This window comes from Caldisericum insulae (assembly GCF_047785965.1).
Classification (GTDB): domain Bacteria; phylum Caldisericota; class Caldisericia; order Caldisericales; family Caldisericaceae; genus Caldisericum; species Caldisericum exile_A.
This window is the reverse complement of record NZ_JBLOBF010000007.1, coordinates 1-57671: the sequence shown is the minus strand read 5'-3', so window position 1 is coordinate 57671 and position 57671 is coordinate 1. Positions and strand designations below refer to the sequence as shown.

Sequence of the window (57671 nt, the reverse complement as noted above, 5' to 3'; positions counted from 1 at the left end):
CAAGTGAGTTCACAACATTGCCAACGCCTCCTGCAGCAGAAACGCCACCGATATATGCGCCAGCAATAGCATAAAGTTCAAACAATGTTCCTGCAGTTGTAGTCGCAGACTGCAATCGGGAGGCAAATAGAATGCCAGAAAGACCTGAAAGGAAACCCATTGATGCAAATACAATTAATTTAATCTTCTTAACCTCTATACCACTTAGTTCTGCTGCCTCTGGATTTCCACCAACGGCATAGATATGTCTTCCCAAAGAAGTTTTGCTTGTAACAAAACTATAAATAACCGTAACAATAAGCACAATAACAAGAGTCCACGAAATGCCTCTAAAAGCTGCAAGCTTGAATGTAAAATACAAAAGTAGCCCTGAAATAAATATGAGTTGCAGAATAAATATATCAAAAGGCATTACATCAAAACCTCTTTGTATATTTCGCCTTCTTCCTGCGATGGACGATAAAACTATAAAGACAACACCAGAAATACCAAGAATCAGAGTTAATTTATGATACTGAGGTAAGAAATTAGAAAGCCCAGGAATATCAGGAATAAAACTATTTCCTATAGCATTGAATGTATTGTTATTTATTATTATAGTGCCTGTGCCACTTGTAACCATCAAAAGTGCGCCACGATACGCAAGCCATCCTGCAAGAGTTGCAACAAAAGACGGTACACCTAAAAATGCCACCAATGACCCATTCAAAAGCCCAGCTAATGTACCAAGAGAAAGGGCAATCAAAATCGCAGCCAAAGCCGAAAAGCCGTGAAATTTCATTAGTACTGCAGCAATTGCTCCAAGAAAGCCCGATAGAAATCCAATAGAAAGGTCTATTTCTCTTATAACAATAACAAGCGTTACACCTATTGAAAGCACACCTAAATAGCCTGTTTGGTTAACCAGATTGGAAATATTTACAGGGGCAAGGAAATTCCCTTGGGATATTAATGAGAAAACCGCCATTATGGCAAGAAGAGCAATAAACATTGCATAATCTCTTACATTTTCTTTCAAAAAGGTCTTTAAGTGTTCTAAGAAAATTCTCACATCCCACCTCTTTATCAGTCAATTGCGTATTTCATTATTTCTTCCTGAGTCAAATTTTCTACCGATGTAAATTCCTTTGTAATTCGCCCTTTACCCATAACATAAATTCTGTCGCTTAAACCAAGTATCTCTGGCAATTCAGAAGATATTAACATAATGGCTTTACCCTCTCTTGAAAGTTCCCTTATAAGATTATAGATATCAAATTTTGCTCCGACATCTATACCTCTTGTTGGCTCATCCATTATAAAAATATCAGGCTCAGAGAAAAGAGATTTAGAAACAAGTACTTTTTGTTGCGTTCCTCCACTCAGAGTTGAAACTCTAACATTCACATGCCTTGCTTTAATTCGTAGTTTATTTAAAAACTCACTTGCAACAACTATTTCCTTTTGTTCATCAACTATTCCATTAGCTGAAATTTTATCAAGTCTTGGTAGAGTGATGTTCTTTCTTATGCTTTCAATAAGTATGAGGCCTTTTTCTTTTCTATCTTCTGTTAGGTAAAATATGCCATTCCTTATTGCTTCTTCGGTTGATGATATTTTAACTTTTTTACCCTTCAAATAAATCTCTCCATTTACAATAAATCCATAAGGATTGCCAAAGATACTAAGTGCTAATTCTGTCCTTCCTGCGCCAATAAGTCCAAAAATTCCAACTACCTCGCCCTTCTTCACAAAAAGATTAATATTACTCAAAATCTTCTTACCTGTATCGGGACGTATAACATTAAGATTTTTAACTTCAAGATACACATCATTATATTCTTCTCTAATCCTTGGAGGATATATTTCTTTTATTTCCCTTCCAACCATATATTTTATAATAGAATTCTCGTTGAATTCTTTGCTTTCTCTTTCAATGTATTTCACAGTATGGCCATCTCTTAAAACTGTAATAGAATCAGCAACTTTAAGCACCTCTTTTAACCTGTGGCTTATTAGAATTATTGTCATTCCTTTTCTTTTCAATTCTAAAAGGAGATTTAAAAGATTTTCACTTTCGGTCTCGCTTAGAGAGGATGTCGGTTCATCCAATATAAGAACTTTTGGATTTTTGCTTAATGCCTTTGCAATCTCTACAATCTGTTGAAGACTTATGCTCAGCTCTTTAACCTTTGCCATAGGGGAGATGCTTTCCCCTTTAACCATTTCAAGCAACTTCTTAGATTCAATTATTTCTCTTGAAACATCTATAGAAATACCATTTGTAATTTCGTGCCCCAAAAAAATATTTTCATAAACCGTAAGCTCAGGAACCAAAGATAGCTCTTGATATATTATTGCAATCCCTTCTTTTTCGCTATCGTAAATGTTGTGAAATTTTACAGGTTTTCCTTCTATCTTTATTTCACCTGTATATTCGTGATATGGGTATACCCCGCTCAGAATTTTCATCAAAGTGCTTTTCCCGGCACCGTTCTCTCCTACAAGGCAATGAATTTCATTTCTTCTAACCTTGAAATTAACATTAAAGAGAACCTGAACTCCAGAAAAAGACTTGTTTAAGTTTACTACTTCAATGAGCGGGGTATCCATTTTTAACCTACATTAATGCCAAGTAAAATCACTTTCTTTATAGTAGCCAGAGTCAATAAGAACTTGCTTAACATTATTCTTATCAACTACTTGAACTGGAGTAGGCTTTGAAGGAACATCCTTTGCACCATTGTTGTAAGTCTTTGTTGATTCAGGAGTTCCACCTTGTAAATAAGTTATGGCAACATTGATTGCGTCTTTAACTAATACTCTTACATCTTTAAATACAGTCATTGACTGCTTACCATCAATAATGTATTGAATTGATGGTTTTTCTGCATCTTGACCTGTAATCACATAGCTCTTAATTGCAGGATCCGCTGCAAATGTATCTGCAATTGCCCTTGCTGTTCCATCGTTTGGTGCTAATATGAACACATTACCCTTTAGATTGGCCGGTGCAACTGCCAAATTTGCTTCGGCAAGGTTCTTTGCGGTGTTAAAATCCCAGTTTGTGGTAATTTGACCAATTATACTTGCCTCTTCGTCCCTTGTAAGGTCTTTCTTATTCTGAAGTGCCTTAGCCTTGTCTGAATTTGCAATCACAAAGGTACCATCTGCAATCTTCGGTTGCAATACTTGCCAAGCACCAAGGAAGAACAAGAAAGAGTTATTATCTGATAAAGCACCTGCATATAAGTAGAGTGGGTTATTTTTACCGGTTGCATGATCAACAAGATATTGACCTTGCTTTTGACCAACTTCGATACTGTCGAATGTAACATAATAATCAACATTTGGTGTTCCTAAAATCAATCTATCGTAAGAAATTACTTTCACGCCGGCTTTCGCTGCTTCATCTGCTGCTGCGGCCGCTGCGGTAGCATCCTGTGGGCAAAGAATAAGAACTTTAATACCTTTGCTTATTAGAGTTTCAACGTTTGTCTTCTCCTTTGCAGGATCTCCTTGGCTAAAGAGAATTTCAACCTTGTAATTGGTGTTCTTTAAGGCATCTTGGAATCTTGTTTCATCTTGAATCCACCTTGGTTCATCCTTTGTCGGCAAAACAATGCCGATGTCAACTTTGCTTGTCTTCTTTGCACAGCCAGTCGAAAGAATCATTGGCGACAAGAGAGCTACTAACGCCACCAACACTAACACTTTGCGCATTACTTTCATAGTGCGCCTCCTTTCATAAGTATTTTAATATAAAAAAAGAAAACTTGTCAATACTAATTAATTTTAATTTACAATTAAAATTTTTCAACTCCTTTTTTATACAAAAAACGCTATCAAAAGGCATATCTTTAATTTCCTTAATTTTTTAATTTCTGTTAATAAATAATCTAAAAATATTTTATCAAAAAATTGCCTTTTGTCAATAGAACAAACACCTTTAATAAAATTTTTTTTTGAGAAGTTCGGTAGAAGTAAACAATCTTATCAAAAAGTGCTTTTAAAGTATCTTCTAAAAACTTCCATGTGATTGATTCATGCTAAACCTAATTATATTACCCTTGGTCCTTTTAAACCAAGGGTAATATCTTATTAGCATACTCCTCATTACCTCTGCAATGTTAAACGTAAAGGCACTAAGATTTGTGAAAAGCAAACTTAACTATCCTTGAGGTTCTGAAGGAGCACCAATCTCTATTTCATCTGGAAGCGAAAAGAAACCTATAATTTCAAAAATTTCACCAACAAACATTAAAATAGCACCTAATCCAAAGACAATCAAAAGTATAGAACCATAGTAAAGAAGCATACCTGCAGTTTTAAAATGTTGATTAGAGAGGCTATCAGAAATTGCATCAAAACTCTTCTTTATATAGTAATACGATACTACAAATAATACATAAATTACAAGCAAAACTAAAATCATTCCAAAACCAAAACCTCGCATTCCACCCATAAAACCATTAGCAAAACTAAAAATAAGCGCAAATCCGCCAACAACAGCAAAAATCAGCATAACAAAGTAATTTATGAGTTGCAATATAAAACCAGTTAGGTAATTTGAGAAAATATCTGGCTTTTGAACCTTTTTAGAAATCTCATTTAGCGCCATTAAAATAAGAATAATTGATGCAACACCAAAAATAAATGAAAGGCCAAAACCTCTTCGAATGAAAACTGAAGCAACAAGAGGTAAAATTGCACCAATCCCACCCATAAGTTTCGCATTCTTTAACTCAATTTTCTCCATTTTTTCCTCCTTTATAAGGTTATTAAATTATAAACTATTTAAAAAATTTTCAAGATACTCTTTGTATCTTCCTGAACTTACATTGTTTTCTTTTATAAATAAAGCTTTTTTAACAAGATTTCCAGGAATTTTATTCAATTTTATAACAAAAGACTTGTTTCTTTCACCAAATCCAGACGAGGAAACAAACACAACCTCTTTATTAATAAGTGCATCTTTGTTCTTAAAAAGAAAACTTCTCATCGGAAACGGAATATTTCCTGCCCAGATTTGCGCCAGAATAAAAACTCTTTCAAATTTCTCTAAATCTAAATGTAAAGGCTCAATGGGAACGATTTTCCCAATAATTAAATAGAAAGAATCCCTAAAGAAATTTCTTTTCAAATTGTCTTTAATCTCTACAATCTCACAACCTCTCATTTTTTGGTTGCCTCCCAATATTTTATTTTTTCCTGGCTAAGAAAAATAAATCACGACCTCATCCATCTAACCATCCTTTTTGTGCGTCTCTTCCACTCGCACGACTTGTATTGGATAAACAATTGAAACCCCCTCTTTTTTCAGAATTTCAACTATTGCAATATTAACTTTTTCCTGAAGCTCCATAAACTTATTGTAATCCTTTTCGTTTATGTAATAGGCGAGTGTAAAATTCAAACTATACTGTCCTATTCCTGAGAACCTTGCAAAGGCAAAAACAGTTTCATCAACACTTTCAACCGCACTCTTCAAGATATCACTCATTTTTTCAAGTTTCTCTTTTTCTGTCTCAAAAGCAACTCCAATATTAATTTGAACTCTTCGTGTGACCAATCTTGACCAATTTCTCACAATTTGTGAAGTTATTATAGAATTAGGTATATTTATCTCCTCGCCCGAAAGACTTATAAGTCGTGTACTTCTTAGCCCAATCTTTGAAACTGTTCCCTGTACATCACCTGTGACAATGTATTCACCTTCGACAAAAGGTTTATCAAATATAATCGCAAAATAGTTTAAAACATCCTGAAGAATTCTCTGTAGGCCAAGGCCAATAATAACTCCACCAACACCAAATGTAGTAAGGATTGATGTGATATCAAATGCTGGTATAAAGTTTTTGACTATAAACACTATACCAAGCAAAACTACTACAATTTTTATTGAAATCATTAATGCTCTGAGCGCTTTTTTCTGTGTTTCTTCAAGAATGGATGTTGTTAAAATCTCAGAATAAACAAAGTCTATAATAGCAACAAGTACATATATTATGGCAACCGCAATAAGTCCTCTCTCAAGTGAATGTAAAATTGTTCTAAAATCTTGAAGGTTTAACTGCTCAAGACTTACAAGAAAAGCAAATACATATAGAACTGGCCCCAACCTTCTGAATAGAAATTGGGTTAGTCTTATGCCAAAATTATCTCTTTTATCCTTTATCTTATCAATTATGCTTTTAAGAATTTTTTCTGTAAGAAATATAAGAAGAATTAGGGAAATGAAAATCAAAAAACTTATTAAGTAACGCAGTATTGTATTTCCCCAAATTTGTGTTTCAAGTAGTTTGTTAATGAGTCCCATTATATATCCTCATTTTTAAAACCTTTTCATTATATCCTACAATTTTAAAAATAAAAAGCCCGTAGCAAAGCGCTACGGGTAGAAAGCTTATAGCAAAAACTAATCCAAAATTTCGTGATAACTTACAAGATCTTTTTTGGAACTCATCTTTTCAACAGCTTCAAGTAATAGCAAACCTTGTTCGTTTATGCTTGTCTCGCCAATATACCCTGCGGCTCTTGCAAGTTCAAGGGCATCTTGGAAGGCATCCTTCGAAAGACCTGAAATTTTTAGTGCCTCTTTTATGTTCTTCGGAAGAATTCTAACTTTACGTTCTTTAACATAGAGTGTACCAACCTCTCTTAAAGCTCTTAAGACTCTTACCAATAATGGGTTTACAGGAAAACCAAGTCCTGTTGGAACACCTGAAAGAGCCTTATCCGTTAATTTACCTGCTTCTGTTTCAATAATGTTTCCATCTGGAAGAATCTCAATTAAATGTCGAGCTTCAAGCTTTTCTAAGGCAAACCTTATTCGGTCTTCTTCAAATTGATCTTTCAGCTTATCGATAACTTCATTAATATTAGCGCCCTTTTCTGGGATAAGAGAGAAAACTGTTCTTTCGAATTTTGTGATTAAAGGAAGCCTCTCAATATGTTCTGCCAGGTTTGCAAAGAAATAACCATTTTTTGTTGGCTCTTTTGAACCTACAAGACCCTCCTCTTCTGCTTTCTTTACCCACTCTAAATTAGGAGAGCTAAATGTTTTTCTTGTAATAGTAATTGCCTTAACTGAGTCAGAGCTTACACTTTGAACATTACGATCAAGTACTTTTTCTCCCCATTCGGTTATCTCAAAAACTTCCTTGCCTTCGTCATCGATAGTACTTCTAATAAGCTCAAAACCTTCCATTGAGTGCAAATCTGCTCTTAAATCAAAATAACCCTCATACCACGCAGTAAGGTCTTTTGCGTCTTCAAAAGCCTTGGCAATTTGCTGATACTTCTCAGGCATTTCATTTAATTTTCTTCCATAACGATCTATAAGTTCCTTATACTGTTTAATACGCCTATCTATCATCTCTTTCTTTAAATTTTCAAGTGTAGGACGCTCATTTTTATTTGTCTTTGCCTTTTCCCAGAGCGCCTTAATTGCACGAAGTGCCATCATTTCGCCTTCTTCAATATCAAAAGACCAAATTTCTTTTCTTGGCCCATCTTTAAGCAATCTGTAAACTTCCAAGGCCCATTCACCTGCAAGAAGAAGATTTCCATCACCATCAACATAACCAAGTGATTGGAGTGTAACGAGGGCGACGTCAGTTATTTTTCTCTCATCATACCAATCAGCAATTGCCTTAAGTATGTCTTCAGATAGAACTGTACCTTCGCCAAAACCACCAAGCATAAGAGTTTTTTTGACCGCCTGACCTAAAGCAGTAAATGAAAATATCTCCCCATTTGGAACTGAATATGCGATGAGTCTCATTGATTCAAGAAGATGTGAATTTTTAACTGATAATTTTATTTCTGATGAGCGGGCTGGTCCAACTGGTAAACCTCTTATTACGTCGGCAAGCTCTGAGTCTATGATTAGCTTTGGTGAAACAGAATATATATCAAGAATGGCCTTGCCTTGTTCACTCAAGGTGTAGTATTCCTTTTTTGTTTCCTGATTTCTAACCTTCAATGCAAGCCCTCTTTCCATAAGAGGTTCTATTCCAAGCGGACCAACACGTTCTGCCCTGTTTGCGGCATCAAGAAAAGCGATAATTTCACTTCCTATGAATCTAAAATCTGGATCCCATTCCTCAGGTTTTGCAAGACCTCTTTTCTCAACAACAACAACATTTTGAGATTCGTATGATTCCTCCTCAAGATTCGGTTTTGGTCCAAGGGAATAGAGTTCTCTTAAGACGTTTGCTAGTGCTCGGCCTGTATATGTTAAAATTAATTTTGCAGGCGTTTCAAAACGCACTAAACCCATAAGATCGAGTTCTCTTACAGTGTCATTATCAAGTTGAGATAAATCGGTTGCAAGGAGCCCTGCATCCACATCTGACATCATTTTTTCAAGAACTAATGCATGTTCTTTTTTAATTACCATAATCTCACCTCCTATTATTATAAAATTTTATACATTTCAACAAATTATAACACAAACTTCAATATTAGTCAATATGTTTTCCGTTAAATTTTTTAAATCCACTTTTTAATGTTAAAACACTTGACAAAAATCTTGAAGGTCATAGAATTTTTTTGTAAAAGTAATTAAATTTATTAGAAAGGAGGAAAGGGATCAAATAATTCTCAGAGTAATTTGACAAAAATAATTGCTTCTGATATAATAAATTGTGCAGAATATAACAAAAAAGGCTGGGTTAATAATTTTGCTTACTTTTTTGTTGTTTTTATTTCTATTTTTATTATTTATTACTGAGATTTAGATTTATATTAAACAAAGAAGATATTATAGTAGCAATAATCCTATCTATATCAATACTTGTATCAGAAAAATTTCATGTTATTATACCCATTGGCTCAGAAGTTTCCGAGTTATCAGTATCTACTGCACTTACTTTCACTATAGCATATCTTTTTAATCCTTTGCTTGCTATATCTTTAATTACAATAAGCGAGGCATTATCAGATATTGTTTCAAAAAAACAGTGGTATAAAATTGTTTTCAATACCGCAAATATTGGTTTTGCAACAGGAATAACAAGCTTGTATTTCTGGAAGTTTTACAATAATTTCTTACCTTTTACCTCGGCTTATAATATTGGGGTAATCATTAATGGGGCATTGATACACTTCTTTTTAGAATCTTTTGCTCTATATTTGTTATTATCTTTCATTGTTAACCGTCCACTTTTATCTTTCTACATCGAAAATATAAAATTCATTTCAGTTGAAATTTTTACTCTTTACCCGCTGGGAATAGTGCTTATGTATTTCTTCAAATATAATCCTTTAATGAACGCATTCCTTCTTCCTTCACTTATTGCAGTTTACTATGCACTACAAAGAAGATATGTAGTAATTCAGGAGACCAAAAACGCACTCTTTGCAATCGCTGAGGTTGTAGATAAAAAAATTCCCTATACAATTGACCATTCAAAACGTGTTGCGATAATAACAGAAGCAATTTGTAATGAGCTTAAGCTTCCATTATCACAAATAAATGAAATAGTTCTTGCGGCAATGCTTCACGACATAGGAAAAATTGCTGTGCCAGATTTTATTTTGAAAAAACAAAACCCAAGCGAAGAAGAAATGGAGGTAATACGACTTCACTCTATTGAAGGAGAAAAAATAGTAGGAAGACTGTCTCTATTTAGGAAGGGGGCTTTACTTATTAGACATCACCATGAAAGATGGGACGGAACTGGTTATCCTGACCACCTAAAAGGAGAGGAAATTCCTCTTGGTTCAAGAATTATAGCAATTGCGGACTCATTTGATGCAATGACTACTCAAAGGTTTTATAGAGACAAAGTTAGGAGTTTTAAAGAAGGACTAAAAGAACTGAAGGAATGTGCAGGCATCCAATTTGATACAAATCTCGTGGATGTAGCTATAAAGGTAATTTCTGAAAAGAAGGAAGAACTTATAAAATTGATGTATCCACTCTTAAACGCCCAATGACAATATTTGTGCTTTTGGCAGCAGTTCTTGGGATAATAGTAAATAGAGGTTTCGAAGGAGTTGTTGAAAATCCAATAAAAGGATTTTATTTTGCAGTAGTTGGGTTTCTAATTCAACTTGGCATTTTTAGTTATGATTTTGCATTTTCAAAGTATGAATACCTTTCGCCCTATTTTTATATAATATCGCTCATTTTATTATTTATATTTGTCCTCTTAAACTTAAACTACCACGGAATGAAAATAATACTCATTGGTTTTTTACTTAATTTCTCTGCGATTATTGCAAACGGCGGATATATGCCTCAATACATAGACAAATTAACAATTGCAGGAGAATTTGAAAAAATTGAACTTTTAAAACAATATGGCCACTTCTACAATGGCATTCTTGGAAGCAATCAAACTAAACTAAAACCTCTTACAGATATTATTGCAATTGGTAAGCCTACCTTCCTCTCTGGTGTTTATAGTGTTGGTGATCTTATTATTATAGCAGGACTAATTGTGTTTATTTTTGAATTTACAAAGAAGAGAAAAAGAGGTGGTACAACTCATATATAGGATACCACCTCTCTAATTTCAAAATGCCTTTAAAAGTTTTAGAATCCTATATGCAATAAGAAATCCTTCTTCACGAGTCATTAGATCCTTTGGACGAAAAGAATTTCCATCGCCCAAAACAATCCCTAATTCATTTAACTTTTGAATCACGTTTTTATAAGGATAATCAATCTCGTTTCCCTTTATTTCAGAAAAGACACTGCTAAGCATCTCTTCATATGGAAAAAATCTTCCAGGACAAAGGGTCGAATTACGCCTTCCCGTTTCATCAGAAATGACATCCTTATGCCGCAAGACATTTTCATTTTTTATGTCATATCGCTTAACAATATCCTTTAGGAGTTTTACGCCTGCATCAAACTGTAAAATCTGCATTCTCTCTTTTTCAAAATTACCAAGAAAACAGATTCCAATGCTTTCAAGGTTAACTACATAATTTGTTGCATGCCATCCAGGAACTTCTTCTGGCTGACCTTTAAAGACTTTTCCCGTGGGTCCAACCATATAGTGGTAGTCGCAAACATAGTTCGGAAAATCCTTTATCCACTTTCTTCGTTGGTTTAGCATTATTGCATCAGCAAGAGCACTTCCATCACCGTAAACATCAGTTCCAGAGTGATGCAAAATAATATACTTTATATTTCTCATAAACTACACCTTACTTTCCATAAGGTTTGCAAGTTTCTCAACTGCATCAGAAAGTCTGTCAATTTTTGCTCCAAAAACTACAAGAAGATAAACAGTGATTGCAATTGGAAACCCAACATTTTGTATCAATGTTATAATTTCATCCATATTTCCTCCTTTGAATTATTTTTACGGGGGCTTTAAAAAGCCCCCTTTCAGACTAAACTTACGGCACTAAATCAACAAATGTTCTCTCAACAATTCCGCCATCAACAAACTGCACTAAATCGCCATTCTTCGTTGTTATAATATTCTTTGTAAGAATCAAATTGCCTAATGTTTGCAATTCCTCAGAAGTAATAGTGTCCTTTGGATTTGCAAATTCCATTGCGTATGTCTTTCCATTTTCGGTTTTAAAAACAAGTCTTAAAACCTTTGCAGTTGTATTAGCCATGCTTTACCTCCTTATGCAGCATAAGTCTTAACAATTCTCCTCCTAACATCACTTACAGTACCCGATAGGAGATTTATAATACCCTGTGCAACTTCAAATAAATCAGTATCAGTTGCAGTAGGTTTAATACCTGTAATACTTTCACGTCTTGTTTTACCATTTACATCAAACACAATTTCTAAAACTCCATTCTTCTCTACAACAGTCATATTTACCTCCCATAAAAATTTTGAAGGGATTTTTCCCTTCACACATTAATATGCAAAGAGTGTCGAAAATATTTAAAAAGTCCATTATTCACTGACCTATTGCAAATCATTTTAAAATTTGTTAAAATGCTTTTATGAAAATGGCAAGTATTTTTGTACTCGGAAGTATTAACGTTGATCTTGTTGTCTATGCAGAGCGTTTCCCTGATGCAGGTGAAACAATCGTTGGAAAAGAATTTTTAATAAATCAAGGTGGAAAAGGAGCCAATCAAGCAGTTGCTGCAAAAAAGGCAGGCGGTGATGTTACCTTCATAGGACGCGTTGGAAATGATATATTTTCAACAATAGCAATTGATTCTCTTAGAAAATTCGATGTAAAGAGTCATATCGTGATTGATGCGCATACAGAAACAGGTATAGCAGTAATTAATGTGGATGATAAAGGAGAAAATAGAATCACAATTATAGAAGGTGCAAACGGAAAAGTTAATAAAGAAGAATTGGAGTATCTCAAAAATAACATCAAAGATGGTGACTTCTTACTTCTTCAGGGAGAAATTCATGTCGATGTGCTTGTTGAGGCTTCAAGAATTGCAAAAGCATCAAATGCAATTGTAATTTTTGATCCAGCACCTGTAAAAAGCGAACTAACAAAGGTAATACCTTTCACGGACTTTATCACTCCAAACGAAACAGAATTAAGAAAGCTCACAAATTCAAATGATACTTACGAACTTTTAAAACTTGGAGCAAAGAATATTGTTTTCAAGATGGGAGAAAAAGGTGTTAGATTTATAAATCAAAATGAAGACTTTGTTGTTGAAGCTTTTAAGGTAGAGGCGATCGATACAACCGGTGCAGGAGACACATTCAATGGAAGCTTTGCTTCCGCTCTCTCAAAAGGAATGCCATTAAAAGACGCCTTGAGGTTTGCAAATGCGGCAGCTGCAATATCTGTTACAAGAAAGGGAGCTGCTGTATCATCACCTACGTATGAAGAAATTATTAGATTCTTGGAGGTGCATTAATGACTTATAAGATGATTATTGATACTGATTGTGGCATTGACGATGCAATAACGATTATCAGTGCTATAAAATATGGAATAGATATTGTTGGAATTACGACTGTTTCAGGAAATGTGTATGTGGATCAAGTAACGGATAATGTTTTACGAATCCTTAATTTTATGGGAAGAAACGATATTAAGGTTTTCAAAGGCGCACATAAACCTCTGATTTCTGAAAAAACAACACCTGCAAAGATTCACGGAGAAAATGGAATTGGAGATGTAAAACTTGAGAAATCACCTAAAAGTGAAGAAGAACTACCCGCACCCTATGCAATTTATAAACTTGCAAGAGAAAACCCTGGAATTGTGCTTTTGACACTCGGACCTCTTACAAACATTGCTATGGCTTTTAATCTTTACCCAGACCTCAAAAATTATGTTTCAAAAATTGTTTCAATGGGTGGTGCAGTAAATTTTGGAAATGTTACACGGTTTGCCGAGTTTAATTTCTTTTATGACCCAGAGGCAGCAGAGTTTGTTTTAAGGCTTGGAATACCAATACTCTTAGTTCCATGGGATCCAGTTGTAGCAACTCCAATATTTGAAGAGGAGCTGAAAGAAACTTTCAAAGGCAGTGTTGGTAAATTGATACTTCAAATGGAAAAAACTGTAATGGACTTTGTGGAAAAGGTACGTGGTGTAAGAGGTGTATTTCTTCCTGATCCTATGGCACTTGCAACTTTCCTTGATCCAACTATTATAAAATCCAAAATCAACACATCAATGCATATGGAATTAAATCACGGATCTCTTATGAGAGGCGCATCTATTATTGGTGAAGGACACGGAACTGAGATTGTAATGGAAGTGGATAAAGGCAAGTTCTTAAATTTTTTCAAAAATATATTCTAAGGAGCTTTCTTCGATTCTGCAAACAGAGGTCTTGAAATGGCAATTAAAGACCTTGGAGTGGATGGAAAGGTTATTGAAGGCGGTTATGATCCAGCAAAGTGGCAACCAGATCTTGAACAACTTGCACAAGGAGATTCAGATATTATCATCATTGGTACCTGGCAAATGGTCGATGCAGTTACAGCAGTTGCACCAAAACATCCTGAGAAGAAGTTCATAATCTTCGATACATCAGTTGATTATACAAAAGGAAATCTTGGAAATGTTTATTCAATCCTTTACAAACAGAATGAAGCATCTTTCCTTGTAGGAGCACTTGCTGCAATGATCACTACATCTAATATGCCACTTGCAAACAAGGATAAAGTTATTGGATTCCTTGGCGGAATGGATATTCCTGTTATTAATGATTTTAAAGTTGGATATATTCAAGGTGCGCACTATATAGATCCAGAAGTAAAAGTGCTTGTTTCATATGCTGGTTTATTTAACGATCCTGCAAAGGGGAAAGAATTAGTCCTTGCTCAATACGATCAAGGTGCAGATATTTCTTTTAACGTTGCAGGAGAAACGGGCTTAGGTCTTATAGATGCAGCAAAAGAGAAGAATAAATATGCTATTGGTGTTGACTCTGATCAGTATATCATGCTTAAGGACAAAGATCCAGAAGCAGCATCACACATTGTGACATCAATGATGAAAAATGTTGATAAATCAATCTACAGAGCACTGAAGCTTTACCTTGAGGGTAAACTTGAATTTGGAAAGGCAGAAGCATTAGGACTTGCAGAAGATGGCGTTGGCATAGCAGATAACGAAAACTACCAAAAATTAGTACCACAAGAGTTTAGAGATAAGGTTAATGAACTTGCACAAAAAATTATCAAAGGAGAAATCAAAGTAGATACTGCATTCGGAAGTTAAAAATAAAAGTAGTTTTCGGGAAGGCATGACCGCCTTCCCTTTTTTCGTTTGGAGGTTTATATGGCAATTGCTATTTCATTAAGAGATATAGTAAAGGTTTATCCCAATGGAGTTGTTGCAAATAAAAAGGTCAATCTTGATATTGAAGAAAAAACAATCCATGCAATCGTTGGTGAAAATGGAGCAGGCAAATCAACTCTTATGAAAATCATCTTTGGTGTCGAAATGCCACAAGAGGGTGAAATATACGTTAAAGGAAAAAAAGTAACATTTAAAACACCGATGGAAGCAATTAAAAGTGGCATAGGAATGGTACATCAACACCTTATGCTTGCAGAGGATCTAACAGTTGTAGAAAACCTTACATTAGGAATTGAACCAAGAAAATTCAAGATATTCCTTGATAAGAAAGAGATGAATAACCTTGCAAAAAAATACATAGAAAAATATAAAATCGAAGTACCATTAGAAAAGAAGATAAAAGAATTACCAATAGGATTAAAACAGAGAGTAGAAATTCTTAAAGCACTTCTAAGGAATGCAGATATTCTCATTTTAGATGAGCCTACAGCGGTCCTTACACCACAAGAAACAGAAGTGTTATTCAAGTCATTAAAAGAACTCAAAGAGCAAGGCAAAACGATTATATTTATCTCGCATAAACTCAAAGAAGTAAAAGAAATTGCAGATAAAGTAACCATAATGCGTGATGGTAAAGTAATTGCAACTGATGATGCATCAAATCTATCCGAACACGATATTGCAAGACTAATGGTAGGAAGAGAAGTTTCATTTGAGAGAATAGAAGAAAGTAGGCATATTGGTAATGTCGCTTTGAAAGTTGAAAATCTAAGTTACTTTAACAGAGAGAAAATTCAAGTTTTAAAGAATATCAATTTTGAAGTAAGAGAAGGTGAAATTGTTGGAATTGCAGGTGTTGAAGGCAATGGTCAAACTGAACTTGTTGAAATTCTAACAGGCTTAAGAGAAGCATCAAGCGGTGCAGTTTATGTACTCGGTCAAAATATTGTAAATAAGTCTGTAAGAGAAATCCGTGAAATGGGCGTTTCGCATATTCCAGAGGACAGAATGAAAAATGGAGTTGCAGATAAGGCAAAAGTAAAGGAAAATCTAATCTCAGATAGATACTACAAAAACAATTTTTCTAAAATGGGAATCCTGAATTATGAATATATTGATGGTGCATCAAATGAGCTTGTAAAAAGATTCAATATTCTTGCTCCATCAATTGAAGCTCCAGTAAACGCACTTTCGGGTGGTAACATACAAAAGGTGGTTGTTGCACGAGAGCTCTCAAGTAATCCAAAAGTAATAATAGCATCGCAACCAGTTAGAGGAATTGATGTTGGAAGTGAAGAGTTGGTTCATAATTTTATAAAAGACGCAAGGGATTCAGGTTGCGCTGTTTTGCTTGTATCTGCTGATCTCGATGAAATATTAAAACTTTCAACGAGGATACTTGTTATTTACAATGGAGAAATTGTGAAGTCCTTTGACAAGGTAGAAGGACTTACTGGAGTTGATTTAGGTCCATACATGCTTGGCTTAAAAAGAGGTGAATGATGGAAAAGTTTATTCTAAAATATTTTAACTTGATTAGAACTATTATTGCAATCCTCATTGGCTTTATAATAAGCGTTTCCTTAATTTTTCTTGTTTCAAAAGACTCAATTGCTGCCTTAGGATACCTTTTCCTTGGACCATTTGGATCTATAAGTAGAATTGGTAATATCGTTGAACTTGCAACACCAATTATTTTTTGCGGTATTGCAATTGCTATTCCTTTCCAGGCACAACAATTTAACGTTGGGGCCGAGGGGACATTTTTCATAAGTGCTGCATTTGGGACGGCCTTTGCTTTAATTATACAAGGACTCAACTTACCTGGATTTATTTACATCTTAGTTGTGCTTACATTTGCAGGTCTTATGGGGGCCTTTTGGGGATTTATTCCAGGATACCTAAAAGCAAAATACAGAGCAAATATGGTTGTATTAACATTAATGCTCAATTACATTGCCTATTTCATTTCCATATACCTTATTAACTATCACTTTAGAGATAAAGCTGCAGGATATCTTACATCCTATAGACTTCCAGAAACTCTATTTTTAAAGCAATTTATTCCTAATACAAGGATACATATAGGTTTTTTAATTGCTATTGCATCGGTTTTTATTGCATACTATTTCCTGTATCATACAACACTTGGCTATGAGATTAGAATGGTTGGCTTTAACTTTCATTTTGCAAAGTATAGTGGAATAAATGTTTTTAAAGTAATAGTTCTATCGTCTCTTATTGGAGGAATTTTTGCAGGTATCGGAGGAATGGCAGAAGTAATGGGAATACACAGAAGATTCTTATGGCAATCGCTTCCTGGATATGGATGGGATGGAGTTGTAGTTGCAATTATCGGACACAATAACCCAATCCTTATAATGTTTGCGGCATTTTTCCTTGCATATTTAAGAATTGGAGGACAGGTATTAAATCTTCTTTCGGATGTCCCATATGAACTAATAAGCGTCATTGAAGCAATTATAATCCTTCTTATAACAGCAGAGGCATTTTTGGAAAATGTCAAGTATAGAATTACAGTTAGAGAAGCAGAAAAGGAGGCTTTTAAAAATGAATCCTCTTCTTAAAAGTATATTCTCAACATCTTTCCTTTTTTCAGTTTTAAGAGTTGCAACTCCAATTATATTTCCTGCCTTGGGTGTTGCAATTTCATCGCTATCTGGTTCAACAAACATTGCTCTTGAAGGAATAATGCTTGTATCTGCATTTACAGGGGTTATTGTATCAGCATTTACTCAAAATCTTTGGCTTTCGCTTATTGCAGGAATCTCGGCAGGCGTTCTTATTGCATTGATACTTGGTTATTTCAGCCTTAAATTGAAGGCAGATATCATTCTTGCAGCAATTGCCTTGAATTTGTTTGCATCAGGAATAACTATATTTCTACTTTACATCTTTGCGCATGATAAAGGAGTTTCAAGCTCTCTTAAAAGCCTTGTATTTCCAACAATAAAATTAGGCTTACTCTCCAAGATCCCCATTTTAGGGGGAATCTTAGACAATCAAAATATACTTGTCTATATTGCATTTCTTTCTGTCATTATCTACTATGTAATTGTGTTTCATACACCATTGGGGCTTAAAATAAGAGCCGTCGGACTTAACCCAGATGCAGCAAGTTCGGTTGGCATAAATGTTGTAAGAATTAAACTTTACGCATTAATTCTTTCAGGAGTTTTTGGTGCACTTGGCGGACTTTATCTTTCGATGGGGTATGTCTCTTGGTTTGGGCGTGATATGACTGCAGGACGTGGTTTTATTGCAATCGCAGCATCTTCTATTGGCGGAAATATGCCTTTAGGAACCTTTTTAGGATCGCTTCTCTTTGGAATTGTTTATGCCCTTGCAAACTTCCTTGCACCAATAAATATCCCATCTGAGATAATTCAGGTAATACCATACATCGTGACAGTTTTGGTACTAACAATTTATTCGGCAAGATCTGTAAAAGAAAAGGAGGTAGGTGAGGAATGAAAAAGATTATACTGGACTGTGATCCAGGACACGACGACATGCTTGCAATAATCCTTGCGCTTTCAAATAAGGAGCTTGAAGTTTTGGGAATCACAACTGTTGCAGGAAATCAAACAGGCGAAAAGACATACACTAATGCTTTAAGGGTGTTAAATCTTATTGGAAGAACTGATGTCAAAGTTTCGAGAGGATTTGACAAACCAATTTTAAGAGAGCTTGTTACAGCACCTCAAATCCATGGGGTTTCTGGGCTTGATGGAGCAAACCTTCCTGAACCAAAGGGAAACGAGACACACAAACACGCAATTGACTTCATTATTGAGACTATAATGAACTCAAACGAAAAGATTTATCTTGTCCCAACAGGACCTTTGACAAACATTGCTGTTGCGCTTTTGAAGGAGCCGAAAATCAAAGACAAAATTGAAAAGATAGTTCTTATGGGTGGCGCATTTCATGATTCAAACTTTACGCCAGGTGCTGAATTTAATATTTATGTTGACCCTGAGGCTGCAAAGATTGTATTTGAAAGTGGTATTCCAACTGTAATGGTTGGTCTTGATGTAACAAACCGTGCCCTCTTAACTTTTGAAGACATTGATTATATTGAGAGTTTTAAAGGACCTGTTTCGAGTGTAATTGCTCCACTCCTAAGATTTTTTGCAACAACAAATAAAGAATTTTTTGGTTTTGATGGTGCTCCAATCCACGATGCATTAGCAGTTTCATATCTAATTGATCCGACAATTCTTAAAGTAAAACACCTTCATGTTGATATTGAAACAAAGGGAGAATTCACATCAGGACAAACAGTTGTAGATTACTACAACGTCTTAAAGAAAGAACCTAACGCTTTTGTTGCACTTGACTTAGATCTTCCTAAATTCAAGAAACTTATGATTGAAGCAATAAAGTATTTCGATGAAAGATCGCAAACCTCTTTCTAACTTACTCCCAAGGAAAAATTATTATTCGGGGGAGTATTGAGGGGGCGATGTTGTGCCCCCTCAAAATGTGGAAATTTCTCCTCACTTCGTTCGTCGAAATGACTGGTTGTGTCATTCCGAAGTGGCGTAGCCACGAGGAATACCTTATTTAGAGGGGGACTGACGATTTATAATGCTCCCATCTGTCAAGACAATTTTTTTAAAAATCTAAGTTAGATTTGTGCACCTCCTTTATTTTGATAATTTTATATAAAATGTAAGTTAGATACATAAACTGAAGTTATTTGAGTGTATAGTCTTATTATAATAATAGATGCATACAGCTATGCCAAGCATAAACATATCATAGTAACGACTGATGCATCAAGGCATGGAATGAAAAGTTCACCAAAGGGAACATGTGATAAATGCCACAGATCTAACCAGCTTGCACAAGAATATTAGATTTTCCGTAGTAATATTCAGCAGGTGTTCTGTTCCCTAATGACTGATGCGGTCTACTGTTGTTGTAGTATTCAATATATTCTTGTGTTATTTTTCTTAACTGATGCCCAGTTTCACAGTCTTCCAGGTAAAGCTTCTCCCACTTGTAGCTTCTGAAAAATCGTTCTATACGGTGATTGTCCAATGCTCTTCCTCTACTATCCATAGATATTTTTATTTCATTTTCTTTCAGCAAGTTTATATAGTCTTCACATGTAAACTGTGAACCTTGGTCACTGTTTATGATTTCTGGTGCTCCATGCTTTTTTATGGCTTTTTTGAGCGAATGTATGTTCAAGTGTATTAGACAGCCCATATCCTACAATATACCTGGAATACCAGTCTATAATGGCTACTAAGTACATAAAACCTCGTTTCATCCGACAATATGTTATATCTATTGACCATACTTGATTAGGATGATCAATGTTTAATCCTTTTAATAAATATGGATATAGGTATTTGTTATGCAATCTCTTACTAAGATTTGGTCCAGAGTAGAATCCATGTATACCCATCTCCCACATGTAACGGCGAGTCCTTTTGCGGTTGATAAGAATTCCATAATCTCTCCTTAGTATAGTTGTCATTCTGCGATATCCGTATTCGGGATGCGCTGTATAGACCTCATCAATGATACGCTTAATCATGTATTCTTCATCGCTTGTTGGCACAGGCTTGTAATAAAGGCTTGTGCGATTAATACTTAAGAGCTCAGCCTGTCTGCTAATACTAAGCTTTTTATCACACCTATCAATCATTTTCATGCGTTCCTCACGAGATTTAGAATTGGGCAGATTTTTTTAAGCCAGGCATTCTCACAAGAGAGCTGCCCTATTTGTTTCAATAATTCCTCCTTCTCCTTTTCATATGATTTTTTGACCTTTTCTAACTCGTCCGTTTCTTTGCTAAACACCTTTGCTGCATTATTGATAAATTCTGCTTTCCAGCGGCTAATCATATTTGGATGTATTTCATATTCAGCAGCGATTTCATTAAGCGTTTTTTCTTCTCTCAATACCTCTAATACAATTTTTGCTTTTTGTTCTGGTGTAAAATTTCTTCTCTTATTCATAACTATATTCTAACTTATTTTTGACTTTTTGTCTGCCTAGTTTTCTGGTATCATTATAAATAGATAATAATTAAAAATGAGTGTACTCATTCTGAAACTATTTATATAAAAGACTTTGTTGAATTTTATAGTCACCTCCCCTATAAAGACATAAATAAATGCTAAAAGTAAAAGACAAAAACTTATCGGCCATAAAATGTATAAACTCAATTTCTGTTGAAAATAAAATTTCTGTTTTAGAAAAAGAATGGGCTAAATAATAAATACAAGATACTAGAAACTTCCCCTACATCCTATAAAAAATAATAGAATTATTATATTAAAAGATGGATCTGACTACCCGGTGCTCGAATTTTGTACATTAATAAAAGATACATTGAAAAATAAAAATAATAAAAAGCAACGCAGTAAACACTGCATTACATATATGGGGTTATTTTAAAGATATAGCTTCACAAAAAGAAAAAGAAATTTTTTAAAAAACTCGGTCAATTTGAAAATGGGTAAGTTTCTCTAAAAAATGTTAAAACTTTTTTATACATCATCTCTATGAGGTACAACGTTAGGTATCTTTTAGGAAATTATTATTTTATTTGTTATGACAATACTTTTCATTATATTCTCATCAATTCAAAAAATTATATTATATTTTATTATTTAACAAATTTTGACATGGCAATAAAATGGTAGTATAATGTAAGATAACTATAATTTAAGGGGGTATATAAAATGTCAATGGAGGAGGCAAAACTTCAGGAAAAAACTTCATTGGGAACTATAAAGATCGCTGATCAGGTTGTTGCAATTCTTGCAGGATTGGCAGCAGCCGAAGTTGAAGGAGTAGCTGGAATGAGTGGGGTTTTGTTGGTGGTATCGCTGAATTATTAGGTAAAAAGGACCTTACAAAAGGAGTAAAAGTTGAAGTGGGCGAAAAAGAAGCAGCTGTAGATTTATCTATTGTTGTAAACTTTGATGTAAAATTCGCGAAGTTGCTAAAAAAGTTCAGGAAAAAGTAAAAAATGTAATAGAAGAAAGAACAGGATTAAAAGTAATAGAAGTTAATGTATATGTTCAAGGTGTTGTTTTCCCGGAAGAACAAAAACAAGAAACAAGAAGAGTACAATAATGGGGTGATGATTTTGTCAAAAATAGATAAAATATTATTGGCTCTTCTAACTTTTCTTACCATTATTCTAAGTCTCTTTTTCCTAATTTTCGTTTCGGGGTTAAAAATTCCAGTTGATTATTCTCAAATAATTTATAGTAATTACGAGAATCAAATAACAGCGATTGTTATAGGGATAATTATTCTTATTTTGTCCCTTAGATTTTTTTATGGGCAATTAGACCCTCCAAATTTGATTTCAAAGAAGTAATTGTGCAGTATGGCGAATTAGGTGAAATGGGGATTTCTTTAAATACAATTGAAGATTTAGTTGTAAGAGCGGCAAATCAGGTAAACGGAGTAAAAGAAGTAAAACCACGTATAAAAATATCTCAAGATTCCACTTCTATCATTTTAAATGTGATCATTTTGCCAGACAATAATATTCCGGAATTAATGCAAAATCTCCAACAAACTGTCAATAAGTATATATTAGAGACTGCAGGGTTAAAAGTATCAGATGTAAAAATTCATATAAAAAGCATATATGGCTCAAAGACAAGACGTGTAGAATAGGAGGAGATTAGATGCAAAGGATTGCTCAAATATTTATTTACTTATCGGAAGAGCATCCGGCAAAATTAATAGGCGTTACAGTGGGATTAGTTTTTGGTATATTCACAGCTATTTGGGGATTGCTCAAAGCTTTATTTATATTAATTTGCATAATAGCTGGATATTTAATAGGTGAATATATAGACAAAAATAAAAGATTTCGTGGATTTTTGTAGAAAAAATGATAATTTTCTATAAACATTTAACAACCCCTTGATTATTCTGATATATTGAAATCATCAAGGAGGTTTTTAAATTACTCTGTATATATTTATTTTAGCTATGTAAAATACCCTTCTTATTCAAACTACAAAATATTTTTCATTACTTTATCATAAGAAAAATTTCCCAATTTATACTTTTCTTTATCCTATCAAGTATTGACTTTTCAAAGCCAAATGCTATTTCACCCTTATTTTATCAAAAATACATACAATTAATCATTACTTACAGATTAAGTATATAACCATTTTTCTTGAGCCAATCTTCCTGCTTTTTATAATCGGGCACTAACATCTTTACTTTTATCCAGAAATTCTTTCCATGATTTCTTTCTTCCAAGTGTGCAAGCTCATGCACAACAACATAGTCTATTACAGAAATAGGAGCCATTATAAGTCTCCATGAAAAATTTAAGTTTCCGTTTGAAGAACAAGAACCCCACCTTTTTTGTGCAGACGTAATATTTATTTTATTGTATTTTAAATTACTCTTTTGTGCATACCACTTGACTCTTTCAGATATTATATTAAATGCTTCTTTTTTATACCAATCAATAAAAACCTCTTTTGCCTTATCTAAAAATTTCCTCGACAAATAAAAACCATCTTCAAGCTTAAGAGGAACCTCCTGATTATCTACTATATACAGCTTATAATACTTACCAAGATATAAAAACCCTTCCCCATTCACAAATTCCTTTTTTAAAGCTTTAGGATCCCTTGCCTCTATCTCCTTCTTTTTCTTCTCAATCCATCCTGAATGCTTTTTAATAACCTCCCAAATCTTTTTTTCATCTATGCCAAAAGGTGCTCTCACTATCAATGTGACATCATCTGTAATCTGCAAGGCTATTGTCTTTCTTTTTGAACGAATTATCTTCTCAATCTTTATGTCTACCATAATATCACTTCCTATAATGGTGATAAGCAAGTTCTAATAATCTTTGTGCTATTTCATTTCTTTTGTTGTATATAATATTTGGATCTAAATTGCTTGTAATGTATACTCCTTCATCTTCCTTAACACTTTCATGATAGTTTTGAATGGGAGAAATTTTATCAAGTAAATGTGAATAAATATAGCTTTTTAGACGTTTTTGCTTGGTTGGATTATCCCAAAAATCAACTGCTTGTATTTCTCTTTTAATCATCTCTAATACATCTTTTGTTAGATCAATTAAAAAGTTTAGATCTTTATCTGAAAGCTCATTAATTGATTTTTTACCAAATATTTTATCTTTCAATACTCCAAAAAATGGCATTTCTTTTTTGGGGTCAAAACCAAAGGTTTCTTCATTTTCTCTACCTTTTTTTAGTTCTTCTCTCACTTTTTCTAATTCAATATATAATTCATCCCATTTCCCTTTATAATCTTCAAGAAGTTTTTTTAACCTTTCCGAAAATCTTTCATATAATTCAGGATCTTCCTCAAAATGTTCATCAATGTACTCATTAATTGCAATCTCTAATTCTTGTGCTTTTGCCTTTATTGGTTTTTTATTAAGACTATCAATAAATTTATCTTCAAGAAGTGGTGTAGGAGGTATTTTAGGATCTACACCTTTTGATATCAAATACTCTTCAATTATTTCTCTTACTTTATCACTAGCATCTCTTACGCTTAACTTGCTGTCTCTATATCTATTTCTTGCAGACTCTTTTATAAAAGAAATTATCTTTAAATCGGCAAGATATTTTAAGCTTTCAGGATCTGGCAAAACTTCATCCATAGCCCGGTTAAATTTTCGAACAATATCTATAAACTCATTTCTGACTTTCTCATCAACTAAAATATCAATACACTCTTCAATATTCTGACGCCAATTTTTTATTCCGTTTTTAGTGAAAAACTCTTCTATTAAATTATGATAAAACCTAAGAGCATCAATACTTTTTGCTTTATTTATTACAACTTCTGATATTTCTTCTATATCTTCATCAGCATATATAGAAAGTGCTTCTTTAAGGTGTTTTAAAACTCCAACATAATCAACTACAAAACCACAGGATTTATTATTATAAGCTCTATTAACCCTTGCTATAGCCTGCAGCAAATTATGTCCCTTTATTACATTATCAAGATACATTACCTGTTCTATTGGAGCATCAAAACCGGTTATCAACATATTTTGAACAACTATTATCCCAACATTTCCACCTTTATCAAAAGGAAGTTTGAAGCTTTTAATTATAGTATCGTGTTTTTGAGAATTGGTATATTCTTCGTATTCTGGAGGGTCGTTTTGATCTTTTGATATAACAACACCTACTTCTAATCTTTTTAATGTATCCAAATCAATTTTTGAGTTTTTCTTCATCATCTCATTTATTTTTTCTTTAAGAGCATCTTCTAAAGCATTTTTATACCTTATAGCTGCAAGACGGGAAACTGCTACAACCTGTGCCTTAAATCCATTCGGAAATACATGGGTAATATAATGTTCTATCATATCCTTTGCTTTATCACGTATTACCTCTTCAGCTTCAAGGTATCCTCTCCATGTAAATCTTCCCATTATCATTCTTTTTGTATCTTCGTCTGCATCTTTAAAAACATCCTCAAATTTGGCATTTGCTGCCTCTTCATCTGATAGTTCTGCACTGTGTACTCGCCCTTCATAAACTATACTTACAGTTACACCATCTTCTACAGATTGTCTTATACTGTATTTATCTATATAATCTCCAAAAGTCATTTCAGTTTTATCTATTGGCGTACCTGTAAAAGCAATCTTTGTAGCATTTGGCAGGGATTTTCTTAAATTAGCACCCAAATATTTATATTGAGTCCTATGGGCTTCATCTATCATTATTAAAATTTTTTCGGATTCATTAAGAACTGGAAAATCAATTTTAAGTTCCCTTTCTTGAAATTTGTGTATCATTCCCATTACAAGCTCTGGCGTATTTGTTTTTAAAGCTTCTTTTAAATCATTTATGCTTTCCGCAACTCTTACAGTAAATCCTACACTTTTGGATGTATCATTTAATTGCTTTTCAAGGTCTTTTCTGTCTGTAATAAAAACAACTTTATAATCTCCAAATTCAGGATTATGATATAATTCCCTCACAACAAACATCATTGTCAAAGATTTACCAGAACCCTGAGTATGCCAAATTATGCCTCCTCTATCTTCTGGCGTTTTACCTTCTTTCAATTTTTTTATTATCTTCTTTGCAGCTCTAAATTGCTGGTATCTTGCAACAACTTTAACAACTGTACCTTTTGAATCCTCTTTAAAAATTGTATATGTATGAAATATATCAAGTAAATTTTCTTTCGAGAGCATTCCTTGTACTAAGACCTGCTGGCTTGTAATATTTTCTTCTCCTATATCGGATAAAGAATAAGGATAAGGATCTTTCCACTCAACAAAATGCTCATACTCTGATGTTATTGTTCCATACTTCGCAACCTGGTTTGATGTAGCAATATTAAAAATATTATACCAGAAAAGTTTTTCATTACCTTCAATTGCTCCCCTTCTATTACTGTAGCGCATAAGCTGCTCTATCGCTTCAGAAATCGGATCTGATATTGCAGGCGATTTGCACTCAACCACAACAACGGGTAATCCATTTACAAAAAGGACTATATCAGGAATAATGTGCTTTTCAGTTCCTGTTATATTTACTTTAAATTGTGATATTGCAATAAAGGAATTATTATCTACACTTTTAAAATCAATTAATCTAACAGTTGGACTTTTTTCACCAGTTTTTCTGTTTTCTGATACAGAGGTATTTTCTAAAAATAAGTCGTGGATCTCCTTATTTACCTCTAATAAAGAATTAGAAAGGGGTGTTGTAATCTTTCTTATTACTTCATTTATCTGGTCTTCTTCTATCCATGGATTTATTTTCATTAAAGACTCTTTTAAAATATCTTCAAGAATTACATCTCTAAAGCTTTCTCTAAATTTAATGCTTTCTCCGTAAACAGGTTCTAAAGAAGAGTTAAAAGACAATATTTCTCTGACTTCTTCAGGATTATCTTTATTTTGCCTATAAATTTCCCATCCAAGTCTTTGAAGTTGTGAAAGAAATTTATTTTCAACATAATGCTCCTCATCCAATTTCATCTTTGCTTTCCTCCTCAATTAGATGATTAACCCTGACTTTGCCTGTAAGCAGATCCTCCATAAGTCCCTTTTTAATCCCTTCAAGCTTTTCTTTGTAAGCTTTTTCTTTTTCTATAACTTCATCTATTTGGGATAAAACTGTGGCTATACGTTCTTGCTCGGGAGTGGGGGGGAGGGGGATTATAGCACCAGTAATAATTCCTTTAGTCAATCCAAAACGTGTTATTCCATTAGCTCTTTTTTGAAAATATATATTAACATTTTTAAAACTCAAGATTTTTGTTAGAAACAAACCATTAATATTATTTAGAGGTTTAACTAAAGCTAAATGATAGCCACAAACTAAATTTTCAATTTCATCTCTAACATAAGCTGGTTTTGCGATATCATTATATTCTTCTGAATCTTTTGTTATAATAACATCTCCTTTTGAAATTTTGAATTTCTTAATTTCATTATTAGTTGCAGAAGCGTACATAAAATTCATTCCTTTAGTTATATAATCATTTTGATAAACTTCTAAATAATTACACAATCGTATAATTTTTTCTTTTAAATCAATTTTCTTATCTACGTTACTCAACTTGATATCTGCAATATCCCCCAATCTCACAACTTCCCATTCCTCAGGTATCCTTCCAAGAGGTGAATCCTTAAATTTGTGAGTTTTTTCATTCCTTATTTGCCAGTTTTCATCTATGCCCTTTGTTAGTAAATCATGCATTAGCCCCTGTTTTATGCGATTATATTTTTCAATAATAGCATCGGTTTTCTCTATGGCATTATCAACTGTTTCAAGTATCTCAGCAATTTTGTGCTGTTCAGGAATGGGGGGAAGGGGAATGTGGAGGTTTTGGAAGTGTGGCAATCTAAGAGATATTACAGTAGTTCCAACAGATTGTTTTATAAGTTCTTTACTTGCCAAATGCATAATATAGTATAAAAATTTGCCATTCAAATTTATAAAATCAAAAATAGCATATGCTCGTTGATGTAAGTCAAATTTACCTTTGTAATACTTAGGTATAAATTCAGTTCCTTCTCCAGGTATAATCACAGCTTCGGTATCAAATAAGTATTTATTGCTCCTTTTGATTTCTGTAGAACGGTCAAATAATGGATAATTCCCATCTTCAATAGCATCTTCCACATTACTTAAACCTGTTGAAATTTCTGCCACCTTACCCAACCTTACAACTTTCCACCCTTCAGGCAGTTTAATATTCTCATTCATAACTATACCCCAGCCTTTTTAAAAACTCATCCAATTTTTTTACTTCTTCATCTCTATCATTTCTTAATTTACTTAAAGAAACTTTATATTTATCCCATAAGTTCTCAAAAATCTTTATTAATTCTTTCTTTTCGTCATTTAAATATTTCTCGAGTTGATTTTGTATGAGTTCAAAAAATTTTTCAAGCAAAAGTTCCTTCACTTCCTCTTCTGTTAAAAGCTCAATTTTTTCATCTGTCTTTTTCTCAACTTCTTTTTCTTTATCACTTATAGCTTTTCTCAATTTTTTAATTTCCTTTTCTTTTTGTTCAATTTTTTCTAATAAATTACTCAATTTTATGGCTTCTTTTTTTGAGATTTCATTGTTTTGTTTGCTTAAGTCTTTTATTATATCCTTTAAAAATTCTTTTACTTTATTTGCAGTTTTATCACCTTGCTCTTCTTCATCCCAGTCTTCCACTTCGTCTAAAATCTCATTCAAATCTCCTTCAATCTCAGAAAGAGCCCCCTCTAAATCTTCAATTTCATCTAAATCTTTTTTAAAATATTTCTCTTTAATCCTTTCTCTTTCAACCAAATTTTTGTTCCACCCATTGCTTATTATACTTTTAAAGTCATAAACAAGCTCTTCCCACCAGTTTGCAAATATGCCTGAGATTTTAAATTCATCAAAAGTACCAATTGGCAGTAAAGTATCTTTTAATTTAGTTAAAGAGTCATCTCTAAATTGCCAGAGATTATTTTTACCATAAAATTGCTCAATCTGTGGTTTTATATCTTCCCACCAATTATTTAACTTGCTTTTATGTATTGAAAATATATCTTTTATTTCAGTGGAATCTTCAATAACTTCTTTAATTTGATTTTTTTCTTTTATTTCATCTTTAAACTCCAAATAATCTTTGTCTTTCTCATTAAGTAAAATCTGGTAATGAATATGTAACTTCTTAAATTGTTCTTCATAATTTGCTACTTCTTTTTTAGGTATACCACCAAAAAGATGTGCATGAACATCGTTAATTTCTATATCTGGAGAATTATCCACATACCTTCTTATATTAAGGTTAAAGTCATTTTCTTCAATCTCTTTGATATCAACCAATCTTGAATATTTGGGTATATCTTTTTTACTGTCAAACACATTAACTATTTTTTCTATGTCTTCCGGTCTTAGGAAGTTTTGATTTCTGCCTTCGCCATATTCTCTTTCTGCATTTATAAACAAAATCTTATCTTTTAAATGTTTTGGTTTGTTTTTGTTTATTACAATAACACACGCGGGTATACCTGTATTGTAAAAAAGTTTAGGGGGTAAACCTATAATTGCTTCTATAATGCCTTCTTTTACAATTTGTTCTCGAATTACTTTTTCCTGACCACCTCTGAATAAAACTCCGTGAGGCATGACAGTTGCCATAATACCATCGTCTTTTAGGCTTGCAATCATATGCTGTAAAAACATAAGGTCGGCTTTTTTTCCTGTCTCAGGTGTAAATCCATATTTAAATCTTTCTTGAAATTGCATATTTGCACGTGTATAGTTTTCTGAAAAAGGTGGATTTGCAAGCACTATGTCAAATTTTTTTATATATCCATTTTCTAAAAACATAGGAGTTGTTAGTACATCTTCATTCTCTATATGGGCATCGTTAATACCGTGTAAAATCATATTCATTTTACATATAGACCACGTCAATCCATTGTTTTCCTGACCATATAGTCCTAAATTGTTTGTATTTTGTCCTCGTTCTTCTACATAATGAAATGCTTCAATTAAAAAACCACCGGAACCTACTGTTGGGTCATATATTAACATGCCTTCTTTTGGCTTTACAAGTCTCACCATTAATTTTTTTACATGAGAGGGCGTATAAAATTCCCCCCCTTTTTTGCCTGCCGAATCTGCAAATTCTTTTAATAAATACTCATAAGCGGCACCAAGAAGGTCAGGGAATTCAAAGTTTGAAGGAAGTAATTCATATTTATTAAAGTGATTTATAAGATCTATAAGCTGCTGGTCTTTAAGACGTGACCTCCCCTTTACAGCATTAAAATCTATATGCTTTAAAACACCGTCAAGTTCAGGATTTGCTTCTTCTAAAGCAGCCAAAGCTTTATTTAGCTGGTTTCCAACATCTTCTTTAAATTTTAATATATTTTCCCATCTTGCCCTTTCAGGTACAAAAAAGGTATCACCATAAGAACTTGGATCTTCTAATAACTCTTCAATCTTTTCATTTGAAAAACCCATTTGAGAAAATTTATTTATTAAATCCTTTCGTTTATTCTCAAAGACATCTGAAGTATACTTTAAAAAAAGCATGCCAAATATATATTCTTTATATTCGGAGGCATCCATTTTACCCCTTAAAATATCTGCCGCCTTAAACAAATGTGTTTCAAGCTGTCTTAAACTTATTTTACCACCATTCATCAATGTGCCTCCTAAAACAAATAATATTTTGTCCTTTTAAAACTGTATCCATATATATTCTACACTATCTATGTAAATTTTATAATAAAAATCAAATTTGCATAGAAAACTTACCTTTTTTGTAATGTAATAATAATGTTTTTAATATTTTTAGTCATTCTTCAAAATAGTTATTATCAATTCTTTTTATCTCATTCAGTAATTTTAAATTCTCCTCTCTTAAGAGACTCCAAAAGTCCCGCCTCCTTTAAATATGTAGCCGCCCATCCTATTCTATTATAAAAAAATTTTAATACCACTCTCACGTCTTGAATTTACTTCTTCTGTCAAGTTAAATACATTTTTAAGTTTTTCTTCTAACTCTTTATATTTATGTATTCCACCATTAGAAAGAATTTTAAGTAACGGCAACATAATCTCTTCATATGTAGGTATAGCCATCTTATCAACTCCCATGTAAAGCATATTTATATATATTCAACAAAACTTTGCAAAATCCTCTAAAACTATGTATGAAAATAAAAACGGACAATATGTATTAATGTATGCCTGCTTTTATAATATAGATTTTTATAATATAGATTTATAATTAATCTAACTCTATAAATTTGCCCTTAATAAGTCGATATTTACTCAAATCAATTCCATTAAAGTCTGAAAATTTACTATCTACATTTAATTTACTACCTACATTTATAAAATAGCCTGCTTCTTGAACTCTTGGTATATTCTGTGTAAAATCAAATTCTGAAAGAAGTTTGAGTTCCCCTTCAAATTTTATTTCATTAGAAAATTTGAAAAATTGTCTTAATGGAAAATTAGGTTTTATACTTGCTGTTCCATTTTCAGTAATGTTCCATTCACAAAGTTCTTCTCTTACATCAATACTCAAGTTTAATAATTCCATTTCACCAAAGCCATATTTAGAATCTCCACCAATATATACTTTAAGATGAGTTTTTAAAAAACTTTTAATTTTTTCATGTATGTCATCCTCAAAACCAATCAATCCCATCCAGTAAAGTTGATCTATATTATTTTTTCTACTTTTCTCTTTAGAATCTAATTTTGATTTTGGAAGTATATATTCAAATTCATGCAAACTTTCATCTTTTGCACTTCTTAATAATGGTTCTACGGCGGTTGATACAAGCGTATCAACAAATTTAAATTTAAATTCTTCCTCAGGGTAATCCCCAAGCGAGAATATTCCTCCTTTATATTGCGGAAATAAAGGTTGAGGTTGAGAATGACCCTCCTCTTCCTGTCCTATCATAGGATAAAAATTAGTAATTCTCTCAAAAATTTTCTTTGACTTTTCAATATCTTTAAATTCATTTTCTATTAAAAATTGATTTGTTAAAGCTCCCCACATAGTCCAGCCAGGAATAAAAACCTCTGTCTCGTTTATTACACCCCATCTTGTAGAACCAATGTGAATAGGTTGATTTTGTTTAAATACAAGCTTATACCATTCCATTTTCAATCACCCATAGCCTTTGCATGATAGCGGGCATAAATCAGAGCTTTTTCTAATGATTCTTTGAAAAATAACAATTCGTAAATATCTTCAGACAGTTCCTTAAAAAAATCTTCAGCTTTATCAATTTGACTATATTTAGAGTGTAAAAAAGGCTTTAATTTATCCATTGGTTTTTTAATAAATATGTCACTATATTTCTTATCATCTTTTTTATCTTTACTTAAGCAAAAGACATAATAAGCACACACACCATCATTAGATAAAACTCCTAATGCTTTGTCTATGAATCTTAAAATCTCTTTATCTTTTTGAGAACCGTTAACTATATCGAAACTCAATTCATTTAATGTATACTCAAGATTATTTTGAGTCATCTCCCTCACCCCCGTTAGAGTCAGTCTTTACATTATTTAGTTGTGTTAAATCATCTTCACAATTTTTATCTGCATCTTTCATTTCTAATTTTAACCTTCCAAAACCTCTTGTTGTCATACCACCAATACCTAATGTCTCAAAGAAGTGTTTGGAATCGCATAAAGCTCCTTTTAGCATATTATAATCAGGCAAATCTCCGATTTTATCCAATAATCCTTTAAAAGCTAATTTATCATTTATTCTTAAATCTCCAGAAAATATTGTTCCTCTTGGTATGGCTTCAGAAGTAAACAGTGCACCTTCTTTTGCAGCTCCTGTTATTGGATCTATTGAAACTGATGTTCTTACCTCAAGATTGGAATTAACAATTTGTGAAAACAATTCTTTTGGAACAATTATAATATCTTCCGGATTTAATTCAAATCCATTAATTTTGCTTAGATCTATTGGCTTGTTTTCTACTTTATAAGGTAGATAAAGCCATCCAAGATTTATATGTCCTTCTTTTTTGTCTGTTTCTTTGCCTGTTTCCTTACCAGGTTCTTCGCTAGGTTCTATTTTTTCTAAAATAACACAAACTTGCCCTTTATTTTTTTCTTTATCAGCATCTGTTTCATCCTTATATAAACCTCCATTTTTTAATATTTCTTCCGTTGTTATCCACTTGGTACCCAAAAGTGTAAATACAGGGAAAAACAAAATATTTAAATCACTAAAATAAATCATGCCTTGCCAGCTTATATCTTTTTTTGAAAATCCAAAACCTTTGCAAACTATGCAATGTCCGCAATGACCGCTTTCTTTTTCTTTGCTTTCTTCTAATGTAATATTTGGTAATTCGTCCTGTCCTGCACATCCTATTCCTGTATATCTGTTACCTTCGAAACCTCCAACCCATTTTGCTGAATTTTGAATAAAAATATCCTTTAAATTTTTACCTCTTCTTTTACTTTTTTCAATGCGTATCTCGTCATTTTGAAAAAATTCATGAATTTTCAGGGTAACATAATACCTCCACGTTCCTGCCAAACTTGAACCAGGAATTTTGGGAAGTTTTGTTATTGGGTCTCTTACTATTGTATTATCCACCCTGCCTATGGTATATACACCTGTACCAATATAAATAGGGTCAATGGCCATACCATAAATTTTAAATTCTTTTATCAAATTATCTTCACTCATTTTTTAAACCTCCTTTAAAGTTTTATGCCAAAAATCAAACATATCCAAGAAAAGTTGTAAATTCCCTGTGGTCATTTTTTCTTTTAATGCCTCATAAATTCCTTTATCTTTTTCTGTCTTGTCAATATCAAATAACTCTTTTATTCCATCAGCAAGCTCTTTATCATTATTTAATTTAAGAATATTAACAAAGCTTGAGCTAAGAAATGCCTTGATTCCTTTTGTATCATTTTTTGTTTCCTCATTCTCGCTTGCTAAGTATTCCCACTTGTCATATTTATACTTATCATATTTATCGTATATAACTGATATTAAGTTTTGAAGTTTTGTGCTTCTAATACTCTCACTAATATTATTCTTACCAAATAATTCTTTAAATTTTTTAAATTTATTCCACATCTCTAAATCATAGGCTCGCCCATTTTTTAAAACTATCTTTCTTTTATACATCTTATCGCTGTCATAATAAATATCATTTCTCCTTGTATTTATATCTAAGAACTCAAAATCAAATGTATTGGGAACTATAGTAACCTTATCATCGCCATTAAATTTGTCAATATTTAATATCCAATGTTTATTGTCACTCGGTTTTATATAAAATTCATATCCTTCATTGTTTTTTCCCTTATATAATGAATAGTAACTATGCGTATTATTTAATGATTCTTCTATCTTCTGGCATTTTAATTTCTCTTTTACTTTTGAAGCTTCTACAGTTATCTCTAATTTTCCTACATCTTTAATATCCCTTCTAATTTTCCTAAGTGCTTTTATACCCACGTATAAAGGCTTTTTATAATTCTGAACTACTACTCCTATATGTAGTGGGAGTTTCCCATAAACGAATTTAAAATGTTCATCATATTTTTTCATAACATTATCAATCAAATTAGGCACATACTCAGCAGGTATAATAAACTGCCAGCTAATAGGTGTAGGGTCTATAATGGACATATAGGGTTGGTACAATTCAGTTTTTGCGTCCTTTAAATTAATAGACACACCACTTGCTTTTTCCTTATCCTTCATATCATTATTCTTATCTCTTTTTAAATTAAATTTTGCACCGTTTGTCAAATCTTTAATATAAGATATCAAATAAACTTTGCCATTGTTAGCCCAAAAAACTGCTTCTCCATCATAATACTCACCATCTTGGATGTACACATCTTTGCCGTTAATTTTTACGTTTTCCCAATAATACCTCGTTCGTCTATTCTGAGGAATACCTGCATAAGCACATAAGTTCTTCTTTATATCTTCAAAAAACTCTTGTGTACTCTCCCATATTCTTCTCAATCGTGCTGGTGATGGGTTTTTACGAAGGAGAAATTGGAGGATAAGTGTAGATAAAAAGTCTATATCTGGATCACCAAGAGATTGCCAGTTTATTTTTCTGTTATCAAAGTCTATTTTGTTGTCTAATTTCTGCTTTATAAATTCTTCCCATCTATCACCTATTGAGCGTTCAAGTAAAGTATTATAAATTTGTAAAATTAAATAATTTATTGTAAATACTTTATATAAATGTTCTTTTGCTTCATCATCCTTTAAATAATCTTGAATACTTTTCATTTTATTCTTTTCTTTATTTATAGTAATCATTTTACTATTCTTATCAAAAAAGCAAAAATTCTCAAGCCAATCCTCGCCCAATAAACGATTTGCTAAATCTTTGTTCTTGTCTTGTAAATTATCTATACTCTTATTTACTAAATATTTGTTCTTGCCTGGTACTTTATCTATACTCTCTTTTTTAAATATTTCATTAAAAGGTTCAAAAATTCCTCTATCATACAAAGATAAAAATTTTTCGATACTACTAACTTCTGCTTCGTCAATTTTTAAGTTTTTTAACTCGTCTTTTAATAGTTGATTTTTTATTAAATTCAGTAATTCTTTTATTATTTTAAGATATTCATTAAAATCTTCTTTCCTCACCAACAAACTGTTTAACATATCCCCATTCAACCAATCACGAAGTTCAAACTTCATTGTCACCAATGCAACTCTATCATTTTTATCCTTCAATTCATCCATCCAGATTGTTTCTTTGCTCGTATCTTCAAGCCATTTGTCAATCCTACCTCTTGTTTTCTCTTCAAAACAAACATCACAAATATTTTTGTTTTCATCCCTTCTGTCTGATCTAAACACTAATCTTTGTCCACATACTTGACAAACACCTTTTGCTCTTCCGCTTTCAGATTTAACCAAGCATATATCAGTTTCTTTTTTACTCCAATCTGCTTTTAAAAAATTTTCTTTAGCATTTTCAAGAAGATAAGATAGATTCATAAGTCCTCTTGACGCCTTAGTAAGAAAGATAGCTGGATAAAACTCATCAAAGGATTTCTTTTTGAAAATATTTACAATTTTATCTTTTATTTCTTTTAAATCATCACTTAGTTTTGCTAAACTACTTTCAACTAAATCTACTCCCAAGCCTTCACCTACCAAAAAATAAATTCCTGTTTCATCACGATATATTTCATTTCCAATAGGATAATCATATTCTAAAAGTTTTTTAATTTCATCATCTATTTCTCTTGCTTTATCCCTATACCATTGGATTTGCTGAGGCTTATATCCTTTTTCTGCAAGAGCAAGCTTATCATATTGTATGCCAAGAATACGCCAGCGGACATCCATTCGTTTGGGCATACTTTGAATATTATCATTTTTTAAAATAAATTCCGACAGAGAAGCTTTAAACATTGTAGTTGCCATATAAGCTTGATCCCACAATGATACATCATTTATTGGAAATCTATCATCACTCAATAAGCCACTATATAAATTTTTAAATTTCTCCTTAATTGATTCAATATCAGTCCAATCGATATTTTTTGAATCTAAAAAGTTTTTTATATCATTTTCTAAATTGTTAATCATATGATTAATAGTAGTTTGATTAATAGTAGTTTCGTCTACTAATAAATAAATTAGTTTATTTTTAAAACCTCCAAAAGGATTTGCCAACCATCTATTATCTTGAGGTACAACTTTTATATCATCATTTGGAGAACCTTTATCTATACCAGAGTTTAGACTTTCTCCATTCCCATATAACACTTGCAATAGATATTTTTTGTCTTTTTGACTTCTCCAGTTACGCCAATTTCTTAAAAAATTATCCCACAAATCTATTTTTTCTCCTAAAATTTCTATTTTTTTACCCTCTATATCATCTTTCCAATCAGATAAGGATTTTTTATTCAAAGTAATATTTGCCCTATTTTGTTTGTCTGAATCTATTTTATCCCATAAAGACAATAAGGAAGCTATTTCCGCTTTTAAAATCTCATCCTTATATTTCTTTAAATTTTTTAAATTCAACTCTCCCATTTAACCACCCTTTTTCTTTCAGTCCATCACTTATATTTAAATCTTTGTTAGTAAAATAATACTTTTCTTCACTTAACTCAAAAGTTCCCCATCCAAGCTTTGTTTTTGCTCCTATTCCACTTTGTGATACTTTTTCAATTGCAGATAAAAGATTTTCTAAATCTTCTTCTGCTTCCTTTTTTATTACATCATTTCCTTTTAAAACTGCATCAAAAGGAATGTATATAATTTGCAATAATCCTTCCGTTCCTTCTGGAACTACCTCGTAATAAATGGGTTGTATTCCTGCTCTTTTTCTTCTGTCATGGGGATTTATTACTTCTAAAGAAAGTCTGTCGAAATATGTGGGATAAAATATGGCTCTTCCCTTGCGTGTTTGAAATTCAATTGGTAAGTTTTTATTATCTTCTTGAAGTTTCTCAAAAATTTTCTCGTAAAGAATGTCTTTAAGTTTTTCATATGAATTTTGATTGTTAACTTCATTTATAAGATTTTTGTCTATTTTCATTCCAAGTTCAAATAATATAAATTCTAAAAGATTCTCTTTAAACTTTTCTAAATCTTTACTTTTACCCTGTAAATAATCTTCTAACACTTTTATACTTTCAGAACCCGCGCCAAATATTCTTAAGTAACTATTAATGGTTCCTTTCCTTTTTTCAAGATCGGTTTTTTCATTAATTAAATCTTTAAATGCACTGGCTAAAGCTCCTTTCCATCCACTCCCGCGAACCATAGGAACCTTGAAAACATTTTCTTTTAACACTGGATTTGGAATAATATAAAATTCATCGTCATCTTTTGAAAAATATGGCTGCTTTAGTGTAAATTTAGCTTGAATGATAAATGAATAAAGGGGAAGTTTTTTTAAACAATCATCAGCCTTATCTGGAGTCAAAAGCCCTGAAATAGAATTTACTTTTTTCAATTGCTGGTCATCTTTAAATGCAAAAACTTTACTTTCTTTAATAATTTGGTCATCTTTAAATGCAAAAACTTTACTTTCTTTAATAATTTCTTCTTTTAACCTGGTTAAAAGATTTTTTATCTCGCTTTTGGGCTTGAAACAATATTTACAGTAGGATATATATTGGTTTAAATTTTTTACATTATCAACATTTATTTCAATTAATGCCTCATAGCTAGGCATCTCGTTCGCCTCCCTCATAAAGTTCTAACAAATCAACAATAGATAAAAAGCCTCCGACGTAATTTTTATTTTCTTCATTTTCTTTTATATAAGGTAAAATTTTTGACCCTTGAGGTAGATCCTCCTTCTCTGGAGGCTTTTCAGTAGTGCCAAAAATCTTATGTCTTTTTTCTGTATCTCCTCCATTATTTTTGTTTTGCGCCCTTTCTTCTGCTTTTCGTTTTATCAATTCTTTAATAACCTCTTTTAAATCTTGGTTTTGAACTTTATCGGGTAATATTTTTATTTTTTTATCATTATTATTGATTACAATTAAATCAGAAAAATTGTTAACGGATTCACTCAACTTAAATTCTTTATTATTATTGATTACAATTAAATCAGAAAAATTGTTAACTGATTCACTCAACTTAAATTCTTCATTCTTATTGTCTTCAAAACTACAATTAAATTTATTATTATTTGTCCAATCATTTTTTACACTATTATTTTGTTTTACTTCTATAATCTTTAATCTCCCATATCCAATATTCCATTTCCCTCCCCAGTAGCCATATTCATCCATAAAATTTAGAAGAGGGTAAAAAATCCCATTTAGTATTTCTTCTTCTACTAAAAATTTCACATTGAACTGCCCATAAAAATATGGATTTGGTAAATAGAAAACAGACCAATTCTTTTCATCGCTTCCTTTAGGACAATCACTATTCTCCTTAACTTCTCCATTCACTTTAGAAACACAAATTCTATTTGGTAAATTTAATCTATTACCAAAGGAATCATCTTCTAATGGTTTTATCTCTCTTATCTCAATCAAACTTCTCCAGCCTGTGGTACCAAAAACAATAGATGGCACGGGAATACTCATCCCTTTTAAAGTTTTAATTTGCGATTTAATGTCTGTATTTTTGTTGTCGAGATTCTTTTTAAATTCTTTTTCATTAACGTCTCTTTCAAACCTTCCCTTTTTGCTGTCAAAATCTTTTTTTGAAACAACTCCAGCAAAATAACAAATAACTTCAAACCAAAACCTCAAACTTCCCATCAAAGAAGAAGGTCTAATTTTTGTATTTTTCTGCCATGCATCACCCGTCCACAATGGAGTTATTGTCCGTAAATCGACATTAATTTCTTTTTTACCCATACCAAAAACTCCTTTACATTTTTCAATTCAAAAATAATAACATAAAAAATATTATGTAAATAATTGATAGATTTTCCAAAAATATTAACAAAGCTTTCCCATATAGCATTATACATAACTTCATAACTTTTCAAAATCCTTCTAAAAAATTGTATTTTTATAGAAAAATGTGGTTTAGTACCATAATAAAACAACTAAAATTCATATCTATAGTTACAGCACTACTTGATGATATTCTATATGGTAAATCGCCTATTTTATACGATTTATTCTGTATAGGATCAAATACATAAATATCAGAAACACCCCCCTTGCGTAGTAGAATAACCTCCAAACGTGTAAATTTTATTATTCAAAACAGCTCTAGAAAAATTCCACACTGATTGTGGTAGAGTAACAATTTTTCTCACACTTTTTGTTGATGAATCAAATTTCAAAATATCATTAGAATTTCCTGAAGTACTTCCTTTTTTAAAATAGCCACCAGGATATATATATTTTTCCATATAATACTTAATAATTCTGGTTAGTTAAATTATAAAGTAAATCCGCTACTTTTTTACAGAGCCTTTTGCTGGATCAAATTCTAATATATTAGAATGCTCCCCCTCTAACTCCCCCAGAAAGGAGGAGATTTCTCCTTTAATCGAAGGGGTAAAAGTCCCCCTTCGAACTACCCCCAAAAGAGGAGATTTCTCCTCACTACGTTCGTCGAAATGACTGGTTGTGTCATTCCGAAGTGGCGTAGCCACGAGGAATCTCCAATATTAGAAAGGGAGACATCCCCTTTCTAACTTGCCCCCAAAGTAAAGTTATTATTTAGGGGAGTGTTGAGGGGGCGGTGTTGTGCCCCCTCAAAATGTGGAGATTTCTCCTCACTTCGTTCGTCGAAATGACAATCATTGGAAGAGAGCATATCCCCTTCTATCTCCCCCTGAAAGGGAGTAGATTTCAGAAATGATAAGTTTTCTTCAATGTCGGAGAAGAAACTCATGAGAAGTATTCACTCCAATAGAATGTAAATTTTCCACCCTCAATTTAAAAATATTTGTAGTATAATCTGATTGTGGAAAAGTTCGATGTAATCGTTATTGGCGGCGGACCTATTGGATGTAATGTTGCAAGCAACCTTGCAAAAGCAGGACTTTCCGTTGCAGTAATTGAGGCAAAAACAAAAATTGGATTTCCAAACCACTGTTCAGGACTTGTCCCAATAGAGTTTCTTGAACTTACAAATTTAGATAAATCGCTTATCATAAACTATATAAAGGGAGCTAAGGTTTTCTCTTGTAAAGAAAACGATTTTCAATTCAAAAGAGATCTTCCTTACGCTGCAGTTATAGACAGAAGTAACTTTGATATCTTTATGGAAAGCAAAGCAAAAGAAAATGGTGCAAAATTCTTTTACAATGCACACATTGAAAACATAGACACAAAAAACGGAGATTCCTTTATTACACTTACAAATGGGAATATTTTTAATACCAAGGTTATTGTAGTTGCTACAGGTGCAACATCAGCAATTCAAAAGATACTCAATGTAGAAATTGATGGAGAAACTATTTACACAGTCCAGGTAGATACAAAAATTTCGCTTAACGATACTGAAATTGCGTATATCTATATGAATAATCATATTGCCAACAATTGGTTTGCTTGGATTATTCCAACAAGTGATGAAAGTGCCCGTGTAGGTTTTGGCAATAATATTGGAAAAAACCTTCTTGATAAATTAGACATGCTTTTTAAAAACTGGAGTTTACTTTCAAATGCAAAAATTTCAGGAAAACCAGTTGTTTGGAGTATCCCTATAGGAATTCCCAAAAAAATCGCATACAAAAATATTCTTTTTGTTGGTGATGCTGCAAGACAGGTTAAGCCATTCTCAGGAGGTGGTCTTCTTACAGGATTTATTGCTGGGAATATTCTAAGTGAAACAATAATCGAAGCATTTAAAGATAATAGCAATAATTTCTTTAAAATTCTCGAAACTTATGATAGTCGCTCAAAAAAGGCATTAATAACCGAGTTTAAAAGAGAGATTTTTCTAAGAGATGTTTACATCTCACTAACTGATGAGGATAAAGACCAAATAATAAAAAATCTAAACAGCAAAAGGATATCTCAAATTTTGATACAATACGGATTTATGGATAAACCCGCTATTACAGGTATAAAGTTGCTATTTAACAATCCACAAATACCATTAATTTACCTGAAAAGAAAAATTTTAGGATAGCAACTTTTCCTTTTTAGGAAGAGCAGGCGAACCCACAAAAATGACTTTGCTTCGTGCCCTTGTTATAGCGAATGCAAGATTAAATTTGTCCTCAAAAACATTCGGAAGGCTTTCAACATCCACGAAATTTATTACAACAATTGAAGATTGAATTGCTTCCTCCACAAGAGAAACTCTCACACCTTCAACTTGATTAGTTTTCAATTGATCAATTATATATGCCTTTTGTCTCTCATAAGGCACAATTACCTCAATAGATGAACGATCTACCCCACCCTTCAGGAATTGAACAATAAGAGTCGTTGTGAAATTCGCCTCATTTTTGTTAAGTTTGTTTCTTTCAAATTCAACTGCACCTTTAACTTGAACAAACTGAACAACTTTTTCTGGATTCACAAGTGGTATAAACTCACTTTCTATGTTTTCTTTATTGAGAATTTTAATCTCTGAAACATCTGAAGTTGCCTCTGAATTCAAAGCGTAGAACCTTAAGACAAACTTATGAATGAATTTATCAAAGCCAAAAACCTTTTTGAGTCTAAAAACTCTGCTTTCTTCAAGAAGATTTTCGTATGGTACTGTTTCATCATAAGTAAATACAATTATATTTTTCGTGAATGATGCAAGATTTAAGATAGTGTTTTTATCAATATGTCTATCAAAATAAAAAATATAATCATACACCCCTTCGAGATTTTCAACACTCTTCTCAACAAGATTTCCAAAAACTTCTTTAAGAGATTTATAGAAACCTTTGGAAAAAATTATTATTTTTGCTCCTGGATATTTTTGCAAAAATTCCCCAATAATGTGTTTTTTACCAGTTCCAAAACTACCTTTTATAACAGCAAATACAGGTTGATCTGCAATTAGGTCTACAGGATTGTCAAAAAGTTTATCAATATGAGGTAAAAATTTACCATTTATAAGAAAATCCTTTAAAGTATCAGTAGCTTTTGTAATATTAATTATTCCCCTTACTTCTTGCTTAACAGTTTTAAGCGGTGTAATAAACTCAGGAGATACAGTCTTGTAGTCAACTGCGCCTGATATTGTATTAAAGTCAATTGATTTAACGATACCAAAAATCCTCATATTAAGAGGGGGTCTTTCAAAAAGCATACAAGGAGTGCCTCTGTCAAGATTTAATTCATTATCCTTAATATAAGCCTTAAATGTAAAGTCGTCAGACTCTGCATTGTAAATCCGTGTTGTCTCAATATCCTCAAGCCTTGATTCAAGAAGCTTTTTAATATGTTTGCGAACACTTCTAAATTCCTTGAGAAAATCGTTAATAGGCGCTTCAAAGACGTCCCTATGGTCAAAAAGGTAAGCATAATCAAGCATGTTTGAATTTGGTTTGTCATAATTGTTTCCAATAACTTTAAAGAATGAATAAACAAGGTTTGCAAACTCATTTCTTTTTAAGAAAACTTGCTTCTTATCTAAAAGAGAGATCTTTTTTTCTTCAAAAGTACCAACGCTACTCATCACCAAATACTCTTCAAACTTAGAGGAAATAGCCTGTACTATGCCTTTTGTAAAATTATCTTCAAAAACAACAGGAAATCTCCCAAAGAAAAGCGCATCCTTAACGAAAAATCCGAAAGTTGTATCAAAAATGTATGGATAGAAACTGAATTTAGCCTTTATATCTTTTGGAAATCTCTCAACAAGGGTTTTAAAACGATTGCTCTCTTTAATACCTCTAACCGCATAAAAGATTTCGCCTTCAAAAGATTCTTTAAGAGAAGCACCATTAAAAATCTTGGATAAGGTTGATAAAGAATCCTCTTCAATTTCTTCAGGTTGAACAAGAAAACCAGGATAAAATGAGACAAAAGAATCATCAGTGAATAAAAATGTTTTACGAAGAGCTCCACGTTCTTCTTTTAGGTTTACAAAGCTCAATTTCTTTACACCCCACAATTGGGCGGGCTTTTCAAAAACAATATTAAATACACCACTATCAGTAGATAGCGTAATGCACTTTTTACCGGCGCTTTCAAACTCCCTTATTACAACTCCTTTTAAATTTACCATCTTACCAAAATTATACAATTTATAAAAATAAATCAAAACAATTTATTTGATTTTACCAATTTTATAAAAATGGAAGTTTTTTAAAATTTTATTCTATAACAAAATTGCATAAAAATTATTACCAAATGAAGATTTTTTATTTGAAATTCATCAAAAGAAAACCATTTTGCTTCAATCTCTCCCAAAAACTACCAATAAGAAATTTTTAACGGAGTTTATGGATGAGTTCAAATTTAAAGGCAGGATTTACAATTCTCTGCATCTAATCACCCAAAAGGAGGAGAATCCTCGTCACTTCGTTCCTCGGATTGACAATTCTTTGGTGTATTTGAGGGGGAGTTTTGAGGAGGCGGTGTTGTGCCCCCTCAAAATGTTTGTCATTCCGAAGTGGCGTAGCCACGAGGAATCTCCGTCGTATGGGTGGAGTTGGAGGAGGGTGTCCCTCCTCCATTTAATAGGAGATTTCTCAGTCGCTTGCGCTCCTTCGAAATGACAATTATTGGAAGAGGGCACATCCCCCTTCCAACTTTCCCCTAAAAACAAAAAGAATAACTTTCCACTTTCATTTGTCATTCCGAAGCCAATTTTTCTGTGTCATTCCGAAGTGGCATAGCCACGAGGAATCTCCAATATTAGAAAGGGGGATACCCCCTTTCTAACTTACCCCCAAGGCAAAATTATTATTTGGTGGAAGCATTGAGGGAGAGGTTTGTTAAATTTAGAGGGGGATTTGAAAATCTCCCCCTCTAACTCCCCCCTAAAAGGAGGAGATTTCTCACTTCGTTCGAAATGACTGGTTATGTTTAATCTGAAGGTTATTTCTGTTTGTCATTCCGAAGGCTTTAGCCTGAGGAATCTCCGTCGTATGGGTGGAGTTGGAGGAGGGTATCCCTCCTCCATTTGGAGGAGAATCCTCGTCACTTCGTTCCTCGGATTGACAATTCTTTGGTGTATTTTTGGGGGAGTATTGAGGGGGAGGTGTTGTGCCCCCTCAAAATAATTGTCATATCGAGCGAAGCGAGATATCTCCTCTGTTTATATCGAAGGGGTAAAAGTCCCCCATCAACCGTTAGAAAGGGAAGATGATCCCCATTTTAACTCTCTCGATTTTGAACTATTAAAAGAGTATGCAGAGGGATACGAACTTATAGCAATTGACGAGGCACAGTATATAAAAAAACATAGGCAATTCTATTAAAATGATGCTTGATAATATCCCATCGCTTAAAACAATATTGGCTGGTTCGTCTTCGTTTAATTTGATAGGACAAGTTGGAGAGCCGCTAAATGGAAGAAAAATAACTCTCGAAATGTTTCCAATTGCGCAGATGGAATTTGCAAAACTTATGAACCGATATGAATTAAAAGAAAAATTAGAGTATTGTCTAATATATGGAGAATATCCCGCTTATAACCTCAAAAAATAACAGCGAAAAAATGGAAATCATTCATGAAATTGTCGATTAATATTTACTCAAAGATATCCTCATATTTGAAAAAGTAGCAAAGTGCTTCTTGACCTTCTTAAGCTCCTTGCATCCCAAATCGAAAAGGAGGTTTCTTTAAACGAAATATCACAACATGTTCTTATTGATATTAAGACAGTAAAAAGATATATCGATTTACTGGTTAAATCGTATGTTATTTTTCCTCTTACTCCGTTTTCAAAAAATCTAAGAAGCGAGATTAGTGGTAAAAACAAGTATTACTTTTACGACACTGGGGTAAGAAATGGAATAATAAATAACTTTAACAGATTAGATTCAAGGAATGATGTTGGCGCTCTCTTGGAGAACTGTATAATAGCAGAGAGACTGAAAAAAACAAAAATACATGAGAACTTTTACAAATTTGTACTTCTGGAGAACATACACCAAGGGAAAATTGACCTAATAAAAGAATCTCAAGGGAGAAATACCTGTTAGATAGTAATTTTGAACTTGCAAAAATTTGGTTTAGCATCTATAATATCCTGTAAGGAGGCTTGATAGTATGAATACAGTAAGACATGTAAAAATTGTATCAAAAAAGCCTTTCTGGAACATTGATAAGGCGCATGATTGCAGAGCATGTCAAACTCCATGCAAATCTGCATGCAAAACAAGTGTAACCGTTGGAAATCAGGTTTGTGAAATAAAGAAACCTGTTAAAAGGTGGATCTGGTAGTATAAATGTTTGATAAATCTTTAGTACATCTTTTCCCCTTTAATGGGGAATTTTTTGCTGTTGATGTAAATTCTGGAAGCCTCTTAAATTTAGATGACGCAACTTATTTTTATTTAGAGAAACTCGAAGAAACAGATTCAAAGGAAGAGGCTTTTAATTTAACTAAAGAAAAATATGGTAAAGAAATTGCACAGGAGATACAAGAAGAAGTCAATGAACTTATAAAAGACGGGATTCTTTTTTCAAAACCTCCCAAGTACTTTGAGTCTAACCTCATATTGAAATCAATGTGTCTTAATGTTGCACACTCCTGTAATTTTGGATGTCTCTACTGCTTTGCAAAAAAAGGGAATTACGGTGGATCTGATGCTCTTATGAGTTTTGATGTTGCAAAGGCCGCAATTGACTATCTTGCAAAAAATTCACCTGGACGTGAGGCACTTGAAGCCGATTTCTTTGGCGGAGAGCCTCTTCTCAATTTTGAAGTGGTAAAGAAAACAATAGAATACGCCAAGGAAACTTATAAAGACAAAAATTGGAGATTCACAATAACAACAAATGGAAGTCTTCTTTCCGATGAGATTGAGAACTTCCTTTTTGATAATGATGTGAGTATTGTATTAAGCCTCGATGGTGATAAATCTGTAAACGACAAATACAGAGTGTTTAGAAATGGTAAGGGCACATTTGATTTGGTATTTCCAAAGATAAAGAAAGTTGCAGTTCATAGAGCCGAATCAGGTGGATACTATGTAAGGGGCACTTACACTCATGATACACTTGAAATATCAAAAACCGTTATGGATTTGCATAATTTTGGCTTTAAATATATTTCTCTTGAGCCTGTTGTAACAAAGGAAGAAGATATTAGGATCAAAAAAGAAGACTTATCAATTCTTAAGAAGGAATATGAGCGCCTTGCTATAGAATATGTAAATTCACAGAAAGATGAAACATGGAACTTCTTTCACTTTAATCTTGATTTGGAGGCAGGTCCATGCATTCAAAAACGCATTCATGGTTGTGGTGCAGGTGTTGAGTACATTGCAGTTTCACCTGATGGGTCAATATATCCCTGCCATCAATTTGACGGCATAAAAGAAACAAAATTAGGAGATGTGTTTACAGGTATTACAAATAAAGAACTCCAAGAAAAATTTAGAAAGGCAAACTTTCTTTTTAATAAAGAAGAATGTGCAAAATGTTGGGCAAGATTCTATTGCTCGGGTGGTTGCCTTGCAAATAATTATGTTATGAACGGTGATATCTTTAAACCATATGAAATCGGTTGTGAAATTCAAAAAATGCGAATTGAGGCAGCGCTTTACGTTGCATATAAGTTAAGAGAACTTGGCATTGAAGTTCCAACAACACAACTTTCTGAAAAAAGAGATTCAGTAAAGTAATTAGATCTTGCTGAAGGCTTCTTTTAATTTCTTATAAGTTTCTTCAATTGCCTCAGGAATTACGCGTGTTTCCCCAAACACAGACATAAAATTAGTATCCCCACCCCAGCGTGGTACAATATGGAAGTGAAGGTGTTCTTCTCCTGCACCAGCCGCACGACCAATATTAACACCGATGTTAAAGCCTTCGGGATGATAAACAGTTTCAAGTACTTTAACTGCAAGGCCTAAAAAGTACATAATCTCTGTTTGCTCGTCTTTGTTAAGGTCATATGGAAATTTAACATGCCTTTTGGGACAAATCATTATGTGTCCTGAGTTATACGGATAACGATTGAGGATTATTATTGCAAAATTCCCTCGCTTTACAATAAGATTCTCCTCATCATTTGAAGAATTTGCTGCAACACAAATAAAGCAATCTCTATCTTTTTTATGTGCATTTTGAATATAAGTTTTACGCCAAGGTGCGAACAAATTTCTCATACAAAATTGTAATTTATATTTCAAACCTTTACTCTTCGGAAATATCTTCTCCTCGTTTTCTTCCCTTGTTTTTGATAATTTGCCTTACATAATCTATAAATTTTCTTACTTCTTCCAAATCTTCATCATCAATGTCTTGGATTTTTTTGTTCTTGCCTTTGAAACTTAGAAGCTTCAATAGGGCTAACCTCCTTAATGCAGTTTTTGTATCAATTCGACCATCAGCCCAGTCATCCCAAATTGCATGGACAATCCCATAAAATTCCGCAATGGAATCAAGCCCCGGTTCATTAACATCGATAACTTCTTTTCCAAGATACTTGTAGCGCTCTTCACGTTCTTCTTGTGAAAGGGTTTTAGAGCTTTCTTTAAGATAATCGTGTATTTTCATACCCCCTCCTTTTAAATAATCTAACCTTTAAGTTTATTCTCGAGATCTTGCAATATCGATTTTATCTCCCCAATTTCCTTTTTAAGAGATTCAACATCCTGCTTTAGCTTTTCAATATCTATATCCTCATAATCTTCATCATCAAATTCCTCAATTTCTTCATCGTATTCTTCGAAGTCCTCTGCTATTACATCATCAATAACATCATCAATAGTTCCTTCTGCACCAACCACCACATCAATGCCCGCTTCATCAAAGGCAGTCATCATATGCTCTCCCATATTGCCTGAAACTACCATTTCAACACCTTTCTCCTTAAGAAAATTTACAACCTCATCGTGTGCATGAGCACCTGCGTAAGGATTTGCAATAGATTCAACATTCTTTACATCATCGCCTTCAACTTCAACAATCACAAAATACGGTGCATGTCCAAAATGCTCAGAAATTAAACTTTCAAGACCTTTTGCTTCATCTGTTACAAACGCAATTTTCATTTATTCGCCTCCATAATTGTTTTTACTAAACACACCTATATTACTTCTGTAAATTCTAATACCTCGAAATTCTTAAAAACTCTAATAAAAATTTCTTTCTATTTTATTATATCATATTTTAAAAAGTTTTTGACATACGAAAAATTAGTATTATAATTTAGAGTGATGTTTACATTACTAATACTTTTAGCAATTTTAGGGATTTTTAGTGGAATTTTTGTATTCTACAGGGAGAAATTTTTAGAAAAAACAGACCATATTGATACTCCGTTAGTTTCTATTATAATCCCCGCAAGAAATGAAGAAAAGAATATTAAAAAAATCCTTGAAAATCTCAAAGATTGTAACTACCCAAATCTTGAAATTATTGTTGTTGATGATAATTCAATCGATTTGACCTCTCAGATTTCAAGATCTTTTGGAGTAAAAGTCATCCGTATAGTAGAACGCGAAGAAGGTTTCCTTGGAAAACCATACGCATGTCTTAAGGGCTTTGAAAATTCACATGGAGATATCTTAATATTTGTCGATGCAGATGTAGAGCTTGAAAAGGACGCCATTGGTAGTATCGTAAAAGAAGTTTTAGAAAAAAACGCAGTAGTGTCAGTTTGGCCAAAACATATAGTAAAGGAACCATACGAAAATTTGTCAATGATATTTGCAATAATTTCAGCAATGGCATCAAAAAGTTTTACTATCTTTGAAAACACAAAACCAATTGGGATTTATGGCCCTCTAATTGCAGTATCAAGAGAAAACTATATCAAAGCAGGCACACACTATGTTGTTAAAAACGAAGTTGTTGAGGACTTCAAACTTGGGCAAGCATTTTTAAAGGCAAGCATACCTATCATAAATTTCCTTGGAGGAGATCTCGTAAAATTTCGCATGTATCCAGATGGGCTTAATTCCCTTTTCAAAGGATGGGCTAAAAATTCTGCACTTGGAAGCTCAGCAGTTGATTTTTCAATAGTTATACCAATATTGCTATTTTTGCTCGGTTCTTTGATCCCGCCACTTTACTACAATATATCCCCATTTTTTTATCTTTACATAGCTTATGTTGTATTAATTCGCATCTTTGCAAAAAGAGTAGGAGAATTTTCCATAATTTCGGCAATTCTTTATCCACTAATTGTTTTATTTACTCTTTTTGTTATAACATACTCTTTTTATGCAACATTCATCAGAGGTTTTGTTGAGTGGAAAGATGTAAAAATATTTACAAGAAGGTAGGTAATAACCTATGGAACACATAAGATTATTGGCACTTTATTTTTTAATAGAATTTTTGACAGGCTCGATAATGTTTTCCTATCTTATAGGACTTTTGCTTCACAAAGATATAAGAAAATATGGGGATGGAAACCCCGGTGGGTTCAATTTGTGGCATGCAGGAGGAAAAGTTGCAGGAATTGTAGGAAGTCTTCTTGATTTCTTAAAGGGAGCAATTCCTTTGTTCTTTATAGTAAAAAGCGGGAATTTTTCGACTTTTGAATTAAACATAATTGCCATTGCCCCACTTTTGGGTCATATATTTACTCCCCTGCTAAAAGGTAGAGGAGGAAAAGGTGTTGCAACAACCTTCGGAATTTGGGTTGCATTAACAAATTTTAGAATTGCAATACTCTTCGCAATTTCATTAATTTTGTATCCAATTATATTCCATAAAGGCTACGAAGAATCGCCAGAATACAATTCACTTAGAGTAGTAGGTTCATTCACTTTTATTGGTGTCTTTGTTTATATTCTGCATAAGGAGTTCCTTCTTGCTTGGTTTTTAAATATAATGCTTCTTATCTATTCCCACAGAAGGGAATTAAGTGATATACCTGTAAGACTCAAAGAAAGATTTTTAGGATAAACAGAGTTATTTCTATTTGGATTTTGTTGTTCGCTAAGACAATTTGAATAATGTTTTCATAATCGGGCTTCTAAAAGATAAAATTCCTTTGCAAAATAAAAATTGGGATTATAATAAATTGATGGAGGTGCAATTATGGCAGGAAATATGTATGAAGACCCAAAGGCAATCGGTGAAAAAGCGATGGACTTGCACAGGGCAATTTCATCATTAATGGAAGAGCTTGAAGCAATTGATTATTACAACCAGAGAGTTATGGCAACAACGGACCCAGAACTTAAAAAAATTCTTATCCACAATAGAGACGAAGAGAAAGAACACGCTGCAATGCTTATCGAGTACTTGAGGCGAGTTGATCCAAAATTTGAGCATGAGTTAAAGGATTATCTCTTTACGACAAAAGACTTTGGAGATATGGGCTAATAAAGTCACTCATATGAAAGTTGGAATCACTTTTAATTTAAAAAGAAGTGAAACAGAATTAGATGAATTTGACAGACCCATAACAATCGAAGCGATAAAAAGCGCTCTTGAAGCAAGGGGACACAAGGTTAAACTATATGAAGCAACCTCCCCCTTGCTCTTTTATTCGCTTACGATTGATAAACCTCAGTTTGTTTTCAATATTGCAGAAGGTAAATACGGAGCTTACAGAGAAGCGTTTGTCCCTGCACTTTTAGATGAACTTAGAATTCCTTACACTGGCTCATCAGTCTTATCGCTTGCAATCTCAATGGATAAGGTAATGACAAAAGAAGTGCTTATGTTTCATGGCATCCCAACACCAAAATTCAAGGTTTTCAAGGTAATTGATTCAATAGAAATTGGAGATCTCAATTACCCTGTTATTGTAAAGCCAATTTTTGAAGGGTCGAGTATTGGAATAACTTCAAAATCTATTTGCGTAAGTGATGCTGAATTAAAAGAAGCAATTGAAAAGGCATTCAAGAAATTCAAGAGACCCGTAATGGTTGAGGAGTTTATCGAAGGAACCGAAATAACAGTAGGTGTTATGGGAAATTTTCCACCACAAGTTTTACCACCCATGGAAATTGACTTTTCAACTCTTTCAAGAAGAGAGCTAAGAGCATCTCCTTATATTCAAACTTACAAATTTAAAACAGAGTATTCAGACAGGGCAAACTACTATCTTCCTGCAAGACTCCCGGAACATGTTTTACAAAAAATTACAGAGATTGTTAAAAATGCTTTTATTGCTCTAAGAAATAGAGATGTCGCAAGGTTCGATTTGCGTGTCGATAAGAATTACAATCCATATGTTCTCGAAGTAAATCCCCTTCCAGGACTTGATCCAGAACATTCAGATTTACCACGCATATACAAACTTATGGGAAAAACTTATGAAGATCTCATAAACGACATATTGCAAATTGCAGTAGAAAGGCACAGAGTAGAAACAAAACTTTCCTTTAACCACGAATAATAAATTTCTTGAAATATAAATTAGCATCTTTCCATAAATTACCATTTTTAATACAATATTAGGTATGGGAGTAAGGGAGTATTTTGTTGAAAGATTAAAGGAAGCACTAAGAGAGAAAGACTTAACTCAAAGCGAACTTGCAAGAAGAACTGGCATCTCGATCGCATACATATCCCAACTTATACAAGGAAAAAAGACACCAACAATTAAAGTTGTTGCAAAAATAGCAGAAGCACTTAATCTTCCCACATCATACTTCATTGAAAAGACAGACATTAAAATTCTTTTTCACATTGATAAGGATCTCACAGAAGAAGATATAAGGGCAATCGAAGCCTTTATTGACTACCTTAAAAAGAGGAAAAGTGGAAATAAAGAAACTAATTAAAAAAGAAATTGAAAGCCATCTAAATTTCACATTAATGACAAATGGAAAGGCATACAAGCGCTTTATTCTAACGTATGAATTTGCAGAATATCTCCTACAAGATAACAAGACTTTTGCAAATTTTCCTTATTACATCTACAAAGGTGAGGATAAAAAATTCCAATCAAAGATAAACAGAGCTGTAGCGGAATTACTTATGCTAGAAACTGTTCTAAGAAAAATAGTTTACGAAGCATTACTATATATTGAGAATGTAAATTTAGAATTTATAAATGAACTCTCAGATTACTTCAAAGTGTCTAAAAGTTTTGTTAAAATAAAACTCAAATCTCCTTGTTATGAGGTGATCGTATGAAAGTTGTTTTCATAACGGGTGGTGTAATTTCTTCTCTTGGAAAAGGGCTTGTTGCATCTTCACTTGGAATGCTTCTTGAAAGCAGAGGCTTTAGTGTTAACATCGCAAAAATTGACCCATATTTACAAATTGACGCAGGGACAATGTCTCCATACGAACATGGAGAAGTATTTGTAACAGAAGATGGAGGAGAAACCGATCTTGATATCGGAAACTATGAAAGATTTCTAAATAAAAATCTTACAAAAGATAACAGCCTCACAACAGGGAAAATTTATTACTCCGTTTTGAAAAAAGAACGCCTTGGCTACTATCTTGGAAAGACAGTTCAGGTCATCCCACACATTACAAATGAAATAAAAGATAATCTCAAAAAATTGGGAAGTACTTCAGATATTCTCATAGTTGAAATTGGCGGAACAGTAGGAGATATAGAATCTCAACCCTTTTTAGAAGCAGCACGACAAATGAAAAATGATTTAGGAAAAGAAAATGTCTCCTATATCCACGTTTCACTTCTTCCGTATCTTAGAGCAACGCAGGAAGTCAAAACAAAGCCAACACAACACAGTGTAAAAGAACTCCGAAGTATGGGAATCCAACCAGATTTGCTTGTTTTGAGAAGCGAAGTGCCTGTCCAAAAATCCATAAAAGAAAAGTTATCTCTTTTTACAGATGTAAAAGTCGAGAATGTGCTTGAAGCAATTGATGCTGATAACATATACAAAATTCCAATTCTCCTTGAAAAGCAGGAATTTTCCAAAAGAGTACTGGCAGTTTTAGGGCTTCAAGAAAACAAATTAAACATCGATAAATATCTTGACTTCTTACAAAGAATGGAGAACCCTAAAAAGACTGTTAAAATTGGCATCGTTGGAAAATATGTTGAACTAAAGGATGCATACAAAAGCCTCAGTGAAGCCTTAAAACATGGTGCAACAGAAAACAGAGCAAGGCTTGAGATTGTATGGATAAATTCAGAAACTCTTGAAAATGAAAATTATAAAGATACATTGGAAGAGGCTAATTTAGATGGCATTCTTGTCCCTGGTGGATTTGGTGTAAGAGGAATCGAAGGAATGATTAATGCAATTCGTTATGCAAGAGAAAACAAAACTCCATTTTTAGGAATTTGTCTTGGAATGCAACTTATGACTGTGGAGTTTGCTCGAAACGTATGCGGACTCAGGGAGGCAAACTCAACTGAATTTGATCCAAAAACTCCTTACCCTGTAATTGACATTATGGAAAGCCAAAAGGACTTAAAGGCTCTTGGTGGCACAATGAGGCTTGGCGCACAAAAGGCAATCCTTAAAGAGGGAAGCCTTGCTTTTAGAATTTATGGCACAACTGAAATTTCTGAAAGGCATAGACATCGCTATGAAGTCAATAATGAATTTTTACCAATACTAACAAGCCACGGCTTTGTTGTATCAGGAACATCACCCAATGGAAAACTTGTAGAATTTGGTGAAATTGAAGATCATCCGTTTTTCATTGGAACTCAGGCTCATCCCGAATTTAAATCACGGCCTTTAAACCCACACCCATTATTTGTAAAATTTATCGAGGCATCAATTAATCACAAACCATAATACATTTTGAATATTGCATAAATTAAACTTTCGGGAAGAATTTTCTTTAAGATAACAAACAGTTTTTCAGAAAATGGGCCAACCACGTATTTATCATGTGGATTTTTGCTTGAGATAATTTTGTATATGAGTTCAGCAACAATCCGTGGATTACTTCCCTCAGTTTCGTCTTTTTCCATTCTTGAAATTGCCTTATAGAATTTTTCGTAATAAGGAGAGTTTTCTTCTGTGTATTTTTCCCTTTTTGAAGTAAAGCCTGTTTTAAAATCACCTGGCTCAACAACAACTACACGAATTCCAAATTGCTCAACTTCCATCCTCAACGCCTCTGAAAAACCTTCAATTGCAAATTTCGAAGAAGAGTAAAATGCTTGATACGGAAGTCCTATAAGTCCTGCGATAGAACTAAAATTGATAATTAATCCAAAACGATTTTCTCTCATGTAGGGCAAAACTGCCTTTGTGAGATTAACAGTGCCTAAGAAATTTACATCCATTTGTCTTTTTATCGCTTCAATTGGTGTGTCTTCTACGGCTCCAGAGATTCCAAAGCCTGCAACATTTATAAGTGCATCAATATGTCCTTCAATTTCAATAAGTCTTTTGACAACTTCATTTGCCTTTGTCAAATCTGTAACATCAAGTGTAAAAGTACGGTTTTGAAGAGAGTCTTTTAATGTCCTTGAAACTCCATATGCATGTATTCCTTTCGAATTGAGGTAATTAAATATTTCAAGTCCAAAGCCAGAAGAAGCACCAGTCACTAAGGCTATCTTATTCATACTTTCATTATACAATAATTTAGACAAAAATCACATAAATCAAATTTAGTTTAACCTAACCTGAGCGATTCTCTAAATTTTTCATATATAATCAAAAAATTTGCAATTTTTTCTAAAGAGTACTAACATTTTTTAGAGGGATGAGAAATTGCTCATTTTAGGTTCTTTTATGCTTAAAACGTTAGGCGAAACGGCGGCAAAATTTTATGAAAGGAGGAATGTAAATGTCTGAGGAGCAAATATTTGTTAGTAATGTTTTTGGGACGGTGACAGACAGACGAGTTGTCTATTTTCGAAAAAAAGGTTGGTTTAGTGGCGGGGCTCGAGAAGACGTGCCTTTGCGACATGTCACTTCAGTTCGAATTGACACAACTCGAAATATTATAGGAGGGGTCATATTTGTATTGATAGGACTTGCCACTATTCGGTTTGTGGTGGGGGTCATACCGCTGGCGATTGGTGTTCTTCTTTTTTGGGGTTCTCCGACGGTTGTTATAAACACAGCTGGAGGCGACTTAAATGTAGAAAAAGGATGGCCTTGGGAGAAAAAATCTGCTGAAGAGTTTGTGGAGGCGTTGCATAAACAACTCTTCAAGGAATGAGAAGAACAGAATAAAACAAACCATAAGGAAAACGAAATGCCGCCGTATCGCCTAACAGCGGATAAAAGGGGAATCAAAGATTCTCCCAAATTGCCTTTGGGAACTTCTTTTATCCGCAAATCGTTATATGAAATGGCGGTTTCAAAATTAGGGAAGGAATTAAATCTATGGAAATGGATAATACCAAATAATTAACATTAGAAAATTTAGAGGCTATTCCACTTAATTATGGAGCGGTTAATATTAAACAAAGAGAAATTTATAAAAATTTTAATTGAAATTGATGTTCTACAGGATTTAAGTTCTATAAAGAACAAAATAATTGTGTTAAAGGACATCATTACTAATCATAAGAAGGATCGGGAAGGCATATTAAATATTGATGCTAATGGAGATACTGTCTCTTTACGCAGAGATGTTCTTATTTCTGAGTTAAATCAGATTTTAGAATCACAGACGCTTGAAAGAGCGAAATATTATTTAAAAAGATTGGAAGAGGGAGTCCAAAAAGTTAAAACGAGTAAAGTTAATGATATAAATCTACTCAGGTGGAAAGAATACGATGAGATTATAACTGATAGCCTTTGGGTATTAGATAAGAGGGATACTTCAGGTGCTCATCTTGCTTGGTATTGGGGGAATTTCATTCCACAAATTCCTCATCAAATGATGTTAAGATACACCAAGAAGGGAGATTGGGTTTTAGATACATTTGTAGGAAGCGGAACAACTTTAATTGAGTGTAAGAGGTTAGGAAGAAATGGAATTGGGATTGAATTAAACCCTGATGTTGCTCAAAAAGCAAAGGAATTCATTGAAAAGGAGCAAAATAAAGATAATGTGATTAGTGAAGTTATCATTGGAGACAGTAGAGTGGTAAATATTAAGGAAATTTTAGCAAAATATGGAATTAATCAGGTTCAACTCCTTATTATGCATCCTCCATACAATGATATTATTAAGTTTTCAAAAGATGAAAAGACCTTTCAAATGCAAAAAATACTGACGAGTTTTTAAAAATGTTTGGTAAAGTAGTATATAATGTAACTCCATATTTAGAAAAAGGACGGTATTTTGCTTTAGTTATTGGTGATAAATATTCTAAAGGAGAATGGATACCTTTAGGATTCTATTGCATGAATGAAGTATTAAAAAGAGGATACATACTAAAAAGTATAATTGTAAAAAACTTTAAAGAAACAAGAGGAAAAAGGAATCAGAATGAACTTTGGAGATATAGAGCGTTGGTTGGTGGATTCTATATTTTTAAACATGAATATATCATGATCTTTAAGAAGAAATAGGAGGTAAAAATATGCCATTATTAAGCCAAAAAGAAGTCTTAAATTTGAAACTCAGTTCTATTCCCTTAAAACAGTTAAAAGAGTTTGCTCGAAATTTAGGAATAAATGGTATTGATTCAGCAACAGAGATTATTAAAAAAGTTTTGGAGAAGGGAATTAAAGAAGACAAAGTTAATAAATTTATAAAACAAAAATATAATGAAAGGATCGAGAAACGGAGGAAAGTTATTTCTGATGATAACTTAAAGAAGGAATTGAAAAAAAGTCAAAACTTTTTCTTGGGGTGTGGTTCAAGGGCAGTTAGACCAGAAAATACAAACTGAATATGTAAGAAAAATTGTTCGATACAAAGACCTATTAAATAATGTTAAAGCCAAACTTCACAATGATGTAAAAAATTATGTGACTTGTACCTGGTTTAACCATTGGACGACAGTCTTGATTGAGGAACATATAAGCACTCATCCAAAAGTAATTCCTACCATCAAAAATATAAAAGGGATTGATATTTTCTTTGATGGACAGCCTTTTGACTTAAAAGTAACTTATTTACCTCGTAAATATAATCCAGAAGAGGCTGTAAAAAATCCTGTTAAACTTGCTGTCTGGCTGTATCAAAATCAGGGTGCTCAAAGATTTGGCGCCGACAACAGACTATTTGTTGTATTGTTAGACAAAAACAATCCAAAAAAAAGTTGGAAATTAAAGAGAAATTTTCCACTTGTTTTTAAAGAGATTGTTAATTTCTTTAATAATGAGAAAGTTTCACAGGAAGACGAAATTGTCTTTGAATTTAGGAAAAAAATATAAAGCACTTACAAAAGTATTGATAATAACAAATTAAACCGCCACTTCATATAACACAGCATAAAAGGTTCGTGTCTTACGGCACCCACTAAAATTTTTACTTCACAAAAACTTCTTCCTAACCTGAGCGATTCTCCAAATTTTTCGTATATAATCAAAAAATTTGCAATTTTTTTCAAAAAAGTACTAACATTTTTTAGAGGGATAAAAAATCGCTCAA

The 57671-nt window shown here is 32.9% G+C and carries 56 protein-coding genes and 3 pseudogenes (1 of these 59 running past the window's edge); 30 read left to right on the top strand and 29 right to left on the bottom strand.

Annotated features, from left to right (window positions below; translation table 11 throughout):
- From ACMV0E_RS05635 to ACMV0E_RS05605, 7 genes are all read right to left on the bottom strand, one after another.
- A protein-coding gene (locus tag ACMV0E_RS05635; RefSeq protein ID WP_416085400.1) for a sugar ABC transporter permease crosses the window boundary here: on the bottom strand, nt 1–1051 show its 5' portion. 140 nt of this gene lie to the left of the window's left edge; only the first 1051 of its 1191 coding nucleotides appear in the window; the start codon lies at nt 1049–1051; its stop codon lies beyond the left edge, outside the window.
- 14 nt (nt 1052–1065) lie between these two features.
- On the bottom strand, nt 1066–2592 hold the full coding sequence (locus ACMV0E_RS05630) for a sugar ABC transporter ATP-binding protein (RefSeq protein ID WP_416085399.1): 1527 nt from the start codon (nt 2590–2592) through the stop codon (nt 1066–1068).
- Between the two features lie 12 nt (nt 2593–2604).
- Entirely contained in the window at nt 2605–3654 is a 1050-nt protein-coding gene (locus tag ACMV0E_RS05625; RefSeq protein ID WP_416085422.1) for a sugar ABC transporter substrate-binding protein, read from the bottom strand.
- 496 nt (nt 3655–4150) lie between these two features.
- Nucleotides 4151–4738, bottom strand: coding sequence for a DUF996 domain-containing protein (locus tag ACMV0E_RS05620; RefSeq protein WP_416085398.1), 588 nt, complete (start codon nt 4736–4738; stop codon nt 4151–4153).
- A 27-nt stretch (nt 4739–4765) separates the two neighbouring features.
- Nucleotides 4766–5158, bottom strand: coding sequence for a hypothetical protein (locus ACMV0E_RS05615; RefSeq protein WP_416085397.1), 393 nt, complete (start codon nt 5156–5158; stop codon nt 4766–4768).
- 66 nt (nt 5159–5224) lie between these two features.
- Nucleotides 5225–6298, bottom strand: coding sequence for a mechanosensitive ion channel family protein (locus ACMV0E_RS05610; protein WP_416085396.1), 1074 nt, complete (start codon nt 6296–6298; stop codon nt 5225–5227).
- Between the two features lie 99 nt (nt 6299–6397).
- Nucleotides 6398–8383 (bottom strand): DUF505 domain-containing protein, encoded by a 1986-nt coding sequence (locus ACMV0E_RS05605; RefSeq protein ID WP_416085395.1) that lies wholly within the window; start codon nt 8381–8383, stop codon nt 6398–6400.
- 500 nt (nt 8384–8883) lie between these two features.
- Here ACMV0E_RS05605 and ACMV0E_RS05600 point away from each other — a divergent pair, with 500 nt between their 5' ends.
- Both ACMV0E_RS05600 and ACMV0E_RS05595 read left to right on the top strand, forming a co-directional pair.
- Nucleotides 8884–9924 carry an HD-GYP domain-containing protein gene (locus ACMV0E_RS05600; protein WP_416085394.1) on the top strand — a complete coding sequence of 347 codons (1041 nt, stop codon included), beginning with the start codon at nt 8884–8886 and terminating at the stop codon, nt 9922–9924.
- Entirely contained in the window at nt 9921–10487 is a 567-nt protein-coding gene (locus tag ACMV0E_RS05595; protein WP_416085393.1) for a DUF5317 domain-containing protein, read from the top strand. Before ACMV0E_RS05600 ends, ACMV0E_RS05595 begins: the two co-directional genes overlap by 4 nt.
- An 18-nt stretch (nt 10488–10505) precedes the next feature.
- On the opposite strand, the gene ACMV0E_RS05590 is transcribed toward ACMV0E_RS05595, so the two are convergent.
- The 4 genes from ACMV0E_RS05590 to ACMV0E_RS05575 are packed head-to-tail and all read right to left on the bottom strand — an operon-like array spanning nt 10506 to nt 11777.
- Nucleotides 10506–11135: an N-acetylmuramoyl-L-alanine amidase gene (locus ACMV0E_RS05590; RefSeq protein ID WP_416085392.1), complete on the bottom strand. Its 630-nt coding sequence runs from the start codon at nt 11133–11135 to the stop codon at nt 10506–10508.
- A 3-nt stretch (nt 11136–11138) separates the two neighbouring features.
- Nucleotides 11139–11282, bottom strand: a complete 144-nt coding sequence (locus tag ACMV0E_RS05585; RefSeq protein ID WP_416085391.1) for a YvrJ family protein — start codon at nt 11280–11282, stop codon at nt 11139–11141.
- Nucleotides 11283–11340: 58 nt separating this feature from the next.
- A complete protein-coding gene (locus ACMV0E_RS05580; RefSeq protein ID WP_416085390.1) occupies nt 11341–11568 on the bottom strand; it encodes a DUF2922 domain-containing protein in 228 nt (75 codons plus the stop codon).
- An 11-nt stretch (nt 11569–11579) separates the two neighbouring features.
- Entirely contained in the window at nt 11580–11777 is a 198-nt protein-coding gene (locus ACMV0E_RS05575; RefSeq protein WP_416085389.1) for a DUF1659 domain-containing protein, read from the bottom strand.
- A 134-nt stretch (nt 11778–11911) separates the two neighbouring features.
- Between ACMV0E_RS05575 and rbsK the strand changes: the two genes are divergently transcribed.
- The 7 genes and pseudogenes from rbsK (at nt 11912) to ACMV0E_RS05540 (ending at nt 19148) form a co-directional block, all read left to right on the top strand.
- Nucleotides 11912–12805, top strand: coding sequence for a ribokinase (gene rbsK, locus ACMV0E_RS05570; protein WP_416085388.1), 894 nt, complete (start codon nt 11912–11914; stop codon nt 12803–12805).
- Nucleotides 12805–13701 (top strand): nucleoside hydrolase, encoded by an 897-nt coding sequence (locus ACMV0E_RS05565; RefSeq protein WP_416085387.1) that lies wholly within the window; start codon nt 12805–12807, stop codon nt 13699–13701. The genes rbsK and ACMV0E_RS05565 overlap by 1 nt, the downstream gene beginning before the upstream one ends.
- A gap of 21 nt (nt 13702–13722) precedes the next feature.
- A pseudogene (locus tag ACMV0E_RS05560) lies at nt 13723–14625 on the top strand (BMP family lipoprotein); the annotation flags it as partial.
- A gap of 60 nt (nt 14626–14685) precedes the next feature.
- A complete protein-coding gene (locus ACMV0E_RS05555) occupies nt 14686–16209 on the top strand; it encodes an ABC transporter ATP-binding protein (RefSeq protein WP_416085386.1) in 1524 nt (507 codons plus the stop codon).
- A complete protein-coding gene (locus tag ACMV0E_RS05550; RefSeq protein ID WP_416085385.1) occupies nt 16209–17294 on the top strand; it encodes an ABC transporter permease in 1086 nt (361 codons plus the stop codon). The genes ACMV0E_RS05555 and ACMV0E_RS05550 overlap by 1 nt, the downstream gene beginning before the upstream one ends.
- Nucleotides 17278–18201 carry an ABC transporter permease gene (locus ACMV0E_RS05545; RefSeq protein WP_416085384.1) on the top strand — a complete coding sequence of 308 codons (924 nt, stop codon included), beginning with the start codon at nt 17278–17280 and terminating at the stop codon, nt 18199–18201. The genes ACMV0E_RS05550 and ACMV0E_RS05545 overlap by 17 nt, the downstream gene beginning before the upstream one ends.
- Entirely contained in the window at nt 18198–19148 is a 951-nt protein-coding gene (locus ACMV0E_RS05540; RefSeq protein ID WP_416085383.1) for a nucleoside hydrolase, read from the top strand. Before ACMV0E_RS05545 ends, ACMV0E_RS05540 begins: the two co-directional genes overlap by 4 nt.
- A 418-nt stretch (nt 19149–19566) precedes the next feature.
- Here ACMV0E_RS05540 and ACMV0E_RS05535 read toward each other — a convergent pair.
- Nucleotides 19567–20706: pseudogene (locus ACMV0E_RS05535) on the bottom strand (IS3 family transposase).
- Nucleotides 20707–21089: 383 nt separating this feature from the next.
- Here ACMV0E_RS05535 and ACMV0E_RS05530 point away from each other — a divergent pair.
- The 4 genes and pseudogenes from ACMV0E_RS05530 to ACMV0E_RS05515 all read left to right on the top strand — a co-directional run bounded on the left by ACMV0E_RS05530 (nt 21090) and on the right by ACMV0E_RS05515 (nt 22602).
- Nucleotides 21090–21185 (top strand): DUF1722 domain-containing protein, encoded by a 96-nt coding sequence (locus ACMV0E_RS05530; RefSeq protein WP_416085421.1) that lies wholly within the window; start codon nt 21090–21092, stop codon nt 21183–21185.
- A gap of 337 nt (nt 21186–21522) precedes the next feature.
- Nucleotides 21523–21832 (top strand): annotated as a pseudogene (locus ACMV0E_RS05525) (Asp23/Gls24 family envelope stress response protein).
- 201 nt (nt 21833–22033) lie between these two features.
- A complete protein-coding gene (gene amaP, locus ACMV0E_RS05520) occupies nt 22034–22387 on the top strand; it encodes an alkaline shock response membrane anchor protein AmaP (RefSeq protein ID WP_416085420.1) in 354 nt (117 codons plus the stop codon).
- 11 nt (nt 22388–22398) lie between these two features.
- Nucleotides 22399–22602 carry a DUF2273 domain-containing protein gene (locus tag ACMV0E_RS05515; RefSeq protein ID WP_416085382.1) on the top strand — a complete coding sequence of 68 codons (204 nt, stop codon included), beginning with the start codon at nt 22399–22401 and terminating at the stop codon, nt 22600–22602.
- A gap of 271 nt (nt 22603–22873) precedes the next feature.
- Here ACMV0E_RS05515 and ACMV0E_RS05510 read toward each other — a convergent pair whose 3' ends face one another.
- From ACMV0E_RS05510 to ACMV0E_RS05455, 12 genes are all read right to left on the bottom strand, one after another.
- Nucleotides 22874–23548 (bottom strand): M48 family metallopeptidase, encoded by a 675-nt coding sequence (locus tag ACMV0E_RS05510; protein WP_416085381.1) that lies wholly within the window; start codon nt 23546–23548, stop codon nt 22874–22876.
- A gap of 4 nt (nt 23549–23552) precedes the next feature.
- A complete protein-coding gene (locus tag ACMV0E_RS05505; RefSeq protein WP_416085380.1) occupies nt 23553–26729 on the bottom strand; it encodes a type I restriction endonuclease subunit R in 3177 nt (1058 codons plus the stop codon).
- Complete coding sequence (locus ACMV0E_RS05500; protein ID WP_416085379.1) at nt 26716–27963, bottom strand: restriction endonuclease subunit S; 1248 nt, start codon at nt 27961–27963, stop codon at nt 26716–26718. Before ACMV0E_RS05500 ends, ACMV0E_RS05505 begins: the two co-directional genes overlap by 14 nt.
- Nucleotides 27956–30397 carry a type I restriction-modification system subunit M gene (locus ACMV0E_RS05495; protein WP_416085378.1) on the bottom strand — a complete coding sequence of 814 codons (2442 nt, stop codon included), beginning with the start codon at nt 30395–30397 and terminating at the stop codon, nt 27956–27958. The genes ACMV0E_RS05500 and ACMV0E_RS05495 overlap by 8 nt, the downstream gene beginning before the upstream one ends.
- Nucleotides 30398–30588: 191 nt before the next feature.
- Nucleotides 30589–30696 carry a winged helix-turn-helix domain-containing protein gene (locus ACMV0E_RS05490; protein ID WP_416085377.1) on the bottom strand — a complete coding sequence of 36 codons (108 nt, stop codon included), beginning with the start codon at nt 30694–30696 and terminating at the stop codon, nt 30589–30591.
- Complete coding sequence (locus ACMV0E_RS05485; RefSeq protein WP_416085376.1) at nt 30674–30853, bottom strand: winged helix-turn-helix domain-containing protein; 180 nt, start codon at nt 30851–30853, stop codon at nt 30674–30676. Before ACMV0E_RS05485 ends, ACMV0E_RS05490 begins: the two co-directional genes overlap by 23 nt.
- Nucleotides 30854–30986: 133 nt before the next feature.
- Nucleotides 30987–31877, bottom strand: coding sequence for a hypothetical protein (locus ACMV0E_RS05480; RefSeq protein ID WP_416085375.1), 891 nt, complete (start codon nt 31875–31877; stop codon nt 30987–30989).
- Nucleotides 31878–31879: 2 nt separating this feature from the next.
- Nucleotides 31880–32254: a hypothetical protein gene (locus ACMV0E_RS05475; protein WP_416085374.1), complete on the bottom strand. Its 375-nt coding sequence runs from the start codon at nt 32252–32254 to the stop codon at nt 31880–31882.
- Nucleotides 32241–33437: an RAMP superfamily CRISPR-associated protein gene (locus ACMV0E_RS05470; RefSeq protein ID WP_416085373.1), complete on the bottom strand. Its 1197-nt coding sequence runs from the start codon at nt 33435–33437 to the stop codon at nt 32241–32243. The genes ACMV0E_RS05475 and ACMV0E_RS05470 overlap by 14 nt, the downstream gene beginning before the upstream one ends.
- 3 nt (nt 33438–33440) lie before the next feature.
- A complete protein-coding gene (locus ACMV0E_RS05465) occupies nt 33441–36788 on the bottom strand; it encodes a CRISPR-associated protein Csx11 (protein ID WP_416085372.1) in 3348 nt (1115 codons plus the stop codon).
- Nucleotides 36751–37938: an RAMP superfamily CRISPR-associated protein gene (locus ACMV0E_RS05460; protein ID WP_416085371.1), complete on the bottom strand. Its 1188-nt coding sequence runs from the start codon at nt 37936–37938 to the stop codon at nt 36751–36753. Before ACMV0E_RS05460 ends, ACMV0E_RS05465 begins: the two co-directional genes overlap by 38 nt.
- Complete coding sequence (locus tag ACMV0E_RS05455) at nt 37931–39082, bottom strand: RAMP superfamily CRISPR-associated protein (protein WP_416085370.1); 1152 nt, start codon at nt 39080–39082, stop codon at nt 37931–37933. The genes ACMV0E_RS05460 and ACMV0E_RS05455 overlap by 8 nt, the downstream gene beginning before the upstream one ends.
- 1066 nt (nt 39083–40148) lie before the next feature.
- Between ACMV0E_RS05455 and ACMV0E_RS05450 the strand changes: the two genes are divergently transcribed.
- Complete coding sequence (locus ACMV0E_RS05450) at nt 40149–41321, top strand: geranylgeranyl reductase family protein (RefSeq protein ID WP_416085369.1); 1173 nt, start codon at nt 40149–40151, stop codon at nt 41319–41321.
- Here the strand turns inward: ACMV0E_RS05450 and ACMV0E_RS05445 are convergent.
- On the bottom strand, nt 41313–43364 hold the full coding sequence (locus ACMV0E_RS05445; RefSeq protein ID WP_416085368.1) for an AAA domain-containing protein: 2052 nt from the start codon (nt 43362–43364) through the stop codon (nt 41313–41315). The two genes, ACMV0E_RS05450 and ACMV0E_RS05445, sit on opposite strands and share 9 nt — an antisense overlap.
- A 1181-nt stretch (nt 43365–44545) precedes the next feature.
- Here ACMV0E_RS05445 and ACMV0E_RS05440 point away from each other — a divergent pair.
- The 4 genes from ACMV0E_RS05440 (at nt 44546) to scfB (ending at nt 46936) form a co-directional block, all read left to right on the top strand.
- The gene (locus ACMV0E_RS05440) at nt 44546–44791 is read left to right on the top strand and encodes an AAA family ATPase (protein WP_416085419.1); all 246 of its coding nucleotides are present in this window, start codon (nt 44546–44548) and stop codon (nt 44789–44791) included.
- An 81-nt stretch (nt 44792–44872) separates the two neighbouring features.
- Nucleotides 44873–45289, top strand: coding sequence for a DUF4143 domain-containing protein (locus tag ACMV0E_RS05435; RefSeq protein WP_416085367.1), 417 nt, complete (start codon nt 44873–44875; stop codon nt 45287–45289).
- Between the two features lie 67 nt (nt 45290–45356).
- Nucleotides 45357–45530 (top strand): six-cysteine ranthipeptide SCIFF, encoded by a 174-nt coding sequence (scfA, locus tag ACMV0E_RS05430; RefSeq protein ID WP_416085366.1) that lies wholly within the window; start codon nt 45357–45359, stop codon nt 45528–45530.
- A gap of 5 nt (nt 45531–45535) precedes the next feature.
- Nucleotides 45536–46936 (top strand): thioether cross-link-forming SCIFF peptide maturase, encoded by a 1401-nt coding sequence (scfB, locus tag ACMV0E_RS05425; RefSeq protein WP_416085365.1) that lies wholly within the window; start codon nt 45536–45538, stop codon nt 46934–46936.
- On the opposite strand, the gene ACMV0E_RS05420 is transcribed toward scfB, so the two are convergent.
- From ACMV0E_RS05420 to ACMV0E_RS05410, 3 genes are read right to left on the bottom strand one after another with little or no spacing between them, the layout of a single operon-like run.
- Entirely contained in the window at nt 46937–47422 is a 486-nt protein-coding gene (locus tag ACMV0E_RS05420) for an HIT family protein (RefSeq protein ID WP_416085364.1), read from the bottom strand.
- A gap of 28 nt (nt 47423–47450) precedes the next feature.
- Complete coding sequence (locus tag ACMV0E_RS05415; RefSeq protein WP_416085363.1) at nt 47451–47813, bottom strand: hypothetical protein; 363 nt, start codon at nt 47811–47813, stop codon at nt 47451–47453.
- Nucleotides 47814–47833: 20 nt separating this feature from the next.
- Entirely contained in the window at nt 47834–48310 is a 477-nt protein-coding gene (locus tag ACMV0E_RS05410; RefSeq protein ID WP_416085362.1) for a NifB/NifX family molybdenum-iron cluster-binding protein, read from the bottom strand.
- A 165-nt stretch (nt 48311–48475) separates the two neighbouring features.
- On the opposite strand from ACMV0E_RS05410, the gene ACMV0E_RS05405 reads away from it, so the two are divergent.
- The 7 genes from ACMV0E_RS05405 to pyrG all read left to right on the top strand — a co-directional run bounded on the left by ACMV0E_RS05405 (nt 48476) and on the right by pyrG (nt 53956).
- Nucleotides 48476–49546: a glycosyltransferase family 2 protein gene (locus ACMV0E_RS05405; RefSeq protein ID WP_416085361.1), complete on the top strand. Its 1071-nt coding sequence runs from the start codon at nt 48476–48478 to the stop codon at nt 49544–49546.
- A gap of 10 nt (nt 49547–49556) precedes the next feature.
- Nucleotides 49557–50174 carry a glycerol-3-phosphate acyltransferase gene (locus ACMV0E_RS05400; RefSeq protein WP_416085360.1) on the top strand — a complete coding sequence of 206 codons (618 nt, stop codon included), beginning with the start codon at nt 49557–49559 and terminating at the stop codon, nt 50172–50174.
- A gap of 135 nt (nt 50175–50309) precedes the next feature.
- Nucleotides 50310–50597 (top strand): ferritin family protein, encoded by a 288-nt coding sequence (locus ACMV0E_RS05395; RefSeq protein ID WP_416085359.1) that lies wholly within the window; start codon nt 50310–50312, stop codon nt 50595–50597.
- Nucleotides 50598–50610: 13 nt separating this feature from the next.
- Nucleotides 50611–51618: a D-alanine--D-alanine ligase family protein gene (locus ACMV0E_RS05390; protein WP_416085358.1), complete on the top strand. Its 1008-nt coding sequence runs from the start codon at nt 50611–50613 to the stop codon at nt 51616–51618.
- Nucleotides 51619–51682: 64 nt separating this feature from the next.
- Nucleotides 51683–52006 (top strand): helix-turn-helix domain-containing protein, encoded by a 324-nt coding sequence (locus ACMV0E_RS05385; RefSeq protein WP_416085357.1) that lies wholly within the window; start codon nt 51683–51685, stop codon nt 52004–52006.
- Entirely contained in the window at nt 51984–52361 is a 378-nt protein-coding gene (locus ACMV0E_RS05380) for an ImmA/IrrE family metallo-endopeptidase (protein ID WP_416085356.1), read from the top strand. The genes ACMV0E_RS05385 and ACMV0E_RS05380 overlap by 23 nt, the downstream gene beginning before the upstream one ends.
- Entirely contained in the window at nt 52358–53956 is a 1599-nt protein-coding gene (pyrG, locus tag ACMV0E_RS05375; RefSeq protein ID WP_416085355.1) for a CTP synthase, read from the top strand. Before ACMV0E_RS05380 ends, pyrG begins: the two co-directional genes overlap by 4 nt.
- On the opposite strand, the gene ACMV0E_RS05370 is transcribed toward pyrG, so the two are convergent.
- Nucleotides 53944–54738: an SDR family oxidoreductase gene (locus tag ACMV0E_RS05370; RefSeq protein ID WP_416085354.1), complete on the bottom strand. Its 795-nt coding sequence runs from the start codon at nt 54736–54738 to the stop codon at nt 53944–53946. The two genes, pyrG and ACMV0E_RS05370, sit on opposite strands and share 13 nt — an antisense overlap.
- Nucleotides 54739–54962: 224 nt before the next feature.
- Here ACMV0E_RS05370 and ACMV0E_RS05365 point away from each other — a divergent pair, with 224 nt between their 5' ends.
- The 5 genes from ACMV0E_RS05365 (at nt 54963) to ACMV0E_RS05345 (ending at nt 57454) form a co-directional block, all read left to right on the top strand.
- Entirely contained in the window at nt 54963–55340 is a 378-nt protein-coding gene (locus tag ACMV0E_RS05365) for a hypothetical protein (RefSeq protein WP_416085353.1), read from the top strand.
- A 228-nt stretch (nt 55341–55568) separates the two neighbouring features.
- Complete coding sequence (locus ACMV0E_RS05360; RefSeq protein WP_416085352.1) at nt 55569–56357, top strand: TRM11 family SAM-dependent methyltransferase; 789 nt, start codon at nt 55569–55571, stop codon at nt 56355–56357.
- Nucleotides 56358–56359: 2 nt separating this feature from the next.
- Nucleotides 56360–56644, top strand: coding sequence for a hypothetical protein (locus ACMV0E_RS05355; RefSeq protein ID WP_416085351.1), 285 nt, complete (start codon nt 56360–56362; stop codon nt 56642–56644).
- An 11-nt stretch (nt 56645–56655) separates the two neighbouring features.
- Nucleotides 56656–56967 carry a hypothetical protein gene (locus ACMV0E_RS05350; RefSeq protein WP_416085350.1) on the top strand — a complete coding sequence of 104 codons (312 nt, stop codon included), beginning with the start codon at nt 56656–56658 and terminating at the stop codon, nt 56965–56967.
- Nucleotides 56930–57454, top strand: coding sequence for a hypothetical protein (locus ACMV0E_RS05345; RefSeq protein ID WP_416085349.1), 525 nt, complete (start codon nt 56930–56932; stop codon nt 57452–57454). The genes ACMV0E_RS05350 and ACMV0E_RS05345 overlap by 38 nt, the downstream gene beginning before the upstream one ends.
- Nucleotides 57455–57671: the final 217 nt, after the last annotated feature.

Excerpts from the sequence above, each read along its gene's own strand:
- ACMV0E_RS05630 (WP_416085399.1), bottom strand. The coding sequence starts at position 2,592 with ATGGATACCCCGCTCATTGAAGTAGTAAACTTAAACAAGTCTTTTTCT.
- ACMV0E_RS05625 (WP_416085422.1), bottom strand. The coding sequence starts at position 3,654 with ATGATTCTTTCGACTGGCTGTGCAAAGAAGACAAGCAAAGTTGACATC.
- ACMV0E_RS05620 (WP_416085398.1), bottom strand. The coding sequence starts at position 4,738 with ATGGAGAAAATTGAGTTAAAGAATGCGAAACTTATGGGTGGGATTGGT.
- ACMV0E_RS05615 (WP_416085397.1), bottom strand. The coding sequence starts at position 5,158 with ATGAGAGGTTGTGAGATTGTAGAGATTAAAGACAATTTGAAAAGAAAT.
- ACMV0E_RS05610 (WP_416085396.1), bottom strand. The coding sequence starts at position 6,298 with ATGGGACTCATTAACAAACTACTTGAAACACAAATTTGGGGAAATACA.
- ACMV0E_RS05605 (WP_416085395.1), bottom strand. The coding sequence starts at position 8,383 with ATGGTAATTAAAAAAGAACATGCATTAGTTCTTGAAAAAATGATGTCA.
- ACMV0E_RS05595 (WP_416085393.1), top strand. The coding sequence starts at position 9,921 with ATGACAATATTTGTGCTTTTGGCAGCAGTTCTTGGGATAATAGTAAAT.
- ACMV0E_RS05590 (WP_416085392.1), bottom strand. The coding sequence starts at position 11,135 with ATGAGAAATATAAAGTATATTATTTTGCATCACTCTGGAACTGATGTT.
- ACMV0E_RS05585 (WP_416085391.1), bottom strand. The coding sequence starts at position 11,282 with ATGGATGAAATTATAACATTGATACAAAATGTTGGGTTTCCAATTGCA.
- ACMV0E_RS05580 (WP_416085390.1), bottom strand. The coding sequence starts at position 11,568 with ATGGCTAATACAACTGCAAAGGTTTTAAGACTTGTTTTTAAAACCGAA.
- ACMV0E_RS05575 (WP_416085389.1), bottom strand. The coding sequence starts at position 11,777 with ATGACTGTTGTAGAGAAGAATGGAGTTTTAGAAATTGTGTTTGATGTA.
- rbsK (WP_416085388.1), top strand. The coding sequence starts at position 11,912 with ATGAAAATGGCAAGTATTTTTGTACTCGGAAGTATTAACGTTGATCTT.
- ACMV0E_RS05565 (WP_416085387.1), top strand. The coding sequence starts at position 12,805 with ATGACTTATAAGATGATTATTGATACTGATTGTGGCATTGACGATGCA.
- ACMV0E_RS05555 (WP_416085386.1), top strand. The coding sequence starts at position 14,686 with ATGGCAATTGCTATTTCATTAAGAGATATAGTAAAGGTTTATCCCAAT.
- ACMV0E_RS05550 (WP_416085385.1), top strand. The coding sequence starts at position 16,209 with ATGGAAAAGTTTATTCTAAAATATTTTAACTTGATTAGAACTATTATT.
- ACMV0E_RS05545 (WP_416085384.1), top strand. The coding sequence starts at position 17,278 with ATGAATCCTCTTCTTAAAAGTATATTCTCAACATCTTTCCTTTTTTCA.
- ACMV0E_RS05540 (WP_416085383.1), top strand. The coding sequence starts at position 18,198 with ATGAAAAAGATTATACTGGACTGTGATCCAGGACACGACGACATGCTT.
- ACMV0E_RS05515 (WP_416085382.1), top strand. The coding sequence starts at position 22,399 with ATGCAAAGGATTGCTCAAATATTTATTTACTTATCGGAAGAGCATCCG.
- ACMV0E_RS05510 (WP_416085381.1), bottom strand. The coding sequence starts at position 23,548 with ATGGTAGACATAAAGATTGAGAAGATAATTCGTTCAAAAAGAAAGACA.
- ACMV0E_RS05505 (WP_416085380.1), bottom strand. The coding sequence starts at position 26,729 with ATGAAATTGGATGAGGAGCATTATGTTGAAAATAAATTTCTTTCACAA.
- ACMV0E_RS05500 (WP_416085379.1), bottom strand. The coding sequence starts at position 27,963 with ATGAATGAGAATATTAAACTGCCTGAAGGGTGGAAAGTTGTAAGGTTG.
- ACMV0E_RS05495 (WP_416085378.1), bottom strand. The coding sequence starts at position 30,397 with ATGAATGGTGGTAAAATAAGTTTAAGACAGCTTGAAACACATTTGTTT.
- ACMV0E_RS05485 (WP_416085376.1), bottom strand. The coding sequence starts at position 30,853 with ATGGGAGTTGATAAGATGGCTATACCTACATATGAAGAGATTATGTTG.
- ACMV0E_RS05480 (WP_416085375.1), bottom strand. The coding sequence starts at position 31,877 with ATGGAATGGTATAAGCTTGTATTTAAACAAAATCAACCTATTCACATT.
- ACMV0E_RS05475 (WP_416085374.1), bottom strand. The coding sequence starts at position 32,254 with ATGACTCAAAATAATCTTGAGTATACATTAAATGAATTGAGTTTCGAT.
- ACMV0E_RS05470 (WP_416085373.1), bottom strand. The coding sequence starts at position 33,437 with ATGAGTGAAGATAATTTGATAAAAGAATTTAAAATTTATGGTATGGCC.
- ACMV0E_RS05465 (WP_416085372.1), bottom strand. The coding sequence starts at position 36,788 with ATGGGAGAGTTGAATTTAAAAAATTTAAAGAAATATAAGGATGAGATT.
- ACMV0E_RS05460 (WP_416085371.1), bottom strand. The coding sequence starts at position 37,938 with ATGCCTAGCTATGAGGCATTAATTGAAATAAATGTTGATAATGTAAAA.
- ACMV0E_RS05455 (WP_416085370.1), bottom strand. The coding sequence starts at position 39,082 with ATGGGTAAAAAAGAAATTAATGTCGATTTACGGACAATAACTCCATTG.
- ACMV0E_RS05445 (WP_416085368.1), bottom strand. The coding sequence starts at position 43,364 with ATGGTAAATTTAAAAGGAGTTGTAATAAGGGAGTTTGAAAGCGCCGGT.
- scfA (WP_416085366.1), top strand. The coding sequence starts at position 45,357 with ATGAATACAGTAAGACATGTAAAAATTGTATCAAAAAAGCCTTTCTGG.
- scfB (WP_416085365.1), top strand. The coding sequence starts at position 45,536 with ATGTTTGATAAATCTTTAGTACATCTTTTCCCCTTTAATGGGGAATTT.
- ACMV0E_RS05420 (WP_416085364.1), bottom strand. The coding sequence starts at position 47,422 with ATGAGAAATTTGTTCGCACCTTGGCGTAAAACTTATATTCAAAATGCA.
- ACMV0E_RS05415 (WP_416085363.1), bottom strand. The coding sequence starts at position 47,813 with ATGAAAATACACGATTATCTTAAAGAAAGCTCTAAAACCCTTTCACAA.
- ACMV0E_RS05410 (WP_416085362.1), bottom strand. The coding sequence starts at position 48,310 with ATGAAAATTGCGTTTGTAACAGATGAAGCAAAAGGTCTTGAAAGTTTA.
- ACMV0E_RS05405 (WP_416085361.1), top strand. The coding sequence starts at position 48,476 with ATGTTTACATTACTAATACTTTTAGCAATTTTAGGGATTTTTAGTGGA.
- ACMV0E_RS05400 (WP_416085360.1), top strand. The coding sequence starts at position 49,557 with ATGGAACACATAAGATTATTGGCACTTTATTTTTTAATAGAATTTTTG.
- ACMV0E_RS05395 (WP_416085359.1), top strand. The coding sequence starts at position 50,310 with ATGGCAGGAAATATGTATGAAGACCCAAAGGCAATCGGTGAAAAAGCG.
- ACMV0E_RS05390 (WP_416085358.1), top strand. The coding sequence starts at position 50,611 with ATGAAAGTTGGAATCACTTTTAATTTAAAAAGAAGTGAAACAGAATTA.
- ACMV0E_RS05385 (WP_416085357.1), top strand. The coding sequence starts at position 51,683 with ATGGGAGTAAGGGAGTATTTTGTTGAAAGATTAAAGGAAGCACTAAGA.
- pyrG (WP_416085355.1), top strand. The coding sequence starts at position 52,358 with ATGAAAGTTGTTTTCATAACGGGTGGTGTAATTTCTTCTCTTGGAAAA.
- ACMV0E_RS05370 (WP_416085354.1), bottom strand. The coding sequence starts at position 54,738 with ATGAATAAGATAGCCTTAGTGACTGGTGCTTCTTCTGGCTTTGGACTT.
- ACMV0E_RS05365 (WP_416085353.1), top strand. The coding sequence starts at position 54,963 with ATGTCTGAGGAGCAAATATTTGTTAGTAATGTTTTTGGGACGGTGACA.
- ACMV0E_RS05360 (WP_416085352.1), top strand. The coding sequence starts at position 55,569 with ATGGAGCGGTTAATATTAAACAAAGAGAAATTTATAAAAATTTTAATT.
- ACMV0E_RS05355 (WP_416085351.1), top strand. The coding sequence starts at position 56,360 with ATGTTTGGTAAAGTAGTATATAATGTAACTCCATATTTAGAAAAAGGA.
- ACMV0E_RS05350 (WP_416085350.1), top strand. The coding sequence starts at position 56,656 with ATGCCATTATTAAGCCAAAAAGAAGTCTTAAATTTGAAACTCAGTTCT.